The sequence below is a fragment of the Pseudomonas sp. HP_14 genome (assembly GCF_055283875.1).
Genome location: NZ_JBTOQI010000045.1, coordinates 1 through 57,671 on the forward strand (window position 1 = coordinate 1; position 57,671 = coordinate 57,671).

53 protein-coding genes and 1 pseudogene (1 of these 54 running past the window's edge) are annotated in these 57,671 nt (G+C 57.7%); 19 read left to right on the forward strand and 35 right to left on the reverse strand.

Translation table 11 applies throughout. The features are described from left to right. Positions 1-78: 78 nt before the first annotated feature. Positions 79-585, reverse strand: coding sequence for a GNAT family N-acetyltransferase (locus ACYASS_RS24270; RefSeq protein WP_463588002.1), 507 nt, complete (start codon positions 583-585; stop codon positions 79-81). 344 nt (positions 586-929) lie between these two features. On the opposite strand from ACYASS_RS24270, the gene ACYASS_RS24275 reads away from it, so the two are divergent. The 5 genes from ACYASS_RS24275 (at position 930) to ACYASS_RS24295 (ending at position 5,547) form a co-directional block, all read left to right on the forward strand. Next, on the forward strand, positions 930-2,327 hold the full coding sequence (locus ACYASS_RS24275) for a COG3014 family protein (RefSeq protein WP_463588003.1): 1,398 nt from the start codon (positions 930-932) through the stop codon (positions 2,325-2,327). 13 nt (positions 2,328-2,340) lie between these two features. After that, positions 2,341-2,712, forward strand: a complete 372-nt coding sequence (locus ACYASS_RS24280; protein WP_463588004.1) for a YcfL family putative periplasmic lipoprotein — start codon at positions 2,341-2,343, stop codon at positions 2,710-2,712. A gap of 41 nt (positions 2,713-2,753) precedes the next feature. Continuing rightward, on the forward strand, positions 2,754-3,341 hold the full coding sequence (gene lpoB / locus ACYASS_RS24285) for a penicillin-binding protein activator LpoB (RefSeq protein ID WP_463588139.1): 588 nt from the start codon (positions 2,754-2,756) through the stop codon (positions 3,339-3,341). Between the two features lie 3 nt (positions 3,342-3,344). Next, positions 3,345-4,085 (forward strand): penicillin-binding protein activator LpoB, encoded by a 741-nt coding sequence (locus tag ACYASS_RS24290; RefSeq protein WP_463588005.1) that lies wholly within the window; start codon positions 3,345-3,347, stop codon positions 4,083-4,085. 220 nt (positions 4,086-4,305) lie between these two features. Further along, complete coding sequence (locus ACYASS_RS24295; protein ID WP_463588006.1) at positions 4,306-5,547, forward strand: nucleoside recognition domain-containing protein; 1,242 nt, start codon at positions 4,306-4,308, stop codon at positions 5,545-5,547. A 3-nt stretch (positions 5,548-5,550) separates the two neighbouring features. Here ACYASS_RS24295 and ACYASS_RS24300 read toward each other — a convergent pair whose 3' ends face one another. The 5 genes from ACYASS_RS24300 to ACYASS_RS24320 all read right to left on the reverse strand — a co-directional run bounded on the left by ACYASS_RS24300 (position 5,551) and on the right by ACYASS_RS24320 (position 12,688). Further along, entirely contained in the window at positions 5,551-6,762 is a 1,212-nt protein-coding gene (locus ACYASS_RS24300; protein WP_463588007.1) for a DUF5924 family protein, read from the reverse strand. 255 nt (positions 6,763-7,017) lie between these two features. After that, positions 7,018-8,409 (reverse strand): M16 family metallopeptidase, encoded by a 1,392-nt coding sequence (locus tag ACYASS_RS24305; RefSeq protein ID WP_463588008.1) that lies wholly within the window; start codon positions 8,407-8,409, stop codon positions 7,018-7,020. 72 nt (positions 8,410-8,481) lie between these two features. Next, positions 8,482-10,134, reverse strand: coding sequence for a Na/Pi cotransporter family protein (locus ACYASS_RS24310; RefSeq protein WP_463588009.1), 1,653 nt, complete (start codon positions 10,132-10,134; stop codon positions 8,482-8,484). A 391-nt stretch (positions 10,135-10,525) separates the two neighbouring features. Next, positions 10,526-11,293, reverse strand: a complete 768-nt coding sequence (locus ACYASS_RS24315; protein WP_243244516.1) for a TerC family protein — start codon at positions 11,291-11,293, stop codon at positions 10,526-10,528. An 87-nt stretch (positions 11,294-11,380) separates the two neighbouring features. Continuing rightward, positions 11,381-12,688 (reverse strand): CitMHS family transporter, encoded by a 1,308-nt coding sequence (locus ACYASS_RS24320; RefSeq protein ID WP_087271672.1) that lies wholly within the window; start codon positions 12,686-12,688, stop codon positions 11,381-11,383. A 329-nt stretch (positions 12,689-13,017) separates the two neighbouring features. Between ACYASS_RS24320 and ACYASS_RS24325 the strand changes: the two genes are divergently transcribed. Continuing rightward, on the forward strand, positions 13,018-13,419 hold the full coding sequence (locus ACYASS_RS24325) for a GFA family protein (RefSeq protein WP_463588010.1): 402 nt from the start codon (positions 13,018-13,020) through the stop codon (positions 13,417-13,419). A gap of 99 nt (positions 13,420-13,518) precedes the next feature. On the opposite strand, the gene ACYASS_RS24330 is transcribed toward ACYASS_RS24325, so the two are convergent. From ACYASS_RS24330 to exbB, 6 genes are all read right to left on the reverse strand, one after another. Continuing rightward, complete coding sequence (locus ACYASS_RS24330) at positions 13,519-14,916, reverse strand: HDOD domain-containing protein (RefSeq protein WP_463588011.1); 1,398 nt, start codon at positions 14,914-14,916, stop codon at positions 13,519-13,521. A gap of 87 nt (positions 14,917-15,003) precedes the next feature. Then, positions 15,004-17,079 carry an ATP-dependent DNA helicase RecG gene (gene recG, locus ACYASS_RS24335; protein WP_122667342.1) on the reverse strand — a complete coding sequence of 692 codons (2,076 nt, stop codon included), beginning with the start codon at positions 17,077-17,079 and terminating at the stop codon, positions 15,004-15,006. Between the two features lie 8 nt (positions 17,080-17,087). Next, the gene (locus ACYASS_RS24340) at positions 17,088-18,011 is read right to left on the reverse strand and encodes a hydrogen peroxide-inducible genes activator (RefSeq protein WP_122667341.1); all 924 of its coding nucleotides are present in this window, start codon (positions 18,009-18,011) and stop codon (positions 17,088-17,090) included. 91 nt (positions 18,012-18,102) lie between these two features. Next, positions 18,103-18,846 (reverse strand): energy transducer TonB, encoded by a 744-nt coding sequence (locus tag ACYASS_RS24345; RefSeq protein WP_463588012.1) that lies wholly within the window; start codon positions 18,844-18,846, stop codon positions 18,103-18,105. After that, positions 18,843-19,268 carry a TonB system transport protein ExbD gene (gene exbD, locus ACYASS_RS24350; RefSeq protein ID WP_087271656.1) on the reverse strand — a complete coding sequence of 142 codons (426 nt, stop codon included), beginning with the start codon at positions 19,266-19,268 and terminating at the stop codon, positions 18,843-18,845. The genes ACYASS_RS24345 and exbD overlap by 4 nt, the downstream gene beginning before the upstream one ends. Before the next feature lie 3 nt (positions 19,269-19,271). Next, complete coding sequence (exbB, locus tag ACYASS_RS24355) at positions 19,272-20,258, reverse strand: tonB-system energizer ExbB (RefSeq protein ID WP_463588013.1); 987 nt, start codon at positions 20,256-20,258, stop codon at positions 19,272-19,274. A 214-nt stretch (positions 20,259-20,472) separates the two neighbouring features. On the opposite strand from exbB, the gene ACYASS_RS24360 reads away from it, so the two are divergent. After that, the gene (locus ACYASS_RS24360) at positions 20,473-21,327 is read left to right on the forward strand and encodes an SDR family oxidoreductase (RefSeq protein WP_463588014.1); all 855 of its coding nucleotides are present in this window, start codon (positions 20,473-20,475) and stop codon (positions 21,325-21,327) included. A 268-nt stretch (positions 21,328-21,595) separates the two neighbouring features. On the opposite strand, the gene ACYASS_RS24365 is transcribed toward ACYASS_RS24360, so the two are convergent. The 6 genes from ACYASS_RS24365 to ACYASS_RS24390 form a co-directional block, all read right to left on the reverse strand. Further along, a complete protein-coding gene (locus ACYASS_RS24365; RefSeq protein ID WP_243244523.1) occupies positions 21,596-22,330 on the reverse strand; it encodes a hypothetical protein in 735 nt (244 codons plus the stop codon). A 51-nt stretch (positions 22,331-22,381) separates the two neighbouring features. Continuing rightward, positions 22,382-22,762: a RidA family protein gene (locus ACYASS_RS24370; RefSeq protein ID WP_122667335.1), complete on the reverse strand. Its 381-nt coding sequence runs from the start codon at positions 22,760-22,762 to the stop codon at positions 22,382-22,384. 24 nt (positions 22,763-22,786) lie between these two features. Beyond that, positions 22,787-24,892 (reverse strand): bifunctional GTP diphosphokinase/guanosine-3',5'-bis pyrophosphate 3'-pyrophosphohydrolase, encoded by a 2,106-nt coding sequence (gene spoT, locus ACYASS_RS24375; protein WP_087271641.1) that lies wholly within the window; start codon positions 24,890-24,892, stop codon positions 22,787-22,789. A gap of 60 nt (positions 24,893-24,952) precedes the next feature. After that, entirely contained in the window at positions 24,953-25,216 is a 264-nt protein-coding gene (gene rpoZ / locus ACYASS_RS24380; protein ID WP_002551500.1) for a DNA-directed RNA polymerase subunit omega, read from the reverse strand. Between the two features lie 147 nt (positions 25,217-25,363). Then, positions 25,364-25,996, reverse strand: a complete 633-nt coding sequence (gene gmk, locus ACYASS_RS24385) for a guanylate kinase (protein WP_463588015.1) — start codon at positions 25,994-25,996, stop codon at positions 25,364-25,366. Between the two features lie 13 nt (positions 25,997-26,009). Further along, on the reverse strand, positions 26,010-26,873 hold the full coding sequence (locus ACYASS_RS24390) for a YicC/YloC family endoribonuclease (RefSeq protein ID WP_243244527.1): 864 nt from the start codon (positions 26,871-26,873) through the stop codon (positions 26,010-26,012). A gap of 288 nt (positions 26,874-27,161) precedes the next feature. On the opposite strand from ACYASS_RS24390, the gene rph reads away from it, so the two are divergent. Next, positions 27,162-27,884, forward strand: a complete 723-nt coding sequence (rph, locus tag ACYASS_RS24395) for a ribonuclease PH (RefSeq protein ID WP_027900043.1) — start codon at positions 27,162-27,164, stop codon at positions 27,882-27,884. A 25-nt stretch (positions 27,885-27,909) separates the two neighbouring features. Then, on the forward strand, positions 27,910-28,278 hold the full coding sequence (locus ACYASS_RS24400; protein WP_463588016.1) for a DUF4870 domain-containing protein: 369 nt from the start codon (positions 27,910-27,912) through the stop codon (positions 28,276-28,278). Positions 28,279-28,371: 93 nt separating this feature from the next. Here the strand turns inward: ACYASS_RS24400 and ACYASS_RS24405 are convergent, their stop codons facing one another. Further along, the gene (locus ACYASS_RS24405; RefSeq protein WP_087271629.1) at positions 28,372-29,151 is read right to left on the reverse strand and encodes an exodeoxyribonuclease III; all 780 of its coding nucleotides are present in this window, start codon (positions 29,149-29,151) and stop codon (positions 28,372-28,374) included. 82 nt (positions 29,152-29,233) lie between these two features. Here ACYASS_RS24405 and pyrE point away from each other — a divergent pair, with 82 nt between their 5' ends. Both pyrE and ACYASS_RS24415 read left to right on the forward strand, forming a co-directional pair. Further along, positions 29,234-29,875 carry an orotate phosphoribosyltransferase gene (gene pyrE / locus ACYASS_RS24410; RefSeq protein WP_122667332.1) on the forward strand — a complete coding sequence of 214 codons (642 nt, stop codon included), beginning with the start codon at positions 29,234-29,236 and terminating at the stop codon, positions 29,873-29,875. Positions 29,876-29,924: 49 nt separating this feature from the next. Continuing rightward, positions 29,925-30,527: a DUF4124 domain-containing protein gene (locus ACYASS_RS24415; protein ID WP_463588017.1), complete on the forward strand. Its 603-nt coding sequence runs from the start codon at positions 29,925-29,927 to the stop codon at positions 30,525-30,527. A 27-nt stretch (positions 30,528-30,554) separates the two neighbouring features. Here the strand turns inward: ACYASS_RS24415 and ACYASS_RS24420 are convergent, their stop codons facing one another. From ACYASS_RS24420 to coaBC, 5 genes are all read right to left on the reverse strand, one after another. Then, positions 30,555-33,095: a hypothetical protein gene (locus tag ACYASS_RS24420; protein WP_463588018.1), complete on the reverse strand. Its 2,541-nt coding sequence runs from the start codon at positions 33,093-33,095 to the stop codon at positions 30,555-30,557. 220 nt (positions 33,096-33,315) lie between these two features. Beyond that, entirely contained in the window at positions 33,316-34,221 is a 906-nt protein-coding gene (argB, locus tag ACYASS_RS24425; RefSeq protein WP_243244534.1) for an acetylglutamate kinase, read from the reverse strand. Between the two features lie 28 nt (positions 34,222-34,249). Beyond that, positions 34,250-36,847 (reverse strand): phosphomannomutase/phosphoglucomutase, encoded by a 2,598-nt coding sequence (locus tag ACYASS_RS24430; RefSeq protein WP_463588019.1) that lies wholly within the window; start codon positions 36,845-36,847, stop codon positions 34,250-34,252. A gap of 98 nt (positions 36,848-36,945) precedes the next feature. After that, the gene (gene dut, locus ACYASS_RS24435; protein WP_463588020.1) at positions 36,946-37,401 is read right to left on the reverse strand and encodes a dUTP diphosphatase; all 456 of its coding nucleotides are present in this window, start codon (positions 37,399-37,401) and stop codon (positions 36,946-36,948) included. A 6-nt stretch (positions 37,402-37,407) separates the two neighbouring features. After that, the gene (coaBC, locus tag ACYASS_RS24440; protein ID WP_243244535.1) at positions 37,408-38,616 is read right to left on the reverse strand and encodes a bifunctional phosphopantothenoylcysteine decarboxylase/phosphopantothenate--cysteine ligase CoaBC; all 1,209 of its coding nucleotides are present in this window, start codon (positions 38,614-38,616) and stop codon (positions 37,408-37,410) included. Positions 38,617-38,749: 133 nt separating this feature from the next. Between coaBC and radC the strand changes: the two genes are divergently transcribed. Further along, on the forward strand, positions 38,750-39,424 hold the full coding sequence (gene radC / locus ACYASS_RS24445) for a RadC family protein (protein WP_463588021.1): 675 nt from the start codon (positions 38,750-38,752) through the stop codon (positions 39,422-39,424). A 162-nt stretch (positions 39,425-39,586) separates the two neighbouring features. On the opposite strand, the gene ACYASS_RS24450 is transcribed toward radC, so the two are convergent. Together ACYASS_RS24450 and rep are read right to left on the reverse strand one after the other, a co-directional pair. Beyond that, positions 39,587-40,159, reverse strand: a complete 573-nt coding sequence (locus ACYASS_RS24450) for a xanthine phosphoribosyltransferase (protein WP_463588022.1) — start codon at positions 40,157-40,159, stop codon at positions 39,587-39,589. Positions 40,160-40,203: 44 nt separating this feature from the next. Next, positions 40,204-42,213 (reverse strand): DNA helicase Rep, encoded by a 2,010-nt coding sequence (gene rep / locus ACYASS_RS24455; RefSeq protein ID WP_122667324.1) that lies wholly within the window; start codon positions 42,211-42,213, stop codon positions 40,204-40,206. 217 nt (positions 42,214-42,430) lie between these two features. Here rep and ACYASS_RS24460 point away from each other — a divergent pair, with 217 nt between their 5' ends. After that, positions 42,431-44,101: a putative bifunctional diguanylate cyclase/phosphodiesterase gene (locus ACYASS_RS24460; protein ID WP_463588023.1), complete on the forward strand. Its 1,671-nt coding sequence runs from the start codon at positions 42,431-42,433 to the stop codon at positions 44,099-44,101. A 210-nt stretch (positions 44,102-44,311) separates the two neighbouring features. Here ACYASS_RS24460 and ACYASS_RS24465 read toward each other — a convergent pair whose 3' ends face one another. Next, complete coding sequence (locus ACYASS_RS24465) at positions 44,312-45,694, reverse strand: NorM family multidrug efflux MATE transporter (protein ID WP_463588024.1); 1,383 nt, start codon at positions 45,692-45,694, stop codon at positions 44,312-44,314. 157 nt (positions 45,695-45,851) lie between these two features. Between ACYASS_RS24465 and ACYASS_RS24470 the strand changes: the two genes are divergently transcribed. From ACYASS_RS24470 to ACYASS_RS24490, 5 genes are all read left to right on the forward strand, one after another. Then, the gene (locus ACYASS_RS24470) at positions 45,852-46,775 is read left to right on the forward strand and encodes a LysR substrate-binding domain-containing protein (protein ID WP_463588025.1); all 924 of its coding nucleotides are present in this window, start codon (positions 45,852-45,854) and stop codon (positions 46,773-46,775) included. A 195-nt stretch (positions 46,776-46,970) separates the two neighbouring features. Then, entirely contained in the window at positions 46,971-48,947 is a 1,977-nt protein-coding gene (locus ACYASS_RS24475) for a methyl-accepting chemotaxis protein (protein WP_463588026.1), read from the forward strand. A gap of 597 nt (positions 48,948-49,544) precedes the next feature. Further along, on the forward strand, positions 49,545-50,552 hold the full coding sequence (locus tag ACYASS_RS24480) for a methionine ABC transporter ATP-binding protein (RefSeq protein WP_122667263.1): 1,008 nt from the start codon (positions 49,545-49,547) through the stop codon (positions 50,550-50,552). After that, complete coding sequence (locus ACYASS_RS24485) at positions 50,552-51,226, forward strand: methionine ABC transporter permease (protein WP_095093190.1); 675 nt, start codon at positions 50,552-50,554, stop codon at positions 51,224-51,226. Before ACYASS_RS24480 ends, ACYASS_RS24485 begins: the two co-directional genes overlap by 1 nt. A 61-nt stretch (positions 51,227-51,287) precedes the next feature. Further along, a complete protein-coding gene (locus ACYASS_RS24490; protein WP_122667261.1) occupies positions 51,288-52,061 on the forward strand; it encodes a MetQ/NlpA family ABC transporter substrate-binding protein in 774 nt (257 codons plus the stop codon). Positions 52,062-52,205: 144 nt separating this feature from the next. Here the strand turns inward: ACYASS_RS24490 and ACYASS_RS24495 are convergent, their stop codons facing one another. The 5 genes and pseudogenes from ACYASS_RS24495 to ACYASS_RS24515 form a co-directional block, all read right to left on the reverse strand. After that, on the reverse strand, positions 52,206-52,838 hold the full coding sequence (locus tag ACYASS_RS24495) for an SCO family protein (RefSeq protein WP_463588027.1): 633 nt from the start codon (positions 52,836-52,838) through the stop codon (positions 52,206-52,208). Continuing rightward, positions 52,835-53,047: pseudogene (locus tag ACYASS_RS24500) on the reverse strand (heme o synthase); the annotation flags it as partial. The gene ACYASS_RS24495 and the pseudogene ACYASS_RS24500, both read right to left, overlap by 4 nt. A gap of 59 nt (positions 53,048-53,106) precedes the next feature. After that, entirely contained in the window at positions 53,107-54,213 is a 1,107-nt protein-coding gene (locus ACYASS_RS24505) for a COX15/CtaA family protein (protein WP_463588028.1), read from the reverse strand. A 9-nt stretch (positions 54,214-54,222) separates the two neighbouring features. After that, positions 54,223-54,816, reverse strand: a complete 594-nt coding sequence (locus tag ACYASS_RS24510) for a hypothetical protein (RefSeq protein ID WP_463588029.1) — start codon at positions 54,814-54,816, stop codon at positions 54,223-54,225. Then, on the reverse strand, positions 54,782-55,537 hold the full coding sequence (locus tag ACYASS_RS24515) for an SURF1 family protein (RefSeq protein ID WP_463588140.1): 756 nt from the start codon (positions 55,535-55,537) through the stop codon (positions 54,782-54,784). Before ACYASS_RS24515 ends, ACYASS_RS24510 begins: the two co-directional genes overlap by 35 nt. A 69-nt stretch (positions 55,538-55,606) precedes the next feature. Here ACYASS_RS24515 and ACYASS_RS24520 point away from each other — a divergent pair, with 69 nt between their 5' ends. After that, positions 55,607-55,795, forward strand: a complete 189-nt coding sequence (locus ACYASS_RS24520; protein ID WP_122667255.1) for a twin transmembrane helix small protein — start codon at positions 55,607-55,609, stop codon at positions 55,793-55,795. A gap of 172 nt (positions 55,796-55,967) precedes the next feature. Here ACYASS_RS24520 and ACYASS_RS24525 read toward each other — a convergent pair whose 3' ends face one another. From ACYASS_RS24525 to ctaD, 3 genes are all read right to left on the reverse strand, one after another. Next, complete coding sequence (locus tag ACYASS_RS24525) at positions 55,968-56,855, reverse strand: cytochrome c oxidase subunit 3 (protein WP_463588030.1); 888 nt, start codon at positions 56,853-56,855, stop codon at positions 55,968-55,970. A gap of 13 nt (positions 56,856-56,868) precedes the next feature. Further along, positions 56,869-57,417, reverse strand: a complete 549-nt coding sequence (locus tag ACYASS_RS24530) for a cytochrome c oxidase assembly protein (protein WP_463588031.1) — start codon at positions 57,415-57,417, stop codon at positions 56,869-56,871. Between the two features lie 136 nt (positions 57,418-57,553). After that, positions 57,554-57,671, reverse strand: the 3' portion of a protein-coding gene (ctaD, locus tag ACYASS_RS24535; protein WP_463588032.1) for a cytochrome c oxidase subunit I. Its footprint extends 1,475 nt past the window's final position; the window shows 118 of its 1,593 coding nt (coding positions 1,476-1,593); its start codon lies off the right edge, out of view; it ends in the stop codon at positions 57,554-57,556.

A 57,671-nucleotide genomic window follows, 5' to 3' on the forward strand; every position in this document is an offset into this window, starting at 1 on the left:
CCGCCGGCCCCCCCCCCCCCGCCCCCCCCCCCCCCCCCCCCCCCCCCCCCCCCCCCCCCCGCCCCCCACAAACGCCACTCAGACACGCCGCAACACGTAAAACTTGCTGTCCACCTTCATCACCGGAAAGCTCTCCGGCAACTCTTCTTTAGCCACCTGAGCAAAACCGTGTTTTTCGTAAAACCGGTGCGCAGCCAGAAACTTGTCGGTGGTGCCCAGGTAGATGTCTTTCACGCCGCGCTGCCAGGCCTCCTCAAGCAAGGTGCTGAGCAACTTCGCTGCAACCCCGAACTCACGCCCGCGAAAAGGCGCCGCCACGAACATTTTGCGCAGGGCTGTCTGCTGCGCGCCGATGTCTTTGAGGCCGATGGTGCCGATCACCTGCCCGTCCTGTTTAGCAACCCAGAAATCACCGTTGCCGACCTGATAGAAGTCCGGAATGGCTTGCAGGTCCGGCTGGTCTTCAGCGGTTATCGCTATGCCGAACTCTTCGCGCTGGATGGGCAGGATCACGTCGACAACGCCCTGCTGATCGGCGCTCTCGAAACGATAAATCTGGATGTTGCTGGCGGTTGAGGTTGGCAAAACACAGGTCTCCTTCGTGTGGGGCGAGCGCCGAAAGCAGCAGATATTTGCATAGCTATGCCGCTTACATAACCCTGTCATTGATGAAAAATTGCGGCGCATGAGGAAATTTTATGTGAGGCAGTTCTCTCCGTAAGCGTAGGAATCAGCCTAAAAGCTTGTGAGCCATCAAAAAGCCATTGTCAGCGCAAGGATGCCGCTTATAATCCCGCGCCCTGCGCTGCAAACGACATTCGCTCGCAACAGGGGGTCTCATTGAGCCGCCAACAGAAGGCTGCTTTTTCAAACGGATTTGCATAGCGGCTGGCTCAGTCCCTGCTATCTATTTCAGGGAATGAAGCTTCATGTCTTCTCGTGCATTGACTGCTCTTGTGCTGCTCGCTGCTCTGCAACTGACAGGCTGCTCTGCCTTCCGTAGCTACGACACCGAACTCAAAGAAACCAACCTGCAGCTTGCCAGCGGCAACGTTGACGGTGCCTTGGGCGTGCTGGAAAAGAACAACACCAGCGCCGACAAGGATCTGCTCTACTACTTCGAGAAGGGCGAGTTGCTGCGCGCCAAGGGTGACCTTGCAGGCAGCCAGACCGCATGGCGGGCCGCTGATAACGTGGTCTACCAGTGGGAAGAGTCCGTCAAGCTGGACACCGACAAGTACCTGGCCCAGTTCGGCAGCTTCCTGGTCAATGACAAAGTGCGTCGCTACGAAGGTTATGACTATGAAAAGGTCATGCTGACCACGCAGATGGCTTTGAACCTGCTGGCGAAGAATGACTTTGAAGGCGCACGCGTCGAGATCAAGAAAACTCACGAACGTGAAGCCGTGATTGCAGAACTGCGTGACAAGGAATACCTGAAGAGCGAAGAAGAGGCAGAAAGCAAAGGCGTAAAAACCGAATTCAAGGACCTGAAGGGCTACCCGGTAGCCTCCCTTGATGCACCTGAAGTTGTTGGCCTCAAGAACAGCTATCAGAGTGCGTTCAGCCATTACCTGTCCGGCTTCGTCTATGAAGCCATGGGCGAGAAAGGCCTGGCTGCGCCGGGTTACCGCAAGGCGGCAGAACTACGTCCGAACACGCCACTGCTCGATGAAGCACTACTCAAGCTCGACAGCGAGCAGAGCAAGGACGGCTACAGCGAAGTGCTGATCGTGGTACAGAGTGGCTTTGCTCCGGCACGCGATTCGGTGCGCATTCCGCTGCCACTGCCCATCAGCGGCAACCTGGTGATCACCCCGCTGTCGTTCCCGGTGATCAAGCCGGACACAACCACCGCAGCCTTCACCCAGATCGGCCTGGACGGTCAGCAGATCAACCTGACCAAACTCAACAGCACCACTGATATGTCTCGTCGCGCACTGCGTGATGACATGCCCGGGATCATTCTGCGCACCACCGTTCGTGCGATTACCCGCGGCGTCGCGCAAAAGCAGATCAATGACGTGAACCCGCTTGCCGGTCTGGCCGTGGGTATCGCCTCAGCCATTACCGAAGGTGCAGACACACGTACCTGGCGCACGCTGCCGGACAACACTCAGGTTGCCCGCCTGCGCCTGCCTCAAGGCATGCATAGCGTGATCCTGCCTTCCACCACCGGCGGTACCCATGTGCAGGTCAAGGTTGATCAGCGTTATCAAGTCGTCGCGCTGCGTGCCATTGGCAATCAGGTTTATACCGACGGCCTGATTGCTCAGGTAATGCCATCGACTGCACCGCAAGCCATCGCGACCACCAAACAACCCTGAACGGAGTCCCACCATGCGTATCAAGATTCTCGGCGCACTCGCTATGGCCCTGCTTGTGGGCTGCGCCACCCCGCCGCCACCGGCGCCCGGCAGCGCGGCCAGCAAAGTGGTGCCGCTGGGTAACATGAAGAACATCGAAGTAGGTGCCATGCGCGTTGCCCGCGAAAACGGGTTTCTCACCGTCAATGTGCAGCTCAATAACACCAGCAGCTACAACAAGCAGATGTATTACCGCTTCGCCTGGCTGGGCAACGACGGCTTTCCCGTAGCCGATGCAGAGGCCTGGAAAAGCACGACACTGTATGGCACCCAGACCAGCTACCTGCCCGCTATTGCACCGACGCCGAAAGCCACTGACTTTCGCCTCGAAGTGAAGACGCCTTGATCTACCCCCTATTTTGTTCAGTTGAAGAGAACTCCCGAATGCTGTTTATCCGCCTGTGCTCCATCGCCGCTGTCGCCCTGCTCGCCACCGGTTGCGCCAACAACTCACCGTCGCTGGGCAGCAAGAACATCAGCTACGGCGACACCAAAGCTGTTGAAACCATCACCAACGAATTCGGCTCCACCGATCTGCAGATGATCGCCGAGTCCATGACTCGCTCGCTGGCTCAATCCGGCATTCTGCAAGGCCGTCCGGTGGTTCAGGTTTACGACGTAAAGAACAAGACCAGCGAGTACATCGACACCCGTGAGATCACCACGTCGATCAAGACCCAACTGATGAAATCCGGTACCGCCCGCTTCGCCAGCGACAATACTGAAATGCAGAGCCAGGTTGATCAGCTCAAGCTGCAAAACCAGAGCGGCCTGTACAAGAAATCGACTGTCAGCAAAACCGGCAATATGGTCGCTGCCAAGTACCGCCTGGAAGGCTCGATCAGCTCCATCGTCAAGCGCAGTGCCGATTACAAGGACGTCTTCTATAAATTCAGCCTGCAACTGATCGATGTAGAAAGCGGGCTGGCTGAGTGGATGGACGAGAAAGAAATCCGCAAAACCACGGAGCGTTAATCAATGCGTGCATGGATGGGTATCTTCGGCCTGTTGTGCGCCTTCGGCGTTCAGGCCGCACCGAAAATCGCAGTCACCGACCTGGCTTTTCAGGAACGTGTAGAGGCTTATATCCACACTGTTTCGGCAAAGAACAACTTCCAGGCTAACTACTACAGCGCCAGCGGCTCATCCAGCTATGACGAGTACGAGGCTCGCTACAGCTATATCGAGCAGGGAGAGCTGCGCAAATTCAGCGGCGATATCAAAGGCGAGATTCTCAAGTCCGGGATGTTCCAGCTTGTGCAGGGGACGCCCTACACCGCCGGGTCCAAAGAGGACGTTTATGACGTCATCAAGCGCATCAAGAACGGCAGCTTCAAGGGCGCGGACTACGTGTTGTTCGGCACCGTTTCGGATGTCGACTTCCAGCAGGACATCGGCGAGCTGGCCAACACCAACAGCTATTCGGCGATTCTGGGTCTGACGCTGGTGGCGGACTTCAGCCTGATCAACACCCGGACTTTCGAAATCACCTCGGCGTTCACGGCCATGGGTGAGGGGCAGGACACCAAACTGGTCAACAGCCGCGACGTTAAAGTCTCTCTGAATCGCCCCCGTGTTGTGCGGGACGTGTCCCAATCAATCGGTGTGGATGTCGCCCGCCAACTGCGCGAGCAACTGCGCGGCGAAGTGGAATACACCGGGCAGCCGATGCAGCAGAACAATCTGCCAAGGGATGAAGCTCCGAAGATTTTGCGCTGAGTAAAAAGGGGCGGCTTTTATAGCCGCTCCGTCGCCCGGATTGAAATGGTATTTCCCGTGGGAGCGAATTCATTCGCGACGGCGGCGGTCCTGAAAAATATCCGGGGCTGACACACCGCTTCGCGAATGAATTCGCTCCTACCGGTTTATCCGACACGTCCAGGGTTTGTTGTTTGCCCTTGCACCGCTATCATCGCGGCATCTTGCGGGGGACTTGTGAATGCTTAACGCTCTATGGCTCGGTTTTTTTCTGATTGCAGCAATCTCCGCATTCGGCCAGTGGCTGATTGGTGGTAACGCTGGCATTTTCGCAGCCATGGTCGAAAGCATCTTCGCCATGGCCAAGCTGTCGGTTGAAGTCATGGTGCTGCTGTTTGGCACACTGACGCTCTGGCTGGGCTTTCTGCGAATTGCGGAGAAAGCCGGGATCGTCGACTGGCTGGCAAAAGTCCTCGGCCCGCTGTTTCTACGTCTGATGCCCGAAGTCCCCTCTGGCCACCCCGCCCTTGGCCTGATTACGCTCAACTTCGCTGCTAACGCTCTGGGACTGGATAACGCGGCAACGCCTATCGGCCTCAAGGCCATGCGTTCCCTGCAGGAACTGAACCCCAGCCAGACCACCGCCAGTAATGCGCAGATTCTGTTTCTGGTACTCAACGCGTCTTCGCTGACCCTGCTGCCCGTCTCTATTTTCATGTATCGCGCCCAGCAAGGTGCAGTGGACCCTACGCTGGTGTTCCTGCCGATCCTGCTGGCAACCAGCGCCTCAACGATCGTCGGCCTGTTGTCGGTTGCATTCATGCAGCGTCTGCGGCTGTGGGATCCGGTCGTGCTGGCCTACCTGATCCCCGGCGCACTGCTCCTCGGCGGTTTCATGGCATTACTGGCAACCATGTCGGCGGCAGCATTGGCGGGCCTCTCTTCCATCCTCGGAAACCTGACGTTGTTCGGCCTGATCATTATGTTTCTGGTGATCGGCGCGTTGCGCAAGGTGCAGGTCTATGAGGCGTTTGTCGAAGGCGCGAAGGAAGGTTTCGACGTCGCCAAAGGCCTGTTGCCCTATCTGGTAGCGATGCTCTGCGCGGTCGGCGTGCTGCGTGCTTCGGGTGCTTTGGATCTGGGCCTGGAAGGCATTCGTCACCTGGTTCAATGGCTCGGTCTCGACACCCGCTTTGTCGACGCTCTGCCCACCGCAATGGTCAAGCCATTCTCAGGTAGTGCAGCCCGGGCACTGCTGATCGAGACCATGCAGACCCAAGGCGTGGACAGCTTCGCGGCTCTGGCAGCCGCGACGATTCAAGGCAGTACCGAAACCACGTTCTACGTGCTGGCTGTCTACTTCGGTGCTGTAGGCATTCAGCGCGCCCGCCATGCAGTGGGCTGCGCGCTGCTGGCTGAACTTTGCGGCGTGATCGCAGCGATCATGGTCACTTACTGGTTCTTCGGGGCTACTGCGCAGTAATACTCATGGCTGCTCGGCCGCAGGCTCGGCAGCCTCTGGTTTCACGTCCGGCTGAGCCGCTTCAGGCTGAGCGGCCTCAGGTTGCTTCAACTCCGGCTCTGAACCTTGTGGTGCGGCTTCCTCTTTATCACTGGCGCTGTCATCACCACCCGGCTTGAGGCGGATGATACGGCCGCCCGGTCGAGTGACTGCGGGCTGATCAGCCTCGGCGACTTCAAAGCGCAGCACACCAATCATCTGCCCGTCTTCTGTCAGCACCCTCACCTGCCATTTGCCAACAGCGTCCTGCGGGAAATTACGCTTGTGAGTCCATGCCCGGTAGCCTTCCTTACGACCGCCATGGATATCCAGCGCGATACGGTCGACCTCTTTGCCGTTGTGCCTCCACACGTGATAAATGCGCTCATCCAGACCACGCGGGGCATTGATCGAGGTGTAGGCGTACAAACCACTGCTGCGGACCTGATTGGCGCTCACTTCAGTAATGCTATCGCCGGGAGTACGGTTCTTGTTGTCGAAGTCGGTACTCACCGCCACCTCGGTAAGCCACAAAGTTGCAGGTGGCACCCAGGAACGTAGCAGCCAGCCTGCGCCGCCAATAACCAGAATGGTCACGACCACTCCGACTCCGCGCCGCCAGCTGTTGACCGGGAAACTCGATATCAGGCTGGGGAATGACAGCAGCATGGCGATGCCAAGCGACAGTTTGTAACTCTCGGCCGTGGTCAGGTGCAGGATGATCGGCAACGCGGTCAGCAATGCTGCAAAGAGCGTCAGCGTATGCAGCGCCATAAACAGCCAGCGCCGGGGCGCGAGCCATTTGTAGTACAGCGGGTCAATGATGGAAATCAGCCCAGCCGCGCCCAGCATCCCGGTAAAAATCGCCTGGGCGCTGTTCCATGTGGTGGTGATGAAGAAGAACGGCAGGACGAAGAACAGACTCTCCTGGTGGATCATCTGCGTGCCATAACGCAGCAGTCCGGCAGGGATCTGGCGTTTGAAGACTTTGGTGAACAGCACCATGGCGCTGCTTTCGACCATCAACCACAGCCAGCTGAGCAGCATGACCACCGCAATCCACGTCGCCAGGCCTTCCTGGCGATCGACGAGGATGAAGCTCGCAATACCCGAAATGAAACCACCCGCCGCAATCAGCCCCGGATAACGCTTCATCAGTTCAACGATGCGGGTGAGCAGGGATTTCCATTGAGGCATTTCGGCGATTCACTTGGTGGCTGGAAAAAGGGTCAGCAGGATAACAGTGCTGCCAGTGAATTCATTGTTCGGTGTTCTGATACGGCTATCTCGGGAGCTGCGCCGGTGGCGGGGCTAATACAAAACCCTGTAGGAGTGACCGGGTTGGCGATCCACATTGCTCCCGGTAGCAATTCATCAATCAGAACAACTTTGCCTGATTAAACGCTATCGCGAGCAAGCACACTCCTACAGGTCCAATGTTTGCCGCGAGACTCAAGTGTCCACAACGCGCCGACGATAAGCACTTACTCGCCATCCCACCAGCAACACCAGTAAGCCCGCCACTGCCGTCGTCAGCCAGAACAGCCCGTCATAACTCAGCAGCGGCTGTTCAGTGCGCCAGTAGCTCTTCTGTTTGAGTAACTCACGCAGAGCACGGTTGGCGCTGTCCAGACTAACCGCTTTATAACGCTTGGACGGATCTGCAAACCGGCCCTTCTCGTAGTCGTTGAGCGCGCCCCAGTAATAATCCGCCAGGGCACTGTTGCCCTGCACGGCCCAGGCCTGCTTGGCGATGGTCGCTTGCTTGATACGAGCGAATGCCGCCGGATCAAGACCATCGGTCTGCAGATGCTCAAGCATGACCCGGATGTCTTCCTTGGCCTGATCAACGTCATCGCGCTCAAGATCAGCATTCAGACTCATGAAACCGCTGCCACCAAACACTTCCCGATCGACCCACGGCCCGTAGGACAAACCATGCTTGAGTCGCAGGTCGCTATAGAGCGCCCATTCGAGGTAGTCGCTGACCAACTCCAGCGTTTCATCGTGCTGATCGTCCAGCAACGGTTCATTGAAAATCAAATGCAGCCGCGCGGCGTCGCCCAATGCGCCGCGAATCAACGTGCGGTCATTCTCGGCATTGTCATTGGCCTCGGCCAAGGGCGGATGCTCTATGGGATCGAGCGCGTCCAGTTCACCAAACGTACGCTCCATATAGCCAGGCAGCAGCCGATCCAGGTCGCCCACCATGATCAGCGTCATGTTGTTGGGTGCATACCAGGAACTGAAAACCTCTTGAACCTGTTCCAGAGTGATGTGATCGACTTGCGGACGCTCGGCACATTTGAGGCCCATCTCCACGGCCAACTGGCTGCTGGCTCCATGGCCCAGATCCTTGCGGTCCAGCCAGCGCTGCAAGTGCGAGTAATGGCCGCCGTCTTCACGCTCGACGATACGTTTCACCGTATCCAGATCAGCCTGATCGAAGTGAGTTTTGGTCAGCACTTCCAGTAGCAGATCCAGCACCTTGCGCTGGTTTTGCGCCGGGGCTTCAATCACGAACGTAGTATCGGTATTACTGGTGAAGGCGTTCCAGTCGCCCCCCAGCGCCTGCATGCGCTCTTCCAGCCCACCTTCGCCTGCATCATCAACACCGCTGAACAGCAAGTGCTCCAGCAGATGCGGCAGCTCTTTGTCTTCGCAAGAAAAGTCATCAAAGCCTATGCCGACTACCAGGCGAATCGCCACATGGCCTTTCTCATAGCCAGGTTTGAGCAGCAGTTGCAGACCGTTGGGCAACAGGTAGCCCTCAACCTGAAAACGGTCGAGAGCAGATGAAGGCAGTGCGATCAAAAACAGACAAGCGAACAGCAGGCAACGCATAAAACATTGCTTCCTTGCGGATCGGTATGTCTAACAGACTTCGATGTGCCCGGTACGTTCACATCCCGTCTTTTACGCTGACTGCTCAGGCTCGCTTTCGCTAGACAGTGCGCCGGTGTCAGCAGTTTCCAGCACCGCGTAGGCACTGCTGCAGAACAGCGAGTTGAGACGCTTCATGTCGGCGATCAGCTCAAGGTGCAGCGAGCTGGTCTCAAGGCTCTGCACGACTTTGCGCTGTAAGCGGCTGACGTGTGCGTGGGCCAGACGTCGTTCCTGTGCCCGGAAGCGGCGTTTCTCACGCAACAACTGGCGAGCGCTTTCCGGATCGCTGCTGAGAAACACCGACAGCCCCAGCCGCAAGTTGGATAACAACTGGGACTGCAGGCCCGCCAGCTCTTCTAACCCGACCTCGGAAAACGAGCGGCGCTGAGAGGTTTTCTGCTGCTGGATTTTGCGCAGCATGCGTTCGATCAATCCGGCAGCCAGTTCCAGATTGATCGTCAGCTCGATGATCTCCGCCCAGCGCCGGTTGTCTTGCTCGCCGAGATCTTCCCGGGGCATCTGCGCCAGATACAGCTTGATTGCGCTGTACAGCGCCTCGACATCATCGTTGAGGCGCCGCATTTCCTGGGTCATGGACGTTTGTGTACCGCGCAACACTTCCAGCATCGAGCCGAGCATGCCTTCGATCAGGTCGCCCATGCGCAGGGTTTCCCGCACCGCGTTGGCCAACGCCAGGCTGGGCGTAGAAAGTGCTGTCAGGTCCAGATGGCGCGGCTTGGCCAACCCGTTTAGTTCAGGACGCTCCGGCAAGATGACCGAACACAGCCGCGCCATTGGACCGACCGTGGGCAACATGACCAGGCAGCGCGCGGTGTTGTAGATCAGGTGAAAGCCGATGACCATGTCTTGCGGGCTGAAGCCCAGGCTGTCGATCCAGTGCACCAGCGGATCAAGCACCGGAATAACCAGCAGCAGGCCAAACAACTTGTACAGCAAGCTGCCCAGCGCCACTTGGCGACCGGCCACGTTCTGCATGCTGGTACTGAGGAATGCCAGCATGCCGCTGCCGATGTTGGCGCCGATCACCAGACCGATAGCAACCGGCAGACTGATGATCTCAGCCCCCGCCAGCGTTGCGGTCAGCAGAACTGCGGCAAGGCTTGAGTAGGAGATCATTGCGAACAACGCGCCAACCAAGGCATCCAGCAGCAAATCACCGGTTAACGAAGCGAACAACACTTTGACGCCCGCGTTTTGCGTGATTGGCGCAGCAGCGGTGACGATCAATTGCAGTGCCAGCACAATCAACCCGAGGCCAATAGCAACACGGCCGAGCTGGCCCAGGCGGGTTTGCTTGCGAGACAGGAAGAAAACCACGCCGAGAAAAATCAGCAGTGGCGACAGCCAGGACAAATCAAACGTCAGAACACGCGACATCAACGCGGTACCGACATCCGCACCCAGCATGATCGCCAGAGCAGGGGTCAGCGCCATCAGGCCCTGACCCACAAATGAAGTCACCAACATGGCGGTGGCATTGCTGCTCTGCACAACCGCGGTCACCAGGATACCGGCGATAAAAGCCAGCGGACGCTTGGACATGTTCTGGCTGATGACCTGACGCAACTGCGCGCCGTACACGCGCAAAATGCCGGTACGAACAATGTGAGTGCCCCAGATCAGCAAGGCCACGGCCGAAAGCAAATCGAGCAGGGTCAGCATACGGAAAGCCCCCTGAGGTGTGCCCATGCGGGCAATGAATTGAAGGTGCAGCGAATGGCGCGTGTAATGGCTTTACTAACCTTTAGTCGGCCTTTGGCTTAAATGCCAGCATTGCATCGCATCAGCCCATTGAAACAAATCTGTAATAAATCAGCCATCTACATTTGCGTACAGGCCGCGCACTCCCCTGTAGGAGTGAACGTGTTCGCGATCTGGCGCGAAGCGGCAGCAACGGCAGCGACTCGGTGCATTTGCTGAAACAGAGTCGCCAGATTTAAGACTGCTACGCAGCCGTTCGCGAACAAGTTCACTCCTACAGGTATAGCGGCCGGGCCATCAGCAAAAAAAAGGGGCACATCACTGCGCCCCGTTTTTTTAACAACACACCGGTTTACTGCCCCGGAACGTCTTTACGCAGCTTGACCGGCTCGCTTTGCGCCTTCTTCTTGGCGTGCGCGATGCGCATCTTGATGTTGATCGCTTCAACAGCAAGGGAGAACGCCATTGCGAAGTACACGTAACCTTTAGGCACATGCACGTCGAACGCTTCGGCGATCAATACGGTACCGACAACGATCAGGAACGACAGCGCCAACATCTTGAGCGATGGGTGCTTCTCGATGAAGTCGCTGATGGTACCTGCGCACAACATCATCACCAGTACGGCAACCACAATCGCGGCCACCATGACCGGCACGTGGGAAACCATGCCGACAGCAGTGATCACTGAGTCCAGCGAGAACACGATGTCGATGATCGCGATCTGGATGATGGTGTAGATGAACTTGCCACCTTTGCCACCCGGTGCGTCCGCCGATTCTTCTTCGCCTTCCAGGCCGTGGTAGATCTCTTGCGAGCTTTTCCACAGCAGGAACAGACCACCAAAGAACAGAATCAGGTCGCGGCCCGAAATGCCCTGCCCCATCACTACGAACAGATCAGCGGTCAGACGCATGACCCACGTAATCGATAGCAGCAGCAGGATGCGGGTGACCATGGCCAGCGCCAGACCGAAAATCCGGGTACGCGCCTGCATGTGCTTGGGCATGCGGCTGACCAAGATCGAGATCATGATGATGTTGTCGATGCCCAGAACAATCTCCAGGGCAGTCAGGGTAAAGAAAGCAATCCATATTTCAGGACTGGTCAGCCATTCCATTTTGTAATCCTTTGAGCGTTTAAACTTTTGCGGCCCAGACCCGACGATGAAGACCGGGGCATGGGCCGCAAAACAAGTGAGCCGACTTTATAGACTGCTGTAGAAAGGAAAGATCCCCATCAGCAAAGCGGCAACCATTATGCACAGGCAAACCAGAACTGCCCACTTCAAGGTGAAGCGCTGGTGGTCACCGAATTCGATACCGGCCAGTGCTACCAGCAGGTAAGTCGAAGGAACCAGCGGGCTGAGCAAGTGAACCGGCTGACCGACGATGGAGGCACGGGCCATTTCCACCGGCGAGATACCGTAGTGAGCAGCCGCTTCAGTCAATACCGGCAACACGCCAAAGTAGAACGCGTCGTTGGACATGAAGAAGGTAAACGGCATGCTGACCAGTGCAGTAATGACCGCAAGGTACGGGCCCATTGCGTCCGGAATCACTGCCAACAGACTCTTGGACATGGCATCAACCATGCCCGTGCCGGTCAGAATGCCGGTGAAGATACCTGCGGCGAAGATCAAACCTACCACTGAGAGCACGCTACCGGCGTGAGCCGCCACACGGTCTTTCTGATCCTGCATGTTGGGGTAGTTGATGATCATCGCGATACTGAACGCGATCATGAACAGCACTGGCAACGGCAACAGGCTCATGATCAGCGAGATCATCAGCACCAGTGTCAGCGCACCGTTGAACCAGATCATCTTCGGACGACGAGCATCCGGAAACTGTGAAACACTGATTTCGCTGTGATCGGCTTCATCGCCCTGCAGATGCAGTTCGCCCAAACGAGCGCGCTCACGCTTGCCATAGAAGTAAGCAATCAGCAGAAGTGCAACCACCCCGGCGAACATGGCCGGAATCATCGGTACGAAAATATCGGATGCTTCCACATGCAACGCACTGGCTGCGCGGGCGGTCGGCCCACCCCATGGGGTCATGTTCATGATGCCGCCCGCCAGAATGATCAGGCCGGCCATGATGCGTGGGCTCATACCGATGCGGCTGTACAGCGGCAGCATCGCTGCGACGCAGATCATGTAAGTCGTTGCGCCGTCACCGTCCAGAGAAACCACCAGTGCCAGCACCGCAGTACCCACCGATACTTTCATCGGGTCGCCTTTGACCCACCTCAGAATCTGACGCACGGCCGGGTCGAACAGACCCGAGTCGATCATCAAGGCGAAGTACAGAATGGCGAACATCAGCATGACGCCAGTCGGCGCGAGCTTGGTGATACCGGCCAGCATCATCGGGCCGATTTCGGTGGCGAAACCGCCGAAAATGGCAAACAGGATCGGCACCAGAATCAGGGCAATCAGCGCGGAAAGGCGCTTGCTCATGATCAGGTACATGAAAGCAATCACCATGGCAAAGCCAAGGAAGGTCAACATAGTAAATACTCCAGGCGGTACGCGATTGGCTAAGGCAAAAGGCTAATCAGCTCAAAAAGAGCGGCGCAGGGAGTGGGGGCGAAAGCGGGGAATGCAGCAGGGCACTAGAGCACATCAGGGTCACCATTTGTTGTTGTTAACTGGGCCTTTGTACGTCTTGAAACGCACATGTGGCTGACCGGTCTGTTGCCGGCGGTGGATGGATGCTAATCGGCCAAGCTTTCATTCAGCTTTCGCTGCTGAAACCTTTGAGCGTTAGTTTTTTATGACGAATGCGAGCCTGAACGGTCAGAAGCTCATCAGCACGTCCAGAACAAGGGAAAAGGGATATGGGCCAGATCACTACCGGCGGATGCCATTGCGGCAATCTGCGTTATCAGTTTGATGCACCGCTGCAGGACATCGCTCATTGCCATTGCTCAATCTGCCGACGCACCTCCGGCGGGATTGTCATGACCTGGATTTCAGTGCCTGTAACGTCATTCGAATGGACCGAAGGCAGCCCGACGACATACGACTCCGGCCCGACCTGTGTGCGTTATTTCTGCAATAACTGCGGTGCCCAGCTAGCATTATTCTCGCGCAACAACCCGCAGGACATAGACGTCACCGTCGCCACTTTTGACCAACCGGAGCTGGCCCCTGCGGATCGTCATATCTGGACGGACAACCGCTTGCCGTGGCTGCACCTGGATGAGCAGTTGCCAGGGGAGCCGGGAGAAACGGTTTGACAAGAACCTGTTGGAGCGAGGCTTGCCCGCGAAGAACGATAACGCGGTTTGCCAGCGACAACGCGTCGCCTGATTCGCGGGCAAGCCTTGCTCCAACAATCAGCTGGCGAACTGCGAAGCCAGTTCCCGTAGCAGTACTTCTGCCTCAAGCACCTTGCGCACTGACTCCTCTGCTTTTTCACGGGTCAGGCTCAAGCGGGCGAAGAGCTCGTCAGGAATGTCTTCCTTGGGTCCCGAACCGATGCCGTTCTGGCGCAGCAGGCGTACCGAGAGGTAGACCAGATTAGCGTAAGCGCTGTGCTCACCGTCGTAAGTCGGGTCGTGCTGAAAGCGCAGCGCTGTGGACAACTCGTCCGGCATATCCCAGTAACGCATCAACCACGACCCCATTTGCTCACGGCTGATGCCCAGCAAATGTTGCTCGACGTAGCTGTGGTGCAAGTGCGGGTTCACTTCCAACTGGCGGCAGATCAACGAGAAATGCGGCGGGAACACGTGGGCCAGCAGCAGATAGCCGAAGTTGTGCAGCAACCCGGCCAGATACGTCAGGCCCGCCTCAGGACGCTGTGCCCGAGGCATTGCGCGAGTCAGCCCCTCAATAACAGCAGCGGTATAAATCGACTGCTGCCAGTAAGGCGTGGTCTGTTGCGGGTGATCCTTGGGCAAGCTAAGGGTTTTGCCCAGCGCCAGGCCCAACGCCAGATTGATCACCAGATCGAACCCCAGAACACGCACGATGGCATCTTCAACCGAACGGATCTTGCCGGTGGACGCGTAGTAAGGCGATGCCGCCCAACTCACAACCTGTGCCGCCAGCGCCGGATCAGTCTCGACCACGCCAGTGATGTCATCGATGGTTGCGTCAGGGTCGACACGCAGCTTGATGATCTTCTGCGCGGTTTCAGCCAGCGGCGGGATTTCCAGAGTCGCTTCCAGACGCTGCTGGATGCGGCGCGCCGTGAAGGCGTGCATGGCCTGGGTAATCTCTTCGCGATCATCATCGGGACGATCGAGGTTTGGATGAATCGTGCTCAGCAACTCGCCAAAATGAGCGGCGCTGGCTTTGCTCAACATGGACTTGAAGTCTTCGCTGCTAATCTCCAGCAAAATCCCGGGCTCGCCCGAGCCGATCAACACTGACGGCTCCTGCAACAGACGGTCGTCATACAGGCAAGGCGAACTGGTCAGCGCAGGCAGGCCTGGCAACACGTGCAGGCTGTGCTTGGCCAACATCTTCAGCATCCGCGCATGAGACACGGCGACCAGCTTGCGACCGGTTAGCTCGGTGATGCGGCTGAGGTCCAGTAACTGGCTCTGCGGAAACAGGATCAGAAGTGCCCCGACAGCGTCCTCGACCAGTACCGCCTGGACGATACGGGCTGCGGGCAGGTGTGGAGATTCATCCACCTCGCGGTAACTAATCGCTAATTTGCCAAGCAACTGCCGAATGACGGAGGGGGCATGAGGCGCTTCATCGACGTGGGCAACTTCTGTCATGGCGGGTATCCAAATTCTTACAGTCGCTGAAGTATAACCAGCTTGGCTGTTTCGGGTGTGATGCGATCATCAAAGCGACGACCTGCATCACACCTGACCGTATTGCTGCCCATGACGAAGCCAACGCTCCAGCAGTGGGCTGACATGCTGCGGCCACCGTTCAAGCAGGGCCTGAGCGGCATCACGCACCGCTGGAAGCAGGTCGGCGTCGCGCATCAGGTCTGCGACCTTGAATTGCAGCAGCCCGGTTTGCCGGGTACCCAGCATTTCGCCGGGACCACGCAACTCAAGATCCTTTTCGGCAATCACGAAGCCATCGTTGGTTTCACGCATGATGCCCAAACGCTGGCGACCTATTTGCGATAGCGGCGGATGGTAGAGCAGCACGCAATGGCTGACGGCACTGCCACGGCCTACGCGACCACGGAGCTGGTGCAACTGCGCCAGCCCGAGGCGCTCGGGGTTTTCGATAATCATCAGGCTGGCGTTGGGAACGTCGACACCGACCTCGATTACCGTCGTCGCCACCAGCAATTGCAGCGCGCCCTGCTTGAACTCGGCCATGACCGCTGCCTTCTCGGCAGGCTTCATGCGGCCGTGAATCAGGCCTACCCGGAACTCACCCAGCGCGCTGGTCAATTCCTCAAAAGACGTTTCCGCCGCCTGACACGTGAGCTCTTCAGACTCCTCGATCAAGGTGCAGACCCAATACGTCTGGCGACCTTCCGCGCAGGCAGCCCGCACGCGCTCAATCACCTCAATGCGCCGGGTATCCACCACCAATACGGTATTGACCGGAGTACGTCCGGGCGGCAGCTCGTCGAGAATCGACGTATCCAGATCCGCATACGCGCTCATCGCCAACGTGCGCGGAATCGGTGTAGCCGTCATGATCAACTGGTGCGGGCACATCAGACCGCCGACCCCCTTCTTGCGTAGAGCCAGACGCTGCTGCACGCCAAAACGGTGCTGCTCGTCGATAATCACCAGTGCGAGATTCTTGAACTGCACCTCGTCCTGAAACAACGCGTGAGTGCCTACGACCATTGGCGTCCCACCCGCGATCTGCTCAAGAGAAGCGGCTCGGGCCTTGCCTTTGAGCTTGCCAGCCAGCCAGGCGGTTTCGATACCCAGCGGTTCCAGCCAGCGCTTGAAATTAATGTAGTGCTGTTCGGCAAGAATCTCGGTCGGCGCCATCAACGCCACCTGGTAACCGGCCTCCAGCGCCTGCAGGGCGGCGAGGGCGGCCACAACGGTTTTACCGGCCCCGACATCGCCCTGAATCAAACGCAACATCGGCTCAGGCTGACTCAAATCGTAGGCAACTTCCTTACCTACACGCTGCTGCGCACCAGTAGGTGCAAAACCGAGGTTGGCAAGAAACTGCTTTGGCAGTTTTTTGGCCACTGGCAATGCCGGAGCCCTTTGCGAGCGCAGGCTTTCGCGCAAACGCTGCTGGGACAATTGATGGGTCAGGAGTTCTTCAAACGCCAACCGGTGCTGGGCCCAGTGGTGTCCCAACGCGAGCTCTTCAACATCAGCATCAGCCGGTGGGTGATGCAGGTAGCGGATCGCGTCATCCAGCGGTGCAAGCTGATAGTCCCGCGCAAGCTCTTCAGGCAACCAGTCAGGCAGGCTTTTTGGCCCGAGCATCGTCAGGGTTTGCTGACTGAGCTGGCGCAAGCGTTGCTGGGTCAGACCTTCGGTCGTGGGGTAGATCGGCGTGAGCGTTTGCTCAACAGGCGCGGGCTCGCTGCCGGTCAGCGCACGGTATTCCGGATGGTAAATTTCCAGACCTGACGCACCCGGCCGGGCTTCACCAAAACAACGGATGTGAGTCCCGCGCTTGAGCGCGTCCTTCTGCGCGTTACTGAAGTGATAAAAACGCAGGCTCAGGCTTCCGGTACCGTCGTTCAGACGTACCAAGAGGCTGCGACGCTTGCCCATGACCACATCCGCGCCACTGACCGTGCCTTCGATCACTGCATCTTGCCCAGGCCGCAACTGACCTATAGGCACTACACGGGTTCGGTCCTGATAACGCAACGGCAGGTGAAACAACACATCCTGCAGATTTTCCAGCCCGACCTTGGCGAGCTTCTCGGCCATAGCCTCGCCAACGCCCTTGAGCGCGGTGACCGAGACTTGAGACAACTCGCTCATCAGGCCACTCAGCTCGCTTCGGTTTTCGGACGTGCCACAGAGCACAACCGCACGGAGTCGGCGAGGATTTCAATCGCCTTCGGCCGCGGGAAGCTGGCGCGCCAGGCAATCGCTACCGTACGGAACGGCACCGGCGGGGTCAGCGGACGAACTTCAATAACGCCAGGCGCGTAATGATGGCTGTCCACTGCCGACATCGGCAGAATAGAGATCCCCAGACCGGAAGCCACCATGTGGCGAATGGTCTCCAGAGAGCTGGACTCTACTGTCGTGTGCTTGGCACCCTCGCTGCCCTTGGTCAGGGTCGGGCACGCTTCCAGCACCTGATCGCGGAAGCAGTGGCCTTCACCCAGCAGCAACAGGCTCTTGTCATTGAGTGCCGAGGCATCAATGGTTTCTTTCTGGGTCCACGGATGATCGGCAGGCATCAGGACGTAGAACGGCTCGTCGTACAGCTGCATGGTCAGCACGTCAGCTTCGTTGAACGGCAACGCAATGATAATTGCGTCCAGCTCGCCATTACGCAGCTTGTCGCGCAGTACATGAGTGAAGTTTTCTTCAATGTACAACGGCATCTGCGGGGCAACCCGGTGCAGTTGCGGGATCAGATGCGGGAACAGGTAAGGGCCAACGGTATAAATGGCACCGACCTTGAGCGGCGCGGTCAGCTGGTTCTTACCTGCTTGAGCCAGCTCGCGAATGCCCTGAGCTTGCTCCAGGACCTTTTGCGCTTGAGCGACGATGCCTTCACCCACGGGCGTCAAACGCACAGCACTCTTGCTGCGCTCGAAGATAAGCACACCAAGTTCATCTTCGAGCTTTTTGACGCCCACCGATAAAGTCGGCTGGCTGACGTGACAGCGTTCGGCAGCGTGGCCGAAATGCTGTTCCTGAGCGAGGGTAACGATGTAGCGCAATTCTGTGAGAGTCATAACGTGCGTCCATGAAGTTGCGGCCCCAGCATAGCGGCTGCAATCGATAGACGCACGTTATCAAGTGCCTGCGTTGTATCAAAATTGCGACTTAACGCCTGTCCAGCGAGTAAACGAACGGTGCCAGGATCTCGATGGTGCCGTTGTTCAACGTTTCCGCTGGCGGTTTCGGCAACGGCTGGGCACGACGGATCATCTCCATAGTGGCCCTGTCCAGCGCCGGACTGCCCGAACTGCTGGCGATTGAGTACGAAAGGACATTACCATCGGCATCAACCACAAAGCGCAGACGACTTACCCCTTGCATGCCTCGACGACGAGCGTCTTCAGGGTATTTCTTGAACTTCGCCAGATGCTTCAGCAGATCGCTCTGCCAGCTAGGCAGCGCAGTACTCGGCGGCGCAGGCTGACTTGGCGGCGTCGGCGCAGCCGATTTCTCGACCTTGGCCGTCGTTGGCGGCGTATCGACCTGTTTTTCGTCAGCTGGCAAATCCTGCGGCGGCTCAGGCTTTTTCACCGGCTTTGGCGGCTGCGGCTTGGGCTTTGGCTTGACCACGGGCTTGGGCACGGCGATTTCAGCCTTCTCGACTTCCGCCACTTTGGGAATGATTTCTTCCTCGGGGGCTGGAGGCTGAGGCGGCTGAACCACTTGCGGCGGAGGCGGCGGTGCCGGTTCTGGCTCAGGTGCCAGCTCAACCATCATGGCTGCCGGTGGCAGCTCGATGGCTTGGGATGCAGGCCAGCGAAGCGCGACCACAATCGCGATGGCATGCACGGCCAGCACCAACAACAGACTACCGCTATAGCGCGTCAGTTTTTGGCGCGAACTGATCATTTCTTACCAACCGTCTCGAGACCGACCAGACCAACTTTGAGGTAGCCCGCAGAGCGCAAAGCGTTCATGACTTCCATCAGGTCGCCGTAATCCACACCTTTATCGGCCTGGAAGAAGATCGTGGTGTCCTTCTTGCCCTTGGTCCGGGCATCGAGAACCTGCCCCAGTTGCTCACGAGCAACCTTGTCGTCGCCCAGGTACACGCTCTGGTCAGCCTTGACGCTGAGGAATACAGGTTTCTCAGGCCGGGGTTGCGGCTTGGCGGTCGAGGCAGGCAGGTCGACTTTAATGTCTACTGTCGCCAGAGGAGCTGCCACCATGAAGATGATCAACAGTACCAACATGACGTCGATGAACGGCGTGACGTTGATTTCGTGGTTTTCGGCGAGATCGTCGTCGCCTTCCTTTAGATGCATGCCCAAGGTTTAGCCCACCTTGACCATGTGTGGCGACTGAGAGCGGTCGGCAGTCGGCTGGTGATCGAGATCACGGCTGACCAACAGCAGAACCTGTGCAGAAGCGTCGGAAACCTGCGCCTTGTAACCGGCGATGGAGCGGGCGAAGACGTTGTAGATAACCACCGCCGGAATCGCGGCCACCAGACCCAGCGCGGTAGCCAGCAAGGCTTCGGCAATACCGGGCGCAACAACAGCCAGGTTGGTGGTCTGGGTTTTGGCGATACCGATGAAGCTGTTCATGATGCCCCATACAGTACCGAACAGACCCACGAACGGCGCCGTCGAACCGATAGTCGCGAGGACGCCGGTGCCCATGCTCATGTTGCGACCACAAGCGGCAACCAGACGCTCCAGACGGAAGCTCACACGCTCCTTGATACCTTCACGTTCGCGGCTGTTTACCGACAAACGCATCTCTTCCATCGCGTCATGTACCAGCAGGTTAGCCAGCGTACCTTCTTTGGCAGCGCTTTCACTGGCTTCGGACAGGGTACGAGCCTTTTTCAGGTTGGCGATTTCAGTACGCAGGCGACGCTTGGCGCCCAGCAATTCGAAACCCTTGGCGATCCAGATAGTCCAGGTAATGATCGATGCAATCGCGAGGCCGATCATTACGGCCTTAACGATGATGTCGGCATTCTGGTACATGCCCCAAGGCGACAGGTCATGCGACATGCCGAGGCTGTTATCCTCTGGCTCGACGATCGCCGGGCCTTCAACCGGTGCCGCGCCGTCCTGAGCAACCGGTGCAGTAGTTTCCGCCGACGGCGCAGTGGTCGTAGCCGGTGCGGTGACTGGAGCCGGCGAGGTTGCCGGACTGGCTGGAGCAGCCTGGCCAGCGAGTGCAGCAGGAGCAAGCATCAGGCTCAGCAGCAGTGCTGCGATACCACGCCATGCACGGTGCGGCAGGCTGGGTAGCTGGGTTGGCGAAGCGGAGGAGGTAGTACGTGTCATGCTGGCCGGACCTGAGTAAAGAAAATGTGGGTCGCTCTGCTACGTCGCGCGTTGCGTTCGACGTCTGGAGGAGAACAAACGGGCCGGTATTATTGCAAGTAATTCTTGTTAACAAAAGTAATAGAGTAACTTTTTTCGTCCAAATGCGGCCCTCCGATCAGCTTTCAGGCCCGATCCGGCGTTCGCGCCCCGCCTTTTTATGTGGAGATTCGACATGCAAGCCCCCTCTGTTCTGATTGCTGGATGCGGCGATGTTGGAAGCCGGTTAGCCCTCCAGTTGCTCCCCTTGGGATGGGTTGTTCACGGCTTGCGGCGCAATATTTCCCGCCTGCCAGAAGGCGTGAAAGGTGTGGCTGGCGATCTTTTCCAACCAACAATTCCGCCCAACTGGCCCAACACCGCAATTGACTATCTGGTGTATTGCGCAACGCCCACGGAGCGCGACGAGACTGGCTATCGCGCTGCCTATGTCGAAGGCTTGCAGCGAGTGCTCCACTGGGCCGAAGAACAGGGGCAACACCCCAAACGCATCATTTTCGTGTCGAGCAGCAGCGTCTATGGTCAGCAAAACGGCGAATGGGTCGATGAAACATCAGCAACCGACGCGAGTACTTTCTCGGGCAAGATCATGCTGGAAGCCGAGCAAACCGCCCTCAATAGCGGCATACCCGCCAGCATCGTGCGCCTGACTGGTATCTATGGCCCAGGCCGAAGCGATCTGTCCAACAGGGTGCGCCAAGGCTACAGTGTGGCGATCGATCCGCCTTTATATGGCAACCGTATCCATTCCGACGATGCCGCCGGGTTGCTGGCTTATCTTCTGAACGCAGACGCGCAGGGCGCGGAGCTTGAGGATTGCTACATCGGTGTGGATGACGCACCTGCGCCACTGGCGGAAGTCGTGCAGTGGATGCGCGAATATCTGGACGTGACGCAGTGGGCGGAGAACTCCAGCCTGCGCCGCTCCGGCAGCAAACGATGCAGTAATGGCAGAGCCCGGGCGCTCGGCTGGGCACCCAGGTATCCGACTTATAAGGAAGGGTATGAGGCGTTGCTGGGGTCTGATTGAGCAGTGATTCTTGTGGAGCCGCCCCCGAGCCTCTGACACCACGTTGTCGCGAACCAAACGTTGGACTGTAGGAGCTCACCGAGGTTACGAGGCCAGCGATGGCGGTGTATCAGATAAACCGCTATCGCCGGCCTCGTAACCTCGGTGAGCTATCTACAGGATCTGGATCAACTCTGAAAATTGCATCTTGCTGGCGAGACTCGGGACCTGAATAGACTGGCCTTGGGCCTCGCCAACAAATGGCTCCTACAGAAAACTGTGTTGCCGATCAATTCAACTCAAGCAACCAGCGACGCGGGCCAGGGCGAAGCTCTGGCATCTGGTCGGCTTCCGCCGCGTTGACGGCCTGGAAAATCTCCAGTTGCTTGCCTTTGCGAGAGAAAATCCACGGGTTGCCCTGCTCGTTCTTCTCCAGCCACATGCTGTCGTACTCACCGCTCATGGCAGCGCAATCGCCAGCCAGGCACAACGCGTACCGGTCATTTTCCGGCAAGCCCTGAATACTGCCATCCGGCTTGAACTGCACGGTATTGCCCTGACCGTCGCCACTGACAATGGTCCATTTGCCACCCATGTAGGCGCCATACAGCGCAGCTTCGAAGCTTGAGCCGGTCGGCGCACCTTCGGCGGCAGGGGTTTTCGGCTGTTCGAAACGCTGCTCCGGACCCGACTCACTGGCCGCCTGGATCAGCTCGTCGCCCTTGACCTGCAGGTCTTCGACGAAGTTGTAGTAGTCGATGCGCAGTTTGCCATTGGCAGCGCTGGTGATTTTACCTTCACCCACTTCAAAACCATTGGAATACAACGCCTGACTGGTTTTGGTATCGATCTGCCATTCCAGGTTAGGGCCATTGGCTAGCAGTGCCTGGCGCAGATTGTCGCCTTTTACGGCAGCTTCAATGGCCGCTTGATTGATCCAGGTACCGTCAGGGTTGCGATCAGCGTGGCTGGCACAGCCGCTCAAAAATACGGCCGTCAGCGAGAGGGCAAGCGCAAAGCGCATAGCAGGTCCTTCCTTAATCAGCTGCGGCGGGGCGTTAACCCCGCAAGGTTTTTAGTCGATGACGAGAATAGCGTCCATTTCGACCTGTGAACCGCGTGGCAAGGCAGCCACGCCAATGGCTGCGCGAGCCGGGTACGGCTGCTCGAAATACTTGCCCATGATCTCGTTGACCTTGGCGAAGTTGCCCAGGTCCGTCAGGAAGATGTTCAGCTTGACGATGTCCTTGAACGAGCCGCCCGCAGCTTCGGCAACCGACTTCAGATTCTCAAAGACCTGGACGACCTGGGCTTCGATGCCTTCAACCAGTTCCATGGTTTTAGGGTCGAGTGGAATTTGCCCGGACATGTAGACGGTATTGCCAGCTTTGATCGCCTGAGAGTAAGGGCCGATGGCCGCAGGGGCTTTGTCGCTGGTGATTACGGTCTTGGTCATGAAGAACTCCTGTTGAGTGATTGGCTACGCACGCATGCGGGTGATTCGAATGACCCCGGCCAAGGCGCGCAGTTTTCGGATGACTCGGGCCAGATGTACACGGTCATGCACGCTGACCACCAGTTGGACAACGCTGATACGACCATCGCGCTCGTCCATACTGATCTTTTCGATATTGCCGTCAGCCGCGTTGACACTGCTGGCCAGCAGGGCGATCAGGCCGCGTTGATGCTCAAGCTCAACGCGCAGCTCGACGTTGAATTCGCCGGTAACGTCCTTGGCCCAGGAAAGCTGGATGCATTTTTCCGGGTTATGGCGGATTTCGCTGATGTTGCGACAATTGTCCAGATGCACAACCATGCCTTTGCCAGCCGACAGGTGCCCAACGATAGGATCGCCCGGGATCGGAGTACAGCATTTGGCATAACTGAGCACCAGGCCTTCAGTACCGCGAATCGCCAGCGGGCCTTCTGTGCTTGGCAACTGCTCGCCTTCGCCCAGCAGCCGACGAGCGACCACATACGCCATGCGGTTGCCCAGGCCGATATCTTCGAGGAGGTCTTCGATGACCTCGACCCGGTATTCGGCGAGCACCAGTTGCACGCGCTCGGCGGAGATTTTTTCCAGACTGCTTTCGAAGCCGTTCAATACCTTGTTGAGCAGACGCTCGCCCAGGCTGATCGACTCGGAGCGACGCTGCAGTTTGAGCGCGTGACGAATGTGGGTACGTGCCTTGCCGGTGACGACGAAGTTCAGCCACGCCGGATTCGGACGCGCACCCGGCGCACTGACGATTTCCACCGTCGAACCGCTCTGCAACGGTTCGGAGAGCGGCGCCAGGCGACGATTGATCCGACATGCGATGCAGCTGTTGCCCACATCAGTGTGCACGGCATAAGCAAAGTCGACCGCTGTGGAGCCTTTAGGCAGCTCCATGATTCGGCCTTTGGGCGTGAATACATAGACCTCGTCCGGGAACAGGTCGATTTTCACGCTCTCGATAAATTCCAGCGAGTTACCGGCACGCTGCTGCATTTCCAGCACGCCTTTGACCCATTGACGGGCGCGGGCATGAGTGCCCTTGGGCACTTCGTCATCCGAGGATTTGTACAGCCAGTGCGCGGCGATCCCGTTGTTGGCCATCTCTTCCATTTCCCGTGTACGGATCTGGATTTCAATGGGCACGCCATGCATGCCGAACAACGTGGTGTGCAACGACTGATAGCCGTTGGCTTTGGGGATCGCGATGTAGTCCTTGAAGCGGCCGGGCAGGGGTTTGTACAAATTATGCACAGCGCCCAGCACTCGGTAGCAGGTGTCGACCTTGTCGACGATGATACGGAACGCGTAGACATCCATGATTTCATTGAAGGCGCGACGCTTGCCGCGCATCTTCTTGTAGATGCCGTACAGGTGTTTCTGCCGCCCGCTGACCTCGCCTTCGATTTCATCAACCGCCAGACAATGGCTCAGGGACTCTTCAATCTTGTTGACCAGCTCTTTGCGATTGCCTCGGGCGCGCTTGACCGCCTGACCAATTCGCGAGGAGCGCATCGGGTACATGGCCTTGAAGCCGAGGTCTTCGAACTCAATACGGATACTGTGCATACCCAGCCGGTTGGCGATGGGTGCATAGATTTCCAGCGTTTCCTTGGCAATGCGTCGGCGTTTTTCCCCGGACAACACCTCAAGCGTGCGCATGTTGTGCAGGCGATCAGCGAGCTTGACCAGGATCACGCGGATGTCGCGAGCCATGGCCATGGCCATCTTCTGGAAGTTTTCTGCCTGGGCTTCGGCCTTGGTCTCGAAATTCATCTGGGTCAGTTTGCTGACCCCGTCGACCAATTCGGCCACCGTCTCTCCAAACTGTGCGCAGAGCGCTTCCTTGGCGATACCGGTGTCTTCAATGACGTCATGCAGCATGGCAGCCATCAGGCTTTGATGGTCCATGTGCATGTCGGCAAGGATATTCGCCACTGCAAGAGGATGCGTGACGTAAGCTTCGCCGCTGCGACGGCGTTGGCCGTCGTGGGCTTGCTCGGCGTAGAAATACGCGCGGCGGACCAGGTTTACCTGTTCCTTGCCGAGGTAGGTCGAAATGCGATCGGCGAGGGCGTCTATGCTCGGCAAGGCGCTACCCCCTGCCAATGGCTTTTACCCTGCGCCGTACTACGTCGACCCGGCATAGGCTTAGACGGCCTCGTTGGACTCGTCCTCGAATGCCGCGAACAGTGGTTCATCTTCAACGATTTCAGCTTCTGCGATTACAGCGTAATCCATCAGGCCAGCTGCGATTTCGCGCAGTGCCATAACGGTAGGCTTGTCATTTTCCCACGCCAGCTTTGGTTCTTTGCCGCCGGTTGCCAGTTGACGAGCACGCTTTGTAGAGAGCATGACCAGCTCAAAGCGGTTATCCACGTGTTCTAGGCAGTCTTCAACGGTTACGCGGGCCATGGGTATTCCTCGTAGCAAATGCGGATGCGCGATGCCCGGATGGGCGAGCGGACTCGGTAGTTTACAAGCTGCAAGCCATAAGCTTCAAGCGCCAAGCCACGAGCGGTCTTATTTAGCTCGTAGCCCGGGTTGCCCAAAGGTCGATTTTCAGGCCAGCAATTGCTCAAGCAGACCGCTAAAACGCTGCTGCTGATGAGCTTCGGTCAACAGGTTAGCCCTGAAAATAGCCTTGAGGTCTTCCAGCGCCTCAGCGAAGTCATCATTGATCACGACGTAATCGTAATCCTTGTAATGGCTCATTTCGCTGACAGCTTCACGCATTCGGCCCTCGATGATTTCATCGCTGTCGGTACCACGATTGGTCAGACGCTGACGCAACGCCTGCTGGGTAGGCGGCAGAATGAAGATCGAGCGGGCATCAGGCATGACCTTGCGAACCTGCTCTGCACCTTGCCAGTCAATTTCCAGAATCAGGTCATGACCTTCGTCCAGCGTCTGCTGCAAGTGGCTTTGGGAAGTGCCATACATGTTGCCGAAAACTTCTGCCTGCTCGAGAAAATCACCGTGCTCGATCATGCGCACAAATTCGGCACGATCGACAAAGTGATAGTTCACACCGTCCACTTCGCCCGGGCGCATGGCGCGGGTTGTGTGCGAAACGGAGACGCGAATTTCCGGCTGCGAGCTCGACTGAGCATCGACCAAAGCCTTGACCAGGCTGGTCTTGCCCGCGCCAGAAGGGGCAGAAACGATATACAGGGTGCCAGTGCTGTGTGTCATGTGGGGATTAGCCTTACTCAATATTCTGTACTTGTTCGCGCATTTGCTCGATCAACACTTTGAGGTTGACCGCAGCCTGGGTGCTACGCGGATCGAAAGCTTTGGAGCCCAGGGTGTTGGCTTCGCGGTTGAGTTCCTGCATCAGGAAGTCCAGACGGCGCCCAGCCTGCCCACCTGCCTTGAGCACGCGACGCACTTCAGTGACATGCGTACTGAGGCGATCCAGTTCTTCGGCCACATCACTCTTCTGGGCCAGCAGCACCATTTCCTGCTCCAGACGCTGCGGATCAAGCTCGGCCTTCATGTCGGCGAAGCGATCCAGCACCTTCTGGCGCTGGGTTGCAAGCATCTGGGGAACCAGGGTTTTCAGGGTCGCCACTTCGCTGGTAATGGAATCCAGACGATCATTCAGCAGTTTGGCCAGATCCGCGCCTTCGCGACCGCGACCGTTTTTCAGTTCGGCCAAGGCTTCGGTAAACAGCGTCAGGGCTTCTTTGTTCAAGGCCTGCGGGTCGCTGGCATCCCCCACCAGTACGCCGGGCCATGCCAGTACTTCCAATGGATTCAGAGCGGCAGGCTGCTTGATCAGGCTGGCGACGATTTCCGCTGCCGCGACCAGTTGCCCGGCGCGCTCGCGATCAACCTGCAAGGGTTTGCCCGCCGTTTCTTCAGTAAAACGCAATGTGCATTCCACCTTACCGCGGGACAAGCCCTGGCGCAGCGCTTCACGAATTGCGCTTTCGAGATCACGAAAGGACTCCGGCAGCCGCAAGTGCGGCTCCAGATAGCGATGATTGACTGAGCGTAGTTCCCAGCTCAGTGTGCCCTGAGTGCTGGCCCGTTCGACCCGGGCAAAAGCCGTCATGCTGTGGACCATGGGAAATACCTCTGAAATCCGGTGAACAGAACGTGTCGTGATCAGCGATGACTGCATGTCACGAAAATACGAGAGTCTGTAGAGGCGCAGGATTGTAGCGCAGTGCAGCGAATGCTCCCAATCAACGAATATGACAAGCGATGCATGGCTTTTACTCAAGACTGAAAAAGCCCGGATCAGAGCCTTGCCAGGCCTTCGGATTCGCATCCTCTGGTTTTAGATGTGCCCAGCGCCGACTTGCGCCTCTATAATGCTCGGCAGTTTTCCGTCTCAGTACAGGTATCCCAGATGAAACGTCCAAGTGGTCGCGCCGCCGATCAGCTCCGCTCGATCCGCATCACCCGCAACTACACCAAACACGCCGAGGGTTCTGTACTGGTCGAGTTTGGTGACACCAAAGTGATCTGCACGGTCAGCGTCGAGAACGGCGTGCCACGCTTCCTCAAGGGCCAGGGCCAAGGCTGGCTGACTGCCGAGTACGGCATGCTGCCGCGCGCCACCGGCGAACGTAACCAGCGCGAAGCCAGCCGTGGCAAACAGGGTGGCCGCACCCTGGAAATCCAGCGTTTGATCGGTCGCTCCCTGCGCGCAGCACTGGATATGTCCAAACTGGGCGACGTGACACTGTATGTCGATTGCGACGTGATCCAGGCTGATGGCGGCACTCGCACTGCCTCTATCACAGGCGCCATGGTTGCCTTGGTTGATGCGCTGAAAGTCATCAAGAAGCGTGGCGGCCTTAAAGGCGGCGACCCACTCAAGCAAATGATCGCAGCGGTATCGGTTGGCATGTACCAGGGTGAGCCGGTTCTCGACCTCGACTACCTTGAAGACTCCGCAGCCGAGACCGACCTCAACGTGGTCATGACCAGCTCGGGCGGCTTCATTGAAGTTCAGGGCACTGCCGAAGGCGCACCGTTCCAGCCTGAAGAGCTCAATGCCATGCTGGCACTGGCTCAAAAAGGCATGACTGAACTGTTTGAGTTGCAGACCGCCGCACTGGCAGACTGATTCAGGCAGCAAGCAGGAGACGAATATGAGTGACAGCCAACCGCCGGTTCCAGGCCCCGGCCCGGAAGTTCGCCAATGGGCGATGTTCTGTCACTTTGCCGCGTTTCTCGGGATGATGTTCCCTTTTGGCAACATTTTGGGCCCACTGATTCTGTGGCAGCTCAAGAAGGATACGGACCCGTTTATCGATGCTCAGGGCAAGGAAGCGCTGAATTTTCAGATCACCGTTTCATTAGCGATGATCGCGTGCGTCTTTCTGATGCTAGTGCTTGTTGGCTTTGCGTTGATAGGCCTCGTGGCCGCTGGCGCACTGGTCCTGACGATCATTGCTGGCATCAAGGCCAACGAAGGCGTGGCGTATCGGTATCCGTTTACGTGGCGACTGGTTAAATAAGCACCGTTGCACCGCTCCCGCAGGGGATCGCGCCTACTTCGCGAACAACAAAAAAGCCGACACGAAGTCGGCTTTTTTTGTGGGCGATGGACTCTAGATCGTTAGCGTCCAGTCGTAGTCCACTACCAGCGGTGCGTGTTGCGAGAAGCGCGGTTGACGCGGCAGACGCGCACTGCGCACGAAGCGACGCAGGCCCGGCGTCAGCAACTGATAGTCAAAGCGCCAGCCGAGATTGAGCATCTCTGCCTGTTCGCTATCCGGCCACCAGCTGTACTGATCACCTTCACGGCTGACTTCACGCAGGGCATCAACGTAGCCCATGGTGCCGACAATCTCATCCATCCAGGCACGCTCAGGCGCCAGAAAGCCAGGAGATTGCTGGCTGTCACGCCAGTTCTTGATGTCGAGCTTCTGTTGGGCCACGTACAAAGAGCCGCAATAGATGTACTCACGACGCTTGCGCCGTTGCTTGTCCAGGTATTTGCCGAAGTCGTCCATTAGCTTGAATTTCTGATTCAAGTCTTCATCGCCGTTCATTCCCGAAGGAAGCAGCAATGTGGCAATACTGAGTTTGTCGAAATCTGCCTGCAGGTAACGCCCGTAGCGGTCGGCTGTTTCAAAGCCAAGACCGCTGATTACCGCCTTCGGTTGCAACCGCGAGTAAAGCGCCACGCCACCTTGGGCCGGAACTTCAGCTTCGCACGCATAAAGGAAATAGCCATCCAGCTGATAAGCTGGGTCGTCCAGTTCGAAGGCGGATGCGCGGGTGTCCTGAAGGCAGATGACGTCGGCATTCTGAGCTTGCAGCCAACTGAGCAAACCGCGCTCGACTGCCGCCTGAATGCCATTTACGTTCACACTGATGATCCGCATAAATGGCCCCAAAAATCACGTGCGTGTATGATACCCGAGCTCTACCTAATTAGCTAAATCCGTGGTATTCGGGGCTTTTTTCATGCAGGCGTATCAGCGCGATTTCATTCGTTTTGCCATCGATCGTGGGGTTTTGCGGTTCGGTGAATTCACTCTCAAGTCCGGGCGGACCAGCCCGTACTTCTTCAATGCCGGCCTGTTCAACAGTGGTTCGGCCCTTGCGCAGCTAGGTCGTTTCTACGCCGCAGCGGTAGTCGAGAGCGGCATTTCCTTCGATGTTCTGTTCGGTCCAGCCTATAAGGGGATTCCTCTGGCGGCCGCGACAGCCGTGGCGCTGGCCGAACATCATGACCGCGATTTGCCCTGGTGCTTCAACCGCAAGGAAGCCAAGGCACACGGCGAGGGCGGCAGTCTGGTTGGCGCCCCATTGACCGGTAATGTGCTGATCATCGACGACGTGATCACTGCAGGCACCGCGATCCGTGAGGTCATGCAGATCATCAAAGGTCAGGAAGCGACAGCGGCGGGCGTGCTGATTGCACTCAACCGTCAGGAGCGTGGTAACGGCGAGCTTTCGGCGATTCAGGAAGTAGAGCGAGACTTCGGGATACCGGTGGTCAGCATCGTATCTTTGAATCAAGTCCTGGAATTCCTTGCCGACGATCCACAACTCAAGCAGCATCTGCCTGCAGTGGAAGCTTACAGGGCACAGTTCGGGATCTAGGGAGATTCATGTCCGCTGACATTCGGATTGAGATATCAAGGAGCGTTGAATGACCAGGCCGGGCTTTATCTGCTTGCTGTTGGCCCTTGTTATCAGTCCGTTTGCAGCGACGCATGCCGCAGAGACCCCGCAACCTCTGCTTTATCGCTACGTCGACAGTCGCGGCGTGACCGTGCTGGATCGTCAGGGTGTACCGCCTGAATACGTTGCCAAAGGCTATGAAGTGCTCAACGCCCAAGGCCGTGTGGTGCAAGTGGTACCCCCGCCTCCAACCGCCGATGAGATCCATCAGGCTCAGGCGAAAAAAGCACAGGCGAATGCCGACGCGCAATTGCTCAACCTTTACAGCAATGTCGAGGATGTTGATCGCGCCAAAGCCCGCAAACTGTCCGAGCTGGATGCCTTGATTGCCTTGGCGCAAGGCAACCTCAAAGGCCTCAACACACAGCAGGCCACACTACAGGGTCAGGCTGCGGATCTGGAGCGTGCCGGTAAAACCGTGCCCCAATCACTCATCGAGCAGATGAGTGACCTTAGGGATCAGCAACACAACCTCGACCTGAACATACAGCGCTATCAACAGGCACGGGCTCAGGCCGACACAGCATTCACCCAGGACCGCGCGCGCATTCAGCGACTGACGGGGCCCTGAGTTTCCAGCTCAAACTCTATAACCTGCTCAGCCCGCAGAGGCCACTGGCAGGGAGTCTCCCTCCAGCGCCGGACCGTATGGATAACCGGACAGAGTATTGATGAGGTACGTCCTAACAGAACCATCAGCCGCTGGAAAGTCACGTACCGGCACATCAGAAACACCATTGATCTTCGCCAGCAACCTGTCGCCCACCGCGATGGGGCGCCACTTATTCGAGCTTGCGGCGGACTCAAGGCCATTGATGTAGGCAAACTCCCCTGGACGGCCTAACGTTTGACCGACGGCTTCGTGGAGTTTGTAGGTCGACTTGAGCAGTAAAGCCGAGACACCGGCGACGCCCCCCCATCGATAGAGAAACCCTTCGAACGGATTCAAACCGCTCACATAAGAGGCACCCGAGCGGGAGATGAACTTGCTGGTCAGCGTCGCGAACGCTGGAAGACTACGACTGACCGCAGGCGCACCAGCGTTCATAGCCAACGAAACGAAGCCTTTGGCAAACTTGAAGGCCGGTGACGCCAGAATCAAGCCGACATCGATCACACAGGCCAGAGTGGGTGACTCATCATTGACCACTGCATTAACGCAGCTAAGTCCCGGGATAAGGGTCGCCATCATGCGCAACACCGGCGGATAGTTTGCGGTGACGAACTCAGAACCCGTTTGCCCCCTGTGCACCTTGAACTCGGTTTCCTTATCAAAAAATAGATTCTTGGCGGCAACTCGTTCGCCCAGACTTTCAATCCGGGGGGTCGACAACGGGCTGGCTGAAGGCGACGGGACGCTGCTGGGAACGCCATAGTTGATATGGCGAGGTATCACGCGGCTCATCGTGTCAGGCCGAGGGGGCTGCGGTTCAGCGTAGGCCTCCCAATCGAGAGACAAGCTCACAGCCGCCCGACGCACCTCGCTCCCAACGCGTGCAACCAGGCCGCCATTAGGCAAGGGAGGCAGATCAGCACGTCGCTGCACGATTCCCAGCAAAGGGAATATTTCGTACGCAAAAACGAGACTATTGTGCCGACACACGATAATAAACCCGGCTCGGCCCTGCCTGAGCTCGCGATCACGCGGTGTTTCTTTATCGAGCGCTATTTCGGTCTCCTGCTCCAGCAGATAGAGATCAACTCTGCCATGTTCAATAGCCAGCCTGTCGGAGTAAGGAATTTCGGCAACCAGTATTTCCACCAGGCAGGAATAAGCCGCCTGTACCTCTCGGCTGTAGCGATCAAAAGCTTCCTTATACATCGCGTTGACATCAATGCCTTTAAGCAGCTCGACCTGCTCTGCGTATATTTTTTTCCAGTAAACCTCGTCAGGTGGAACTGCCGGTTCGAACTTATCCATTCCATCTATCAAATATCCCGCGATGAACACGTCGACCAGATAGAACTCACCGGAGGGAGTCGAAGGCGAGGGGTTTCTTAATGAATATTCAACTCGCGTCCAGAAAGCCGTGGGTCGCATGCGCAGGTGCAAAAGGGTCCTGGAGTAGTCCCACCCTAGCGCCTCATTGAATGCCTTTAAACCGATGGCCATCCGGTTCGGGATCTTGCTCAACAGCGCATTAATTGCAGCCACAACCTTGTGCTGGCGCTGATCGAAGGCCGCCATAGCCTTTTGGATTTTAGCGGTGCCGTACACTGATGAGGCATTGGCAGATACAACATTGTTGGCGATAGCCCACTGCAGCACCGGGGCAATACGTGTCTGGACGATGATGTCCCGCTCGCTGTCAGTTGCCGAGTGCCCCATCTTGAGGGGCAAATCCATTAGCTGCTCGTAGTCCAGAGTCTGTGACATACCCGGAACAAGCGCTTCAGCAAGTGCAACACCATGAGCGTAGTTAACCCAGACACCGTTGCCGTAACGCAGCGCCTTGGGCGCTCCCTTCACGAACCACTCAGGAGCCGTCGGCGCCAGGATCAATGCGGCCAGACGGGCCGAACTTCTTGAACGCCCTCCCTGTACGTTGCGCAATCTCCACGAAAGAAGGCCCTCAAACTCTTCCTGAATATCGGGTAACGGCCGCCCCCAATTTTCTGCTTTGCCGAACTCATATCCGACGATATATCCAGGCTTACGATGTGCCAACGGATCCAGCTCAAGGATCAGGGCCTTCCAGGTCAGTTGCCTGGCAATCATCGGGTCAACAGATTCGTTATCTGCCGCCCCAAACCAACCCAATACTGTATTCAGTCGGCGACCTATAGCCTGACCGTGTTCGCTGCTTAACATATCGTCCAGCATCTGCTTGAGCTGCCTGTCAGACAGGCTCTCAGCAGTGCCATCAGTCAAAAGTCCCCAGGACAACAACTGCAGCAGGCTCGTCAGTTCAAATTCAACGGCAGCCACGCCACTGCCTTGAGCCTCAAGGATAGGTATTGCCTCTAGCCGGGTTGCTGCACTTTGCTCTTGCACATAAGCACGAACGGTTGTCTGGATCAGCTCCAATTGGACCGGGCTTAGCAGTGGCGTCAACGCATTCACTCCATCCCCCCGCTGGGGCTGAGCCTCTTGCTGTGATGTGGTTGATGGTGAAACAGGGTTGATAGGCGTGTTCATCTAGATGTTCTCGATATGAGGAAAGTCTCCCGACGTTCCCCCAATCGCGAACAAAAGGTATGCAGGCCATTTCAACGACTACGCAGCGGTATTTCGTCTATCTGGGTCAGGGATTTCGTTTAACACCCCGGTCACTCCTACAGCTCCATGTTTGCTACACGACAGACATAAAAAAGCCCCACCGGAGACCGGCAGGGCTTTGATGAAGCGTAGCGCTTGATCAGTGACGTTTGCGGTTGCTGATCAAGGTACCCACACCAGTGTCGGTGAAGATTTCCAGCAGCACCGCATTCGGTACTCGACCGTCAATGATGTGCGAGGTAGTCACACCGCCTTGCACCGCCTCCAGCGCGCATTTGATCTTCGGCAGCATACCGCCGTAGATCGTGCCATCGGCAATCAGGCCGCTGACCTGCTCGGTGGTCAAGCCGGTCAGTACCTGGCCTTGCTTGTCCATCAGGCCGGCAATGTTGGTCAGCAGCATCAGCTTTTCAGCCTTGAGGGCTTCAGCGACTTTGCCTGCCACCAAGTCGGCGTTGATGTTGTAGGACTCACCGTCAGCGCCCACGCCAATCGGCGCGATCACCGGGATGAAATCACCTTTTACCAGCATGTTCAGCAGGTCGGTGTTGATGCCAACCACTTCGCCAACATGGCCGATATCAATGATTTCAGGCTTGGTCATTTCAGGTGTCTGACGTGTAACGGTCAGGCGTTTGGCGCGAATAAGCTCCGCGTCTTTACCGGTCAGGCCGATGGCGCTGCCGCCATGACGGTTGATCAGGTTGACGATGTCCTTGTTGACCTGGCCGCCCAGAACCATTTCCACCACATCCATGGTTTGCGAGTCGGTGACCCGCATACCATCGATGAAGTGACTCTCGATCGACAACCGCTTGAGCAGATCGCCGATCTGAGGCCCCCCGCCGTGAACCACCACCGGGTTGATGCCAACAGCCTTCATCAACACGATGTCGCGCGCAAAGCCGGTTTTCAGCTCGTCGCTCTCCATGGCGTTACCGCCGTACTTGATCACCAGCGTTTTGCCAACAAAACGGCGAATGTATGGCAGCGCTTCGGACAATACTTTGGCGACGTTGGCGGCGGAATCACGTTCGAGGGTCATTCAAGGCTCCAGTCAAAGGAAAAAACAATCAGAACGGAAGTTGAAGGTCCGGCGCAACCTTTTTCAGTTCGGCGTGGAAGACATCCTTGATGCGTTGCAGCTCAGCTTCGGTTTCGGCCTCGAAACGCAGCACCAGTACCGGTGTTGTGTTGGAAGCGCGAACCAGACCCCAGCCCTTCGGATAGTCCACTCGCACGCCGTCAATGGTGGTCAACTTGGCATCGCCCCACTGAGCATCTTTCTCCAGAGCTTCTATGATGCTGAACTTGGTGGTATCAGTCACTTTGATGTTGATTTCAGGCGTCGAAATGTCGTTCGGGAAGGTCTCGAACAGGTCTTCAGCCGATTGCGACTCCTGACTGAGGATTTCCAGCAAGCGCGCAGCACTGTAAATACCGTCGTCAAAACCGAACCAACGCTCTTTGAAGAAGATGTGGCCGCTCATTTCGCCCGCGAGCAGCGCGCCGCTTTTCTTCATCTCTTTCTTGATCAACGAATGGCCGGTCTTCCACATTACCGGGCGGCCGCCATGCTTTTGAATCAGAGGCGTCAGCCGGCGGGTGCATTTGACGTCGAAGATAATGTCGGCGCCTGGATTGCGCTTGAGTACGTCCAGTGCGAACAACATCAACAGACGGTCCGGATACACTACATTGCCTTTGTTGGTCACAACGCCAACACGGTCGCCGTCGCCGTCGAAGGCCAGACCCAGATCGGCGCCTGTTTCATTGACCTTGGCGATCAGGTCCTGCAGGTTTTCCAGCTTGCCCGGATCAGGGTGGTGGTTAGGGAAGTTACCGTCGACCTCTGCGAACAGCGAGATGACTTCGCAACCCAGCGCTTCAATGAGCTGTGGAGCGATAACACCAGCCGCGCCGTTACCGCAGTCCACCACGACTTTCAGCTTGCGGGCCATAACGATGTCATCTTTGATCTGCTTGAAGTAGCGATCAAGGATGTCGACCTTGGTGATGCTGCCTTTTGCCGAAGTCAGGTTGCCGGTCTTGATACGCTCATGCAGCGCCTGGATCTGCTCGTTGGCCAGAGTATCGCCCGCGATGACGATCTTGAAGCCGTTGTAATCCTTGGGGTTGTGGCTGCCGGTCAGCATCACACCGGTCTTGCCAGCCAGCACGTTGGCGGCGTAATACAAGGCGGGCGTTGGCACCAGGCCAACATCGCTGACGTGACAACCGCTGTCGTGCAGGCCTTGAATCAATTGCTGCACCAGCTCCGGACCGGAGAGGCGTCCGTCACGACCAACGCTGACGTTGGGCTCATTCTGCGCCAGGCTCTCGGAGCCAATAGCGCGACCAATCCAATAGGCCGTTTCGGCGCTAAGGGTGTCGCCCACGATGCCGCGAATGTCATAGGCGCGGAAAATATCGTCAGGAAATTTTGGTGCCACGGATGCTGGACTGCTCATAACTGGGGGGTGCTCCGATCTCAGGAAGTCCTGGTTTTCGTCGAGGATGTCGATATCGAGAATGTCGGTATCTTGAAACAGCGGATCGGTCCAGGCGCCGCCAGTGGCAGAGCGTGGACCCGATGCTGAAGCACTACGTGTCTTTGAATCGGTCTTATTGAAGCCGGGAGCCAAGCCTGACTCATCCTTCTTATCAACGATTTCCGTTACCGGTTGTTGAAGGGAAGGTGAAAAACAGGCGAGACGTCTAGCCAGCCCATTGAGGACCGGCAGGCCCAAACCGAAGGGTTTGACGGCTTTTCCGCTGGAGAGTTCTTGAAGCAGTTGATCCAGTTGTCGGACATCGGCGCAAATGTGCCGTTGTAGAGCCCTTTCGTTGAGGTAAAGCCCCAGTAAAACACCCGCGAGCGCAACCAATACAGCCAGCGTCAGCAGCACCCATGGCGGCGAAAAATCCAGAGCCGGACCGGGTGTGAACTCCAGTTTCCAGTTTGCATAACCGGTATCCAGCCGTTGCGGTTTAGCGCCATCCGCTTCGCCTCGCTGCAGCAAAACCTGCTCGGGACCATTACCAAACTGCTGGATCAAACGTATTCGGCCCGTGGACTCGGGCAAGGCAGGCAACGCATTGAGCAAGCGCTGCGGATCGAAGGCCAGCAACAGTGTGCCGCTGACAGGCGCGGCCGGATCAGAGCGCAACGGCGCGGCGCTGTAAATCATCCAGCGATCGCCCACTGCGCGAGCCTCAGGCACTGGATGCTCACCGCTTGCAGCTTTGTTGAGCATGTCCAATGTGGAGAAGCTGACAGGCAATGCGCCTTTAGTGTCGATATCCGACATGCCTAAAGGGTTGAGACGCGCGCCCAGCACACCGTCGCGAAACCGCAGCCGGTTTTGTGCCTCTTCAATCAGGGAAGGGTTACCGCTCTGCAGGGCTTGCGCCAATACAGGATCATGGGCAGCGGCCTGCGTCTCGGCGTCAATCTGCTTCAGCGCTTGAGCCACCGACGACGCCTGGCTGCTACCCCAGGCTTGTTCCAGATGCTCACGCCCCTGTGGATTGCTGGTCAGCGCGAGATAGACCAGAGCGCTGGCAATGATCAAGGCGGCGAGCGCGGGGACAAGTCCTGGCGAGAGCGCAGTCAGACTCGCTGCGGCAGGTTGGGTATCGAACACTTCATGCTGTTGGCTGCCTTGCACCTGAACGCTCCCAGGTCATTCATCCTGAAACTGGACAGTCACTTACTCGATACCGAGTAGCCATGAGGCTACCGGGTATCGAGTTATCGGCTCAAAGGTCAGTGGCTACCTGAATGACCGAAACCGCCAGCACCGCGTTGGCTTTCGTCGAACTCGTCAACCAGTTCGAAGTGCGCTTGCACCACCGGCACCAGCACCAGTTGGGCAATGCGCTCGCCAATGGAAATATTGAAAGCGGTCTGCCCGCGATTCCAGCAGGAGACCATCAGTTCGCCTTGGTAATCGGAGTCGATCAGACCTACCAGATTGCCCAGCACAATGCCGTGTTTGTGACCCAGCCCGGAACGCGGCAGGATCAGAGCCGCCAGCCCCGGATCACCGATGTAGATCGACAGACCGGTCGGGATCAACAGCGTCTGGCCTGGCTCCAGGACAGTGTCCTCTTTGAGCATGGCGCGCAGGTCGAGCCCGGCGGAGCCAACGGTGGCATAGGCCGGCAAAGGAAATTCGCTGCCAATGCGAGGGTCGAGGATCTTGGCTTGTAGAGCGTGCATTCGTAATTAAACCTGGTTCATTCGTTCGGCGATAAAAGTGATCAGCTGGCGGGCAATCTTGCCCTTGCTGGTCTGGGCGAAAAGCGTAGCGTGCAGTGCTCGATCAATCACGCTGCAAGCGTTCTCTTCACTATTGAAGCCGATGCTGGGGTTGGCAACATCGTTGGCGACGATCAGATCAAGGTTTTTGTCCTTGAGCTTGCGTGCAGCATAGTCGAGCAAGTGTTCTGTTTCAGCGGCAAAACCGACACTGAACGGGCGGTCTGGACGGGTTGCGATGGTGGCAAGAATGTCCGGGTTACGGACCATCTGCAGCAACAGGCCGTCGCCCGTGGACGGGTCTTTCTTCAGTTTGTGCGGGGCAACCACTTCGGGGCGGTAGTCAGCCACGGCAGCGGACGCGATGAACAGATCGCAGGGGATCGCGGCCTCACAGGCAGCCAGCATGTCCCGGGCACTCACCACGTCGATACGCGATACGCGATCTGGAGTCGGCAGGTTGACCGGACCGGTGATCAGGGTAACGCGCGCACCAGCCTCTACAGCGGCCTCAGCGAGAGCGAAACCCATTTTGCCGGAACTGTGATTGGTGATGTATCGCACCGGATCGATGTTTTCCTGGGTCGGACCGGCCGTGATCAGCACGTGCTTGCCGGTCAGAGACAGACGCTGGAAACAATCGGCGGCAGACTGGGCCAGATCATCGGGTTCAAGCATGCGCCCAAAGCCGACATCACCACAGGCCTGACTGCCGGAGGCCGGGCCGAATATGCGGAAATCACGCTCTTCCAGCAGGCGAGTATTGGCCTGCACAGAGGCGTCGCGCCACATCGCCTGATTCATCGCCGGGGCAATAGCCACAATGGCGTCAGTGGCCAGAACGATCGTGGTCAACAGATCGTTGGCAATGCCTTGTGCCAAGCGCGCAATTAGGTCTGCAGTGCCGGGCGCAACAAGAATCAGGTCGGCCCACTTGGCCAGTTCGATATGCCCCATCGCGGCTTCTGCGGCCGGGTCGAGCAAATCCAGATGAACCGGGTGCCCGGAAAGGGCCTGCATGGTCAGTGGAGTGATGAACTCAGCGCCACCTCGGGTCATGACGACACGCACTTCAGCACCCTGGTCACGCAAGCGTCTAACCAGTTCTGCGCTCTTGTAGGCCGCGATACCGCCGCCAACGCCAAGAACGATGCGTTTCCGATACAGCCGCTGCATAGGCCTGCCTTTTAGTCGAGAGATACGCGGCGGCGATGGACGTTTCCCCAGGCCGATCGCCGCGCAAAAAAGATGGGCTAAGATAGCACAGCGACCGTGCTGGAACAGCGGCGCCAACACACATGGAGGTGGTATGAGTATTCGCAACTGGCCTGCGGCCGAACGCCCGCGTGAGCGGCTGCTGGAGCTGGGTTCGGCAAGTCTGTCCGACGCCGAGCTGCTGGCTATTTTCCTGCGCACCGGTGTGGCCGGAAAAAGCGCTGTAGACCTTGCCCGTCACCTGTTGAATCAATTCGGCGGCCTGCGACCGTTACTGGATGCTGACCTGACGACGTTCAGCTCACATCTGGGGCTGGGCCCCGCCAAATTCGCGCAGTTGCAGGCGGTCATGGAAATGGCTCGTCGGCATATGGCGGAGAGTCTGAAACGCGATTCAGCAATGGAAAGCCCGGAGCAGGTACGCAATTACCTCAAAGCGCTGTTACGTCATGAACCCCATGAGGTCTTCGGCTGCCTGTTTCTGGACAACAAGCATCGGGTTCAGGCTTTCGAAATCCTGTTCCACGGGTCGATCAACAGCGCCCACGTCCATCCCCGGCAAGTGGTCAAGCGCGCCCTGGCCCACAACTCAGCTAGCCTGATCCTCTGCCATAACCACCCCTCGGGCGTCACCGACGCCAGCCAGGCCGACATCGACCTGACCAAGCGGCTGCGCGATGCCTTATGGCTGATCGACGTGAAAGTGCTGGATCACCTGATCATCGGTGATGGTGACCCGCTGTCGATGGTGGAGTGCGGGTTGATGTAGGCGAGACAAAGCGGCATTCCCTCTGTAGGAGTGAGCTTGCTCGCGATAGCGGTCTTTCAATCAAATATCCCGTGACTGACAGACCGCTATCGCGAGCAAGCTCACTCCTACAGGGATGCATTTCAATTCATTGAATTGGGTGTTGTTTGTTAAGCAATTCAATCATTCAACAAACGTCACAACCCCATCCGCCAGGGATTTAACCCGGGCCAGGGACTCGACGCGATAACCCTGTGCGTCCAGCTCGGCGCGGCCGCCCTGGAAGGATTTTTCGATCACGATACCCAACCCGGCAACGGTTGCACCGGCTTGTTTGATGATCGAAATCAGCGCCTGTGAGGCCTTACCGTTGGCCAGGAAGTCATCGATGATCAGCACCTTGTCACTGCTGGTCAGATGACGAGGTGAGATGGCGACGGTGCTTTCATTCTGCTTGGTGAAGGAATACACCGTGGCCGACAGCAGATTTTCTGTGAGGGTCAACGACTGATGTTTGCGGGCGAAGATCACCGGCACACCCAGTTTCAAACCGGTCATCACCGCAGGCGCAATGCCTGAAGCCTCAATAGTGACGATCTTGGTAATGCCCGAATCTGCGAACAAAGCTGCAAACTCGTCGCCGATTTGCTGCATCAGCACCGGGTCGATCTGATGATTGAGAAACGCATCGACCTTCAATACCTGATCGGAAAGTACGATGCCTTCTGCGCGAATCTTCTGATGCAATGCTTCCACGTCGCTTCCTCGGGTGCGCGAATCTGCGCAATGAATAGTAGGAGTTATTTTTTCAACATCGCGCGGATGTCCGCCAATGCGGTATTCCCCCGCACCGCCTTCACTTCGGTCGGGGTATCATCATTGCCTTCCCAGGCCAGGTCGTCAGGGGGCAGCTCATCAAGGAAACGGCTAGGCGAGCAATCAATGATCTCCCCGTACTGCTTACGCTTGGCAGCAAAGGTGAACGCCAGTGTCTGCCGCGCCCGGGTAATGCCCACGTAAGCCAGACGGCGTTCTTCCTCGATGGTATCGGCTTCGATACTGGAGCGGTGAGGGAGAATTTCTTCTTCCATGCCCATGATAAAAACGTACGGAAACTCCAGGCCCTTGGAGGCGTGAAGCGTCATCATCTGCACGCCCTCCGCGCCATCCTCTTCCTCCTGCTGACGCTCAAGCATGTCGCGAAGGACCAGCTTGCCGATAGCCTCCTCGATGGTCATTTCACCTTCTTCGTCTTTTTCGAGGGTGTTTTTCAACGCCTCGATCAAGAACCAGACGTTGCCCATACGGTAATCGGCGGCTTTGTCGCTAGAGCTGTTCTGACGCAGCCAGTTCTCGTAATCGATGTCCATGACCATGCTGCGCAGCGCCGCGATCGGGTCGTTCTGCGCACACTGCTGGCGCACGCCATCCATCCAGCGCTTGAAACGCTGCAAACGGTCGGTATAGCGGCTGTCCAGATGCGCGCCCAGGCCGATTTCATCGGTGGCGGCGTACATCGAAATTTTTCGCTCGGTGGCGTAGTTACCGAGTTTCTCCAGCGTCGTCGAACCGATCTCCCGCCGTGGCACGTTGATCACTCGCAGGAAGGCGTTGTCGTCATCCGGGTTAACAAGCAAGCGGAAGTAGGCCATCAGGTCTTTCACTTCCTGACGCCCGAAGAAGCTGTTGCCGCCGGACAAACGATACGGCACCTGGTGATGCTGCAATTTCAGCTCGATCAGTTTGGCCTGATAGTTACCTCGGTACAGGATCGCAAAATCGCTATACGGCCGGTCAGTACGCAAGTGCAGGCTGAGAATTTCCACGGCTACGCGCTCGGCCTCGGCATCTTCATTGCGGCAACGGATCACGCGGATCTCATCACCATGCCCCATCTCACTCCACAGCTGTTTTTCAAAGTCGTGTGGGTTGTTGGAGATGAGCACGTTGGCGCAGCGCAAAATACGGCTGGTCGAGCGGTAGTTCTGCTCAAGCATGACCACTTTCAGCGATGGGTAGTCTTCCTTGAGCAGCATCAGGTTTTCCGGACGCGCGCCGCGCCAGGCATAGATCGACTGGTCGTCGTCACCTACCACGGTGAACTGGTTGCGCATGCCGATCAGCAGCTTTACCAGCAGGTACTGGCTGGCGTTGGTGTCCTGATATTCGTCCACCAGCAGATAGCGAACCTTGTTCTGCCACTTTTCCAGAATGTCTGCGTGTTCTTGAAACAGCTTTACCGGCAACAGAATCAGGTCGTCGAAGTCCACCGCGTTATACGCCTTGAGCGTGCGTTGGTAGTGGGTGTAAACGATGGCGGCGGTCTGTTCCTTGGGGTTGCGGGCGTTCTCTAGTGCCTCTGCGGGCAGGATCAGGTCGTTTTTCCAGGAGCCGATCATGTTCTTGATCTCGTCGACGCCGTCGTCGCCCGAGTATTCCTTCTGCATGATGTCGGTCATCAGCGCTTTGACGTCGGTCTCGTCAAAGATCGAAAACCCCGGCTTGTAGCCCAACCGCACGTGCTCCTTGCGGATCACGTTCAGGCCCAGGTTGTGAAACGTCGAGACGGTCAGGCCGCGGCCTTCGCCAGCGCGCAACAAGGTGCCAACCCGCTCTTTCATCTCGCGGGCGGCCTTGTTGGTGAAGGTCATGGCAACGATGTATTGGGCGCGGATGCCGCAGTTCTGGATCAGATGGGCGATCTTGCGCGTGATCACACTGGTCTTGCCGGAGCCTGCACCGGCGAGCACCAAAAGAGGGCCGCCGACGTAGTTCACGGCTTCTTGTTGCCGAGGATTGAGTCGGGACATATCAGGAAGAGGATCGCTAACGAAATGGGCGGGCATTTTAGCAGGCTATGGCGATTGTGCAGCGACCGTCCGCCAATGAGTGACGTCTTATGTCGCGCGCAGCTATCTAATTTTTTTGGTTTTGTTACATTTGCGCATCCGAATGCTGAATGATCGCTCTGTTTGGCCCTCTTTCCCGGGCCTTCTGTTTGTCTCTTTTCGAGTCTAGGGAGCTAGCTTGCCTACGCCTGTCCAACCCTTGCGGTTGTTAGTGCTGGCCCACGAGCCGGAATGGCTGGTATTGCTGCGCAGTTGCCTGAAACCTGAGCAGAATCAGGAAAATCTGTTGTCCTTCTCGCACTGGAACGACATCAGTGCCTCGTTAATCGACGATCAACCGACCCTATTGCTCACCACACCAGAATTACAGCCGCCACCAGGCCGCTGCAATCTGCCGGTGGTCATGCTGCTTGAAGAAGAGCCGCTGGTACCGCCGCTTGGCGCCAGTGACTGGCTGATTCGTAGCGAGTTGACGCCAGCAACGTTACGCAGCTGCCTGCGCCATGTGAATGAGCGCGCGCTGCTGGAAAACACCCTGCAGCGCCTGGCCGAGCAAGACACCCTGACCGGCATCGCCAATCGTCAGGGTTTCCAGACCCTGCTGGCGGCACGTCTGCTGGAAAACGACGGGCGCGGCCTTGCGCTAGGCCATCTCGATCTGGACAACTTCCGCCGCGCCAACGACGCACTGGGTCATCAGGCCGGCGACCGGCTGATCTTGCAGGTAGTGGCGCGACTCAAAGGGCAGCTGGAAGTCGGCGACCAGATCGCTCGCCTGGGCAGCGACGAATTTGCACTGCTGATCGACACTCGTCGCGCCCCAGGGCGCGCGGAATGGATGGCTGAACGCATCACCGAAGCCCTGTCCGAGCCGTACTGGGTCGACGGCGAAAGCTTGCTCATCGGCTGCAGTCTGGGGATTGCTCATTCCCGTGCCGAGGCGGGTGCGGACCCGTTGATGTGGCACGCGCACATCGCCATGCAGCAGGCCAAAGGTATTCAGGGCTGCACCTTTCATGTCTTCAACGATCGGCTGAATCGCAATGCCCGTAGCCTTGCCGACCTGGAGGGCGAGTTGCGACGGGCGTTACGGCGCGACGAGCTGGAATTGCACTACCAGCCACGGCTCTGCATGACCAGCGGGCGCATTGTCGGGCTGGAAGCACTGGTGCGCTGGCGTCACCAGGAGCGAGGTTTGCTGCCGCCCAGTGAATTTGTACCGCTGGCCGAGCAAAGCGGATTGATCGTGCCGCTGGGTTACTGGGTGATCTCCCGGGCGCTGCGCGACATGCAGGCGTTGCTTGAGCGAGGCCTGCCGCAGTTGCACATGGCGATAAACCTGTCATTCCGTCAGTTTCAGGACAACCAATTGCTGGCGACATTGGGCCGACTGATTACCGAGCGCGGCATTGATGCGCAATGGCTTGAGTTCGAACTGACTGAAACCGCCGTCATGCGCCGCAGCGATCTGGTCAAACAGACCATGGACGCTCTCGGACGCCTGGGCGTACGGTTTTCGCTGGACGACTTCGGCACCGGGTTTTCATCGTTCGTCCATCTCAACAACCTGCCCATTACCCTGCTGAAGATCGACAAGAGCTTCGTGGGCGAAATGGAGCAGCGCGAAGAAAACCGCAAGCTGGTACACGCAATGATCAACCTGGCCCATAACCTGAGCCTGGAAGTGGTCGCCGAAGGTGTCGAAACATCTGAGCAACTGGCGTTGCTGCGCAGCTATGGCTGCGATCAGGTTCAGGGCTACCTGATCAGCAAACCACTGCCGTTGCCGGAATTGGTCAAGTACCTGACCTTCGATCAACAAGCACCCGGGGCGTTGAGCGGAGTTTGAGATTGATGCTCACATCAATCGTGGATTTGCCTATGTCCCTGACACCGCGCTGTCGCGCAGCAAACGGGGCCCCGTAGGAGTGAGCTTGCTCGCGTTTTGGTCTTGATTGAAGACTATATTGCCTGAACTCACGCTATCGCGAGCAAGCTCACTCCTACAGGATCGTGTTTGTTCCGCGACAGCGGTGGTAAACAGACAATCAAGTCTTACTTACCCCATCACCGGCTCTGCCGCCGCTTCCCGGCGTAACAGCTTCGAGGTCTTTCTTTCGAAGGCCCAGGTCAGCGCAATCGCTGAGCACAGCAGCCCCAACGCCAGCCCCCACCAGACGCCCTCGGCGCCGTGGTTGGTGTAAAAACCAAATATCCATGCTGCCGGTGCTGCGACCAGCCAGTAACTGGCGAGCCCGATAAGGAAGGTGGTCCGCGCATCCTTGAAGCCACGGATCGCGCCCATCGCGATGGTTTGCGCGCCGTCGAGAATTTCAAACCAGGCGGCAATCGCCAGCAGCTTGACCGTCAGCTCGACGATGTCGGCGAATTTCGGGTCATTGATATCCAGGAACAGACCGATGACCAGGTGCGGTGCCAGCCAGAACAACATCCCGAACATCAGCATCACCACAGAGCCAAAGGCTATGCCTGCGCGCCCGGCAGTTCGGGCCAACAACAGATTACCCGCGCCGTAGTGCTGACCAATGCGCATGGTGACTGCGTAGGAAATTCCCACCGGAATCATGAACGCCATCGACACTGACTGCAGAGCGATCTGATGCGCTGCCATTTGCGTGCTGCCCATGGCTCCCATGCAAAAAGCCGCGAAGGTGAACAGGCCGACTTCAACCGCGTAAGTCCCGCCGATTGGCAAGCCCAGCCGCCACAACTCTTTGAGATGGCTGCGCGAAAGCTGCCAGAAACCCTCGCGGATCGGATAGGCCGCGTAAGCAGGATGACGACGAATGTGCAGCGCAAGAATCAACGCCATACCGTTGGTGACCACAGCCGTCACCAGACCAATGCCCATCAAGCCCAGATTCGGCAGCCCGAACACTTCATGGATAAAGGCGTAGTTGAGGACGAAGTTGGCAATCGCACCGCCCAGACTGATCGCCATGACAGGGCCTGCACGCCCCAATGCACTGGTAAAGCCGCGCAAGGCCATGAACGTCAACAGACCGGGCAACGCCAGTGGCAAGGTGATCAAGAATTGACCTGCCATGTGCACGTTGGATTCGGTCTGGCCGAAATGCAGGAGGATAGGCTCAAGGTTCCACAGGATCAGCATGGCAATCAATGCCATGCCCCACGCCAGCCAGACCCCGGCCTGGACCAGTTGCGCAGCGCCTTTGCTGTCTCCCGCGCCGTGCCTGATAGCCACCAGCGTGCCGACTGCGGCCATGACGCCGACGCAGAAAAACGAAATGAAGTTGTAAGTCGCAGCGCCCAAACCACCGCCCGCCAAGGCCTCCGGGCCGATATGGCCCATCATCACCGTGTCGGTAAAAACCATCAGCATGTGCGCCATCTGTGAAGCGATCAGCGGCCCGGCAAGGCGCAGGATGATCCAGAGTTCTTTGATGGCAGGTTGTTGCATGGCGCGACGCTCGATTTCAGGGGGCAGTTATGAGCCGCCCATTTTCATCAGTTACGTGCGCGGGCACAAAGGGATAAATAAGATCGTTAGCATGAGTAAAACTCATCTATTGGTTTTTTAGCTAAGATTACTTATCCCCGCAGCAGGAGCGTTCTGAATGCCTCGTAGTCTTCCACCTCTTTATGCACTGCGCGCATTTGAAGCGGCTGCGCGGCACAGCTCATTTACGCGAGCAGCCGAAGAACTGTCGATCACCCAAAGTGCGGTCAGTCGGCACATTCGTACCCTGGAAGATCACTTTGCCTGCCGACTGTTTCAGCGCATCGGTCGCAATATCCAGCTCACCGAAGCCGCCCGGACCTTGCTGCCAGGCGTGCGCGACGGCTTTTCGTCTCTGGAGCGCGCCTGCAACACGCTCTCGGTCGATGAAGGGATCCTGCGCATGAAAGCGCCGCCGACCCTGACCATGCGCTGGCTGTTGGCGCGCCTCAGTCGCTTTCGTCATTTACAGGCGGGCAACGAGGTGCAGTTGACCAGCGCGTGGATGGAAATCGATGTGGTGGACTTCAGTCATGAGCCTTTCGACTGCGCCGTCCTGCTCAGTCGCGGCCATCTGCCCGCCGACTGGGAGGCCATACACCTGTTCCCCGAGTTGTTGATTCCTGTGGGCGCGCCGAATCTGGTGGACGATCAGCCTTGGAATATCGAACGCCTGGCCAGCGCCGAATTACTGCACCCCACGCCGGACCGCAGGGACTGGCGCAGTTGGCTTGAACGCACGGGGTTATCGGAACAGGTTTCACTTAAAGGCGGGCAGGTGTTCGACACACTGGAATTAGGTATGATCGCCGCCGCTCGCGGCTATGGGGTTTCCATGGGGGATCTGCTCATGGTCGCCGAAGATGTCGCCCAGAACCGCTTGAGTCTGCCTTGGCGAACCGCTGTTTACAGCGGCGAAGACTATTATCTGGTGTGGCCAAGAACCCGACCCGGCAGCGAACGCTTGCGTCGATTGGGGGATTTTCTGCAGAGCGAAGTCAATGCCATGGAGCTGCCCGAGGTGCAAATCCTCAGGGAATAGTGGCATTGCGACACAGTTTGTAACCGAATCCTACAAATCCGGGGACCATACTCAAGTATTACGCGACAAGGCCGATGTGTAGAATTGACGCCCCCATGTACAAATTTTGTACAACCAAGGCTAACTAACTTAATTAAATTCAGCTGAACGGCTATTAGAGGTCATTGAAGACCCTCCGTTCGGCCAGGAGTCGTCATGTCCAAGCCCCGTGCCCGAATTGCTTCGCAACTCGGTATTGCTTTGGCCGTTATTCTGGCAGTTGTCATCTCAGGCAGTACTGTCTTTGCGTTGCGTTCGCTGGACTCTGCCAACCTCGTCATTCGTGAAGAGCACATGGCGAGTGAGGCACGCTTGCTGGCCGACCAACTCAACACGTTTCACAGCACGCTGCGGGTCAGTACCCAGCGTTTGAGCGGGTTGTTTGAAAAACGTTTCGCCAGCGGCCTTACCGTTCAGGCGGATCAGCCAGTCACAGTCGCCGGGGTGCAGACACCGAGCCTGATCCTTGCGGGCAGTGCGCTAAACAACAACTTCAGGGAAGTTGACGAATTCCGCCAATTGACTGAAGGCGTGGCCACCGTATTTGTGCGCAGCGGCGAAGAGTTCATCCGCATCAGCACCTCGCTGACCAAGCAGGATGGCAGCCGCGCTATCGGCACCATGCTCGACCGCAAGAACCCTGCGTACGACCGCTTGATGTCGGGCCAGAGCTATGTCGGTAAAGCCGTGCTGTTCGAGCGCTACTACATGACGCAATACACCCCCGTGAAAGACAGCTCCGGCAAAGTCATCGCGGTGTTGTTCGTCGGCTTCGATTACACCGACGCGCAGAATGCCCAGTTCGAAAACCTGAAGAACTTCCGCATCGGCAAAACAGGCTCTCTGGCCCTGCTTGATGATCAGAACCGTTGGCTGGTGCCACCAGCAGGCGTACAGGCTCTTGATCAGGCTGGCAAAACAGTCGCTGATTTTGCAAAAACGCCAGGCAAAGGCCAGTACTGGAGCGACACCAGCGAAGACTTCTACAGCGTTGCCCAGCCTTTCAGCGGTGGGCCGTGGACCGTTCTGGCAAACATGCCCAAGGACGAAATCAGCGCGGTAACGTGGAATGTCGGTACGCAGCTGGCAATCGGCAGCCTGTTGGCCATGCTGATCGCAGTGGGCTCCGCTATCTGGTTGCTGCGCAGCAAACTGCGTCCGCTGTCTGAACTGGTGCGTCAGGCAGAAGCACTCGGTGCCGGTGATTTGAGCGTGCGCTTGAACATCACCAGCCATGACGAAATTGGTCAATTGGCAACCAGCTTCAACAAGATGGGTGAAGCCCTGTCGACCATGGTGTCGCACATCCGCACAGCCGCTCAGCAAGTCAGCAGTCGCGCCAATGAACTGTCCGGTCTGTCCGGTGGCGCGTACCGCGGCATGGAGCAGCAATCGGGTGAAATCGTCAGCATGGCGGGCGCGGTAGAAGAGTTCAGCGCTACCTCGCTCAACATTGCCGACAACATGGGCAACACCGAACGTCTGGCTCAGGAAAATGCTCAGCAGACCCGTATCGGTCGCGCCTCGATGCAAGAAGCATCGTCCTCCCTGGAGCAGATCGCCGCCTCGATCAACAGCACCGCTGCTGTCATCAACACGTTGGGGCAACGCTCTCAGGAAATCGGCAGCATCGTCGGCGTGATCACCTCGATTGCCGACCAGACAAACTTGCTGGCTCTTAACGCCGCTATCGAAGCAGCACGGGCGGGCGAACAAGGTCGTGGCTTCGCAGTGGTTGCTGACGAAGTGCGTAGCCTGGCAACGCGTACCCGGGATGCGACCAACGAAATCTCCGGGATGATCACCAGCATCCAGCAAGAGACCGGCAACGCCATCTCCACCATGCAGCAGGGCAATGCCCAGATGCAGGAAGGCCTGGCGCGCAACGCCAAAGTGGCTGCTGCGCTGGCGCAGATCGACGAGCAAAGCCGCTCGGCCGGTCAGCAATTCGCTGCGATCACCACCGCGACCCAAGAGCAAAGCAGCACTGCAACCTTGCTGAGCAGCAACCTGCAAAGCATCGCCATGGCCAACAGCGAACAACGTGAAGTCGTTTCGCATCTGGCCATTACCGCAGAGGAACTGAACACCCTGGCTGCCGATTTGCGCACCGAGGTTGACCGGTTTCGTTGATTGCCAAGCGACATAAAAAAACGCCCTTCGGGGCGTTTTTTTTGCAGAAATATGTACTCACTCTGACCGCTTCGGTGTCCAACGCACCGCGCTGTCTCGCGCATAAAAAATAAACCTGCGCGCACGAGCACCGCGAGGCCGCGATAGCGGTTTGTCAGTCAAACCGCGTTTTCGTTCATCGCGGGCAAGCCTCGCTCCCACAGGATCGAGATTTACTGTGGGAGCCGGGCTTGCCCGCGATATAGGCGCTGCGGTTTATCAGTCAGGGCGCGTGAGCGTTCTTCGCGAGCAAGCTCCGCTCCTACAGAGGCGGCGCAAGTCTGTTGGAGCGAGGCTTGCCCGCGATCCAGGCGCCGCGGTGCATCAGTCATGGCGCGTAATCGTTCTTCGCGGGCAAGCTCTGCTCCCACAGGAAATCCAGATCATTGCCATCCATCGCCTTATTCCATTTCAGCAGGTCCGTTATGAAATAAATGCTAAATACCATCCAGCGGACAGGCTAAAATGCGCGCCCGGCCTATCCCGCCGGTGCGAATCAGCCGGTGCGCGTCCTGCCGCCGCGCTGAATTTTTAACGCGCCCCCACAAGGTTCGCTAAGTGATCGAGTTCCATAACGTCCATAAAACCTACCGGGTGGCAGGCAAAGAAATTCCGGCCCTGCACCCCACCAGCCTGCGCGTCGAAGACGGCCAGGTATTCGGCCTGATCGGCCATTCAGGGGCTGGCAAAAGTACCCTGCTGCGCCTGATCAACCGCCTGGAAACCCCGAGCGGTGGGCAGATCGTTGTTGACGAAGACGACGTCACTGCCCTCGACGCCAATGGCTTGCGGCGCTTCCGTCAGCAGGTCGGAATGATCTTCCAGCACTTCAACCTGCTGTCTTCCAAGACCGTGGCCGACAACGTCGCCATGCCGCTGACGCTGGCCGGTGATATGTCCCGCGCCGAGATCGATCAGCGCGTAGCGGAACTGCTCGCCCGGGTTGGCTTGTCCGACCACGCGAAGAAATACCCTTCGCAGCTGTCCGGCGGGCAAAAGCAGCGTGTCGGCATTGCCCGCGCCTTGGCCACCAAGCCAAAGATTCTGCTCTGCGATGAAGCCACCAGCGCCCTGGACCCGCAAACTACTGCGTCGGTCCTGCAACTGCTGGCCGAGATCAATCGTGAGCTGAAGCTGACCATCGTCCTGATCACCCATGAAATGGACGTGATCCGCCGTGTCTGCGACCACGTCGCCGTCATGGATGCCGGCGTAATCGTCGAGCAAGGCAAGGTTGCTGATGTATTCCTGCACCCACAGCACCCGACGACCAAACGCTTTGTTCAGGAACACGAGCAAATCGACGAAAACGAACAGCGCGATGACTTCGCACACGTTGAAGGCCGCATCGTCCGCCTGACCTTCCAGGGTGAGGCGACTTACGCACCGCTGCTCGGTACCGTCGCGCGGGAGACCGGCGTGGATTACAGCATCCTGGCCGGACGTATTGATCGCATCAAAGACACGCCTTACGGGCAACTGACCCTGGCTATCACTGGCGGCGACATGGACGCCGCCTTCGCTCGCTTCACCGCCGCGGATGTTCATATGGAGGTGCTGCGCTAATGGACGCTCTACTGACTTTATTCCCCAACGTCGACTGGGCGGAAATCTGGGTCGCCACGCTCGACACCCTGAACATGCTGGTCGTGTCTCTGGGCTTTACCGTGTTACTGGGCTTGCCGCTGGGCGTAATCCTGTTCCTCACCTCGCCACGCCAGCTGCTCGAAAACAAAGGCCTGTATTCAGTTCTGGCAGTCATCGTCAACTTGCTGCGGGCCTTGCCCTTCATCATCCTGCTGATCGTGATGATGCCAGTGACCGAGATCATCACCGGCACTACGCTGGGTATTCTCGGCACTTTGCCGCCGCTGATCGCAGGCGCAACTCCATTCTTCGCTCGCCTGGTAGAAACCGCGTTGCGTGAAGTGGATCGCGGCATTATCGAGGCGACTCAGGCGATGGGTGCCACCACCCGGCAGATCATCGTCAAGGCGCTGCTGCCTGAAGCACGCCCCGGCATCCTCGCTGCCATTACCGTTACGGCCATTGCGCTGGTGTCGTTCACCGCCATGGCGGGCGCTGTTGGCGCAGGCGGGTTGGGTGATCTGGCGATTCGCTACGGTTACCAGCGTTTCCAGAACGATGTGATGTTCGTGACGGTCGTATTGCTGCTGGTGCTGGTGCAAATCCTGCAAACCATCGGCGACAAACTGGTCGCGCACTTTTCCCACCGCTAAGTTATCGGCCGATTCATCGGCACAGGCCCGCACGTTGGCGGGCCCTCAAAGGAGTTGATGTATGAAGAAGCTGTTGGCCGTATTTGCCGCCGTTGCCGCATTGTCCGCGCATGCCGATGAAACCCTCACCGTTGCAGCCAGCGCCGTGCCCCACGCCGAGCTGCTCGAGTTCGTGAAACCGACCCTGGCCAAAGAAGGCGTAGACCTGCAGATCAAGGTCTTCAATGACTACGTGCAGCCCAATGTACAGGTCGCTCAGAAGCGTCTGGATGCAAATTTCTTCCAGCACCAGCCGTATCTGGATGAGTTCAACAAGGGCAAAGGTACTGATCTGGTCAGCGTCGCCAAGGTTCACGTAGAACCGTTCGGTGCTTATTCGGACAAGATCAAGAACCTAGCCGATTTGCCGGACGGCGCCAATGTCGCGCTGCCTAACGATGCCACCAACGAAGGCCGCGCTTTCCTGTTGCTGGCCAAAGCGGGTCTGATCACCCTGAAGGACCCGACCAGCATCCTGGCCAAACCGAGTGACGTGCTGCAGAACCCGAAAAACCTGAAGTTCCGTGAGCTGGAAGCGGCTACGCTGCCACGCGTGCTGACTCAGGTTGACCTGGCACTGATCAACACCAACTACGCGTTGACTGCCAAGCTTGATCCAACCAAAGACGCGCTGATCATCGAAGGTGCCGAGTCGCCTTACGCCAACATTCTGGTAGCCCGCCCGGACAACAAGGATTCGGACGCCATGAAAAAACTGGTCGCAGCGCTGCAAAGCCCGGAAGTAAAAGCGTTCATCGCCGAGAAGTACAAAGGCGCTGTGGTTCCGGCTTTCTAAGCTGATCCCACCGCCCTAAAGAGAATGCATCTTCGGAAGGGAATGCATTCTCTGTAGGAGCTGCCAAAGGCTGCGAAGCATTCAGTGCTGACACACCGCTACGCAGCCTTCGGCAGCTCCTACAGTTCACTCGTGAGCCGCGTCTCACTCCCGCTCCAACAACCCCGGCAACTGCGCCAGCAGCTTCTGAGTATTGAACGGCGCCCGGATAAAACCGCGCTGGTTACCATCAGGCCCGAGCAACGCAAGGTTGCCGCTGTGATCTACCGTGTAACCCGGTTTGCTGGTGTCGGCAGGAATAAAGGGAATGCTCACCCCGTTGGCCAGCTTCTGAATGTCCGGCACGGCTCCCGTCAAACCCACGAAGTCCTTATCGAAATAGCCCAGATACTGCTTGAGCTGCTGTGGCGTGTCGCGGTTGGGATCAACGCTGATCAACACCACCCGTAATTTACTCAACGCCTCTTTGGGCAGCTCGCTCTTGATCTGGCGTAATTGGGCAAGCGTGGTCGGGCAGATATCCGGGCAATAGGTGTAGCCGAAAAACAGCAGCGTCCACTTGTCCTTGAATTCGTTGATCTGCACCGGCTGACCCTCCTGATTCGTCATAGTCAGGTCGGGCAGTTTGCGACTTTGCGGCAGCAGAATGATCCCAGCATCGATCAACGCCGTCTGGTCCCCCGAGCCTTTGCCCGACAACACACGATTAACGGTCAGGCCCAAAATCAACGCGACGATGGCGACCAGGATGAAAACGGTTTTCTGGGTTCGAGTCATAGGGTCAACAGTAGGTAATGGTCTGCAAACAGGGCGATAAACAGCGCGAGCTGGTAATAGACAGAGTACTCGAACCTGCAGATTGCAGCATGCGGTCGGATGCCACGGTACAACACGCATGCCCAAAACAGAAAGCGGCCGCCAAAAACCGGCGCGCGCAGCAAATACAGCGGGCCGCTCAGGTGAGTCACTAAAGGTAGCAAACTGACTTGGTCAGTTCGAAGTAGTCGCGCCATATGGACCCGGTGGCGGACGTCGGCCAGGACAGTCATGGGCTGAATCTCTCGTCCTGTGTGGACTGTTGGAGCGAGGCTTGCCCGCGAATTCGGTGCCTAAGCCCCAAAGATTTTATTGAATATACCGGCCCCTTCGCGGGCAAGCCTCGCTCCAACAGAGCTGCGCAGCTCACTCGGTAATTAATCATCACCATACTCACCATCAACCCCGCACCACAGGCGCTATGGGCCATGGCGGTTATCAGCGGCAAATGAAACAGTACGTTACTGACGCCCAGACTGATCTGCGCCGCCAGCACTCCAACCAACAAAGCCGCCATGCCCTGGAGCCCTGACTTTTTCAGTTGCCAGGCCAGACTCAGCAGCGACAGCGTGACCAGCAAAGCGCCGACACGATGAGTCAGGTGAATCGCAGTACGCGCCTCGCTATCGAGCTTGCCGCCCAGATAATTGGGCCCGATGTGTTGGGTCAGATGAAAGCCATTGGTGAAGTCTGCATCAGGCCACCATTGGCCCTGACAGGTCGGCGCATCGGGACAGGCCAACGCGGCATAGTTGGCGCTAACCCAGCCACCCAGCGCGATCTGCACTGCAACCAGAAACAGGCCGATGGCGGCCAGACGCTGAAGCCTTGCGGGCAACGGCGGCGTTACAAAGAAGGGGCCACTTAAACGTAGCGTCAGCAGAAACAACAGGCTCAGTGTCGCTACCCCGCCCAGCAAATGCGCCGTCACCACTTGCGGCCAAAGCTTGAGGGTGACGGTCCACATGCCGAATGTAGCCTGTGCAAACACCACGCCTAGCAGCAACAAAGGCAGCTTCAGCGGTTGCCCCTGTTGCGATCGGCGCCGCCAGGCCTGAGCGGCTAATAGCATGATCAGCAGCGCCAGCCCTCCCGCAAAGTAGCGATGCAGCATTTCGCTCCAGCCCTTGGCGGCATGCACAGGCGCGTCGGGAAAGTGCAGCTCTGCGTAGGCCAGTTGCAGATCGTTGCCCGGCACGCTGATGAATCCATAGCAGCCCGGCCAATCCGGGCAACCAAGCCCCGCATGGGTCAGACGGGTATAAGCGCCCAATAAAACCACGAACAGCGCCAGCAGCGTGGCAAGCAGAGCAAGACGAAATCCGGGTCTGGTCATAGCGACCTCCTAGCCGATGTTCGATAGCTTCAGCAGTTGCCGCAGGTCCTTGAGCAAATCCTTACCGTTAACATCAGCGCCGTAGCGCAACACGAGATTGCCATGAGGATCGACGATCCATAATTGAGGTACTTCAATGCCGGGCGCAGCTTTTTGATACTGCGCAAGCTCCAGCGGATAGCGCTGCAGCTGTGGATATTCCCGGCTCAGTTTTGCGTCGTAATCAGCACTCAGCGGTTGTGCGCTGGCCAGCGCGTGACTGGCACGAGAGGCATCACGCCCCAGGCCGATCTGGATTTGCCGCGCCAGATACACCAGTTGCTGGCAATCGACGCCGCAGCCTGCTGGCGCGCTGACCAACAGCTGCCAACGCGATTCTTTGGCCTGAATACCCAGATCAGCGCGACTTTGACCAGTGCCGATCAATTCGCCATGAAAGCTGCGATTGTCCGGCACCCAGAACTTGAACCGATACATGCTGGTGGCCAGGATCATGGGGCCGATGGCAACCAGCAGCACCAATAGCAACTGCAAACGCCCCCTGCGCCGGTTCGGCGGCGGCCGCTGTTCAGACGTGCCGACTGGATTGATGGTTATTCCCATGAGGGTCCTCCGGACTTTTCTTGTTGTTTTTTGCCTGATGCCAACCGAGATACAGATAAAGCCCGACCAGCGCCGTCGCCATGGCGAACCACTGCACGGCGTAGCCCAGATGTTTTGCCGGACTCATCGCGACGACCGGCCAATCAACGCGGTAAGCACCCGGCCCTGACTCCATGCGCAGCTCCTGACGGAAACCCTCGCGCCCCAACTCCGCCCAGAGCATGTCAGGCTGCACGGCCGTAATCAGGCGTGGCCAAGAGGCGCTGGCAACGTCTGCGCGTAACTGGAAGGTGGCAGGCACCACGTAAACCCAGCTCAGCAGGCTGATCGTTTGCAGCGGGGTGGTGTAAAGCGGTGGCACGCGCCGGTCTGGCCAAGGCAACCAGCCGCGATTCACCCAGACCCAGATACCACTGGCCTCATCCTGGAACGGCTGGATCAATTCCACACCGGCTTTCCCCTCGCGGATGCTGTTATCCAGCAGCAGGCTATGCTGCGGATCGAAATGCCCGCGCACCTGCACGCGACGATAAGCCAGGTCGGCGCTGTTCAATATCTGATCGACTGCGACAGGGGCTTCAGCCCTGCGCTCGGCATGAGTGGCAAGCATGACGCGCTTTTCTTCACCTCGACCAAGCTGCCAGAAACCGAGAGTTACCAGCACCGGCAGCAAGATCATCACCACCAACGTAGGCAACACACCGGGAGTGAAGTGCTTCATCACCTGTCCCGCCAGACGGATCGAGCCCCACCTATACTCCATTGCATCGCCGTTGCTCCTGGAGTTGTCATGCTCAAAATAGCGATTGTGCTCATGCTGTTCGCCACGGTGATCTGCCTGTTCAGTGGCCTGTTTTTTCTAGCCAGAGACGGCGGTCATTCAACCCGCCTGCTCAAAGCCCTGACCCTGCGCGTGAGCCTGGCAGTGGTGACTCTGGCGCTGATCGCGTGGGGGTTTTATAGCGGCCAGTTGGTTTGAAACGGCCCTGTTGGCTGCCCCAGTGTCCATGACCCTGCGCGGTCTCGCGACATACACTGGACCTGTAGGAGCCGAGCTTGCTCGCGATGCAGATGCCGAATTTCGCAGGCTCACCGCGTTATCGTTTATCGCGAGCAAGCTCGGCTCCTACAGATTCAATAAGGCTCCAGATCTAAACCACATACACAAATACAAACAACCCAACCCACACCACGTCCACAAAATGCCAATACCAGCTGGCCGCTTCAAAACCGAATTGGTGCTGCGCATCGAAGTGCCCACGCAGGATGCGCATCAGCATCACGAACAAGATGATCGTACCGATGGTCACGTGGGCGCCATGAAAGCCCGTGAGCATGAAAAAGGTCGCGCCGTAGATGCCGGAGCCCAGCGTCAGGCCCAGCTCCTTGTAGGCGTGGACGTATTCCTCAATCTGTAGCGTCAAGAAACTCAGACCCAGCAAAACCGTGATCGCCATCCATATCTTCAACGCGCCACGATGACCGCGTTTCAAGGCATGGTGAGCAAGGGTGATGGTCACACTGGAGCTGACCAGCAGAATCGTGTTGATCAGCGGCAACTTCCACGGGTCGATGACGCCTTTGGGCGCGGGATAGAGTTTCGGGTCCGGCGTGTCCAGCATCGGCCAGGTGTACTGGAAGTTCGGCCACAGCATGTTGGCGATACCTTTGGAGCCTTCGCCGCCCAGCCAGGGCCCGGACCAGTAGCGGATGTAAAACAGCGTGCCGAAGAACGCGATGAAGAACATCACCTCAGAAAAGATGAACCAGCTCATGCCCCAGCGGAATGAGCGATCCATTTGCGCGCTGTACAGCCCGGCGCGACCCTCTTTGATCACCGTGCCGAACCAGCCGAACAGCATGTACGCCACTAACAAACCGCCCACGATGAGGATCCATGGCCCATGGGAGTCCGGACGTGCGGCTTTAAGATCATTGAACCAGGTGCCAAGGCCGTACATCGTCACCAACAGCCCGACGGTGGCGATAATCGGCCATTTGCTTTGTGCCGGAACGTAGTACTGCTCGTGAGTGGCCATCAGGCTCTCCTCGCTAACCCCCGCTTTTCGCAGCGGGCGGTTTGCTGGCGGTAACGTTGAACAGGGTGTAACCCAGCGTCAGGTGTTTCACGTCCTTGGGCAAGTCGCGGTCGACAATGAAACGCACCGGCATTTCGATGCGCTCGCCCGGCTGCAGCACTTGCTGGGTGAAGCAGAAGCATTCGGTCTTATGGAAGTACACCGCCGCTGAACCCGGTGAAATGCTCGGCACCGCCTGAGCAGTCATGGGCCGGTCCGTCGGGTTCTGGGCAACAAACAACATCTCGTTGACGGCACCGGGATGCACTTCCAGTTGATCAGCCTTGGGATAGAAACCCCAGACCATGTCCACAGCATTGGTCGACAGAAACTGCACACGCACCTGCCGGCTCTCATCCACCATTTGCGAGCCCTGGTAGGCATCCCCCGTCTTGCCATTGATACCAAATGCTTTGCACATCACGTCGTAAAGCGGCACCAGTGCAAAGCCGAAGGCGAACATCACAACGACGACCAGCAGCAGACGGGTGATCAGGGGTTTAAGGGAGTTTGGGCTGGTCATGTCATTAAGGCCCTGCACAACCTGTAGAAGTGAGCTTGCTCGCGATAGCGTCGGATCAGTCGGTACATTTGCCGAATGAACAACCGAATCGCGAGCAAGCTCACTCCTACAGATGTTGGGTTGGTTTCTGAGCGCTTCATTTCACCTCCGGCGGCGTGGTGAAGGTGTGGTAGGGCGCAGGCGAGGGGATGCTCCATTCCAGACCTTCGGCACCGTCCCAAGGTTTTGCCGGGGCCGGTACTCCGCCGCGAATA

Bases quoted from the DNA above. Each gene is read 5' to 3' on its own strand.
- ACYASS_RS24275 (WP_463588003.1), top strand. From the start codon at position 930: ATGTCTTCTCGTGCATTGACTGCTCTTGTGCTGCTCGCTGCTCTGCAA.
- ACYASS_RS24280 (WP_463588004.1), top strand. From the start codon at position 2,341: ATGCGTATCAAGATTCTCGGCGCACTCGCTATGGCCCTGCTTGTGGGC.
- ACYASS_RS24290 (WP_463588005.1), top strand. From the start codon at position 3,345: ATGCGTGCATGGATGGGTATCTTCGGCCTGTTGTGCGCCTTCGGCGTT.
- ACYASS_RS24295 (WP_463588006.1), top strand. From the start codon at position 4,306: ATGCTTAACGCTCTATGGCTCGGTTTTTTTCTGATTGCAGCAATCTCC.
- ACYASS_RS24300 (WP_463588007.1), bottom strand. From the start codon at position 6,762: ATGCCTCAATGGAAATCCCTGCTCACCCGCATCGTTGAACTGATGAAG.
- ACYASS_RS24305 (WP_463588008.1), bottom strand. From the start codon at position 8,409: ATGCGTTGCCTGCTGTTCGCTTGTCTGTTTTTGATCGCACTGCCTTCA.
- ACYASS_RS24310 (WP_463588009.1), bottom strand. From the start codon at position 10,134: ATGCTGACCCTGCTCGATTTGCTTTCGGCCGTGGCCTTGCTGATCTGG.
- ACYASS_RS24315 (WP_243244516.1), bottom strand. From the start codon at position 11,293: ATGGAATGGCTGACCAGTCCTGAAATATGGATTGCTTTCTTTACCCTG.
- ACYASS_RS24320 (WP_087271672.1), bottom strand. From the start codon at position 12,688: ATGTTGACCTTCCTTGGCTTTGCCATGGTGATTGCTTTCATGTACCTG.
- ACYASS_RS24325 (WP_463588010.1), top strand. From the start codon at position 13,018: ATGGGCCAGATCACTACCGGCGGATGCCATTGCGGCAATCTGCGTTAT.
- ACYASS_RS24330 (WP_463588011.1), bottom strand. From the start codon at position 14,916: ATGACAGAAGTTGCCCACGTCGATGAAGCGCCTCATGCCCCCTCCGTC.
- recG (WP_122667342.1), bottom strand. From the start codon at position 17,079: ATGAGCGAGTTGTCTCAAGTCTCGGTCACCGCGCTCAAGGGCGTTGGC.
- ACYASS_RS24340 (WP_122667341.1), bottom strand. From the start codon at position 18,011: ATGACTCTCACAGAATTGCGCTACATCGTTACCCTCGCTCAGGAACAG.
- ACYASS_RS24345 (WP_463588012.1), bottom strand. From the start codon at position 18,846: ATGATCAGTTCGCGCCAAAAACTGACGCGCTATAGCGGTAGTCTGTTG.
- exbB (WP_463588013.1), bottom strand. From the start codon at position 20,258: ATGACACGTACTACCTCCTCCGCTTCGCCAACCCAGCTACCCAGCCTG.
- ACYASS_RS24360 (WP_463588014.1), top strand. From the start codon at position 20,473: ATGCAAGCCCCCTCTGTTCTGATTGCTGGATGCGGCGATGTTGGAAGC.
- ACYASS_RS24365 (WP_243244523.1), bottom strand. From the start codon at position 22,330: ATGCGCTTTGCGCTTGCCCTCTCGCTGACGGCCGTATTTTTGAGCGGC.
- ACYASS_RS24370 (WP_122667335.1), bottom strand. From the start codon at position 22,762: ATGACCAAGACCGTAATCACCAGCGACAAAGCCCCTGCGGCCATCGGC.
- rpoZ (WP_002551500.1), bottom strand. From the start codon at position 25,216: ATGGCCCGCGTAACCGTTGAAGACTGCCTAGAACACGTGGATAACCGC.
- gmk (WP_463588015.1), bottom strand. From the start codon at position 25,996: ATGACACACAGCACTGGCACCCTGTATATCGTTTCTGCCCCTTCTGGC.
- ACYASS_RS24390 (WP_243244527.1), bottom strand. From the start codon at position 26,873: ATGGTCCACAGCATGACGGCTTTTGCCCGGGTCGAACGGGCCAGCACT.
- rph (WP_027900043.1), top strand. From the start codon at position 27,162: ATGAAACGTCCAAGTGGTCGCGCCGCCGATCAGCTCCGCTCGATCCGC.
- ACYASS_RS24400 (WP_463588016.1), top strand. From the start codon at position 27,910: ATGAGTGACAGCCAACCGCCGGTTCCAGGCCCCGGCCCGGAAGTTCGC.
- ACYASS_RS24405 (WP_087271629.1), bottom strand. From the start codon at position 29,151: ATGCGGATCATCAGTGTGAACGTAAATGGCATTCAGGCGGCAGTCGAG.
- pyrE (WP_122667332.1), top strand. From the start codon at position 29,234: ATGCAGGCGTATCAGCGCGATTTCATTCGTTTTGCCATCGATCGTGGG.
- ACYASS_RS24415 (WP_463588017.1), top strand. From the start codon at position 29,925: ATGACCAGGCCGGGCTTTATCTGCTTGCTGTTGGCCCTTGTTATCAGT.
- ACYASS_RS24420 (WP_463588018.1), bottom strand. From the start codon at position 33,095: ATGAACACGCCTATCAACCCTGTTTCACCATCAACCACATCACAGCAA.
- argB (WP_243244534.1), bottom strand. From the start codon at position 34,221: ATGACCCTCGAACGTGATTCCGCCGCCAACGTCGCCAAAGTATTGTCC.
- dut (WP_463588020.1), bottom strand. From the start codon at position 37,401: ATGCACGCTCTACAAGCCAAGATCCTCGACCCTCGCATTGGCAGCGAA.
- coaBC (WP_243244535.1), bottom strand. From the start codon at position 38,616: ATGCAGCGGCTGTATCGGAAACGCATCGTTCTTGGCGTTGGCGGCGGT.
- radC (WP_463588021.1), top strand. From the start codon at position 38,750: ATGAGTATTCGCAACTGGCCTGCGGCCGAACGCCCGCGTGAGCGGCTG.
- rep (WP_122667324.1), bottom strand. From the start codon at position 42,213: ATGTCCCGACTCAATCCTCGGCAACAAGAAGCCGTGAACTACGTCGGC.
- ACYASS_RS24465 (WP_463588024.1), bottom strand. From the start codon at position 45,694: ATGCAACAACCTGCCATCAAAGAACTCTGGATCATCCTGCGCCTTGCC.
- ACYASS_RS24470 (WP_463588025.1), top strand. From the start codon at position 45,852: ATGCCTCGTAGTCTTCCACCTCTTTATGCACTGCGCGCATTTGAAGCG.
- ACYASS_RS24475 (WP_463588026.1), top strand. From the start codon at position 46,971: ATGTCCAAGCCCCGTGCCCGAATTGCTTCGCAACTCGGTATTGCTTTG.
- ACYASS_RS24485 (WP_095093190.1), top strand. From the start codon at position 50,552: ATGGACGCTCTACTGACTTTATTCCCCAACGTCGACTGGGCGGAAATC.
- ACYASS_RS24490 (WP_122667261.1), top strand. From the start codon at position 51,288: ATGAAGAAGCTGTTGGCCGTATTTGCCGCCGTTGCCGCATTGTCCGCG.
- ACYASS_RS24495 (WP_463588027.1), bottom strand. From the start codon at position 52,838: ATGACTCGAACCCAGAAAACCGTTTTCATCCTGGTCGCCATCGTCGCG.
- ACYASS_RS24505 (WP_463588028.1), bottom strand. From the start codon at position 54,213: ATGACCAGACCCGGATTTCGTCTTGCTCTGCTTGCCACGCTGCTGGCG.
- ACYASS_RS24510 (WP_463588029.1), bottom strand. From the start codon at position 54,816: ATGGGAATAACCATCAATCCAGTCGGCACGTCTGAACAGCGGCCGCCG.
- ACYASS_RS24515 (WP_463588140.1), bottom strand. From the start codon at position 55,537: ATGAAGCACTTCACTCCCGGTGTGTTGCCTACGTTGGTGGTGATGATC.
- ACYASS_RS24520 (WP_122667255.1), top strand. From the start codon at position 55,607: ATGCTCAAAATAGCGATTGTGCTCATGCTGTTCGCCACGGTGATCTGC.
- ACYASS_RS24525 (WP_463588030.1), bottom strand. From the start codon at position 56,855: ATGGCCACTCACGAGCAGTACTACGTTCCGGCACAAAGCAAATGGCCG.
- ACYASS_RS24530 (WP_463588031.1), bottom strand. From the start codon at position 57,417: ATGACCAGCCCAAACTCCCTTAAACCCCTGATCACCCGTCTGCTGCTG.